This window comes from Pradoshia eiseniae, from assembly GCF_002946355.1.
Classification (GTDB): domain Bacteria; phylum Bacillota; class Bacilli; order Bacillales; family Pradoshiaceae; genus Pradoshia; species Pradoshia eiseniae.
In genome coordinates this window covers 1-57,671 of record NZ_PKOZ01000009.1, presented here as the reverse complement: position 1 = coordinate 57,671, position 57,671 = coordinate 1, and the positions used below count along the sequence as shown (strand labels likewise).

Sequence of the window (57,671 nt, the reverse complement as noted above, 5' to 3'; positions counted from 1 at the left end):
CAGCTCTTCAATCAGCTGATCGGAAAGAACCGGGAAGAGCTGGTTGGTAGATGCTTGCACCAAGAAGGTTACGCCATTAGCTGCTAATCCGTCTTGCAGCCTTTGGGCCATCAGGTTGGCATGATCGGCTAAATCCCAGAAAAGATGCCCTTTAAACAATTCCGTAAACTGAATGCCGAGAAGTCTGCTTTTCGCAAGCATGGCCCCTTTTTGCTTCATTGAATAACGGAAATCTTCCTTTAATTCATCCCGCTGGATAATAAGTGCCTCTCCCATTAGCGCTCCATTTTTCGTCCCGCCGATATAGAACGCATCAGGATATGCCGCAAATTCAGCGAGCGTCATATCATTTTCAGCTGACATAAGCGCCGAGCCAAGTCGGGCGCCATCCACATACAAATAGAGATTATTTTTCGTGCAAACCTCTTTCAAAGCTCGTAATTCATCTTTTTTATAAATGGTCCCTAGCTCTGTCGGATTGGAGATATAGACGAGCTTCGGTCTCACGGTATGTTCATCAGGATGGGCGGCCAATACCGCTTCCACTTGTTCAGGCTTAAGCTTTCCGTTATACCCCGGAACGGTTATGACCTTATGCCCTGTCGCTTCAATTGCTCCCGCTTCATTGACAAATATATGTCCCGTATGCGGAGCAATCACCGCGTGATGGGGCTTTAAGAAGGCGGAAATCGCCGTAAGATTTGTCTGTGTACCGCCATTGAGAAAATGAATATCTATATCAGGATTTTGGATTTTTTCCTTTAACAGCCGGATGGCTTCCTTCGTAAAAGTATCATACCCATAGCCTTCTTCTTGTTGCATATTCGATTCCACTAATGCTTTCAATAAAGCCGGATGGGCACCTTCACAATAATCATTTTTAAAACTATACATTCTGTATTGCCTCCACTGTGTTAACATTCTAAACTCTGTTATTTTAGAATAAGGAAAAAAGAGCCTTTTTTCAACCACTTTTACTTAAATACCTCTGTGGATTAAAGTGATTCATAGAAAAAACCACACATGATTTGCTGTGTATCTCTCAGATTAGTTTTGCACAGAAAAACATTTTCACTTGATATCCACGGAATATGTCTCGTCACGTATTAAGGAAAGGAGCAGTCCGGTGGCTCCATTGTAGAGGAAATCAGCACAAGGATGGCTCCAATGTTAACCCCAGGACCAGAAAAAGCTCCCCATATAGCAGCAGACCACGTCTTCAGCATTCGTCTTTCAATTAATATCGTATTCTCTCATAAACATAGGCTATAGCAATCAGGAATAAACCTTTTCAATGAAAATGCACTGGAAGGCATATAATGCGTTAATCAAAAATATGTTGTACAAACTAATCAATTAGCAGGAGGGATCTCTTTTGCATGATATTCTTGTGACCGCAGACATGATAGCCCGCTACCATTGCTTAATGAAGGAAAAAAAGACGATTGAAGATGAAATGAATGCATTAAAGGAAGTCTTCCATCATTTCTTTGACAAGCATACCGGCGTCAACCAAAAAGGAGAGTTAATCGAAAACGGTCTGAAGCTGCAGCGCCAAATCAGGAAAACGGAAAAATATCTGCCAGAGCCAACCGTGAAAAAACTAGAAGAACTAAGAATGAGCGAGTTAATCGAAGTAAAAAAGATACCGGATGAGCAGAAAATAAGCGCCTCTATAAAATTAGGCTTATTGAATGAAGAAGACCTTGCAGGATGTAAAATGATTAACTATTCAAAAGCCATTGCCATAAAAGAGGTATGATCTTCATTCTTATCGACAATTGGTACCTTCGAATGATAAATATGACAGGGGTCTTACTGCTTTTGGCATTATCCCTGTCTTTTATCGTATACTCACAACCTATTTTTCTGCTCCTTTCCTTTTGGCTTGCGGTTATTCTCCCGACCCTATTCCTATTCCCCGTGTGTTCCAGCATGACGATTTATATTTGCCTTTCATTGTTCTTACCTTCAGGTCCAATGATTTGATTAATCCCCATATACAGCAGCTTTAAAAAGAACAGGCATGGATGGCAGCCGTTAGATAGTTCGTCTGTTCAATGCTCCCTAATGGAAGCTTTCATGACAAAGTTCCATCCGTATACCCATCAGGGCACCCAGGTACCGCCCCCAAAAAACCTTTTGCTGCATAATAATCTCTCCCTGCGACGCTCCATCATGTAGTCTTAAAACTCCATAACCTCACTATTTAGTTTGTCACTTCTCATTTCGGGTAAATACAGAACGGATGCCTAGAAAAAAAGGCACATCATTTTAGGAGGTCATACTTATGAGTAAAGTCGTCATTATTACCGGAGCAGGCAGCGGGCTAGGACAAGCGGTCGCCATCCGCTTAGCTCAGGAGAAAATAAACATCGTTGCGGTTGATATAAATGAAGAAGGAGGCCGTGAAACCGTCGAGATGGTAAAGCAATCTGGTGTTGACGCCATGTTTATCAAAGCGGATGTTTCTAAGGCAGAGGATGTAAAGAACTATGTGGACCAAACTGTAGAACGTTTTGGAACGATTGATTATTTCTTTAATAATGCTGGCATTTCCGGCAGCGGGTCCTATTTCCTCGATTCAAAGATCGAAGAGATTCAGCAAATCGTCAACATTAATCTGATGGGTGCTTTGTACGGTGTCCGATATGTTGCGGAAGTCATGCTTAAGAACGGTGCTGGTTCAATCGTCAATACAGCTTCAAGCGCCGGTGTCATCGGGCAGGATTCTGTAGTAACCTACTCCGCCACAAAGCATGGAATTATCGGATTAACAAAAAGCATGGTCGCTGAATATGCAAAGGATGGATTACGCATCAATGCTATTGCACCAGGTCCAACAGAAACACCAATGGTCAAAGCTTTTTATGAAGCAAACCCTTCAATGAAAGAGAACGCGACGAAAGGAATCCCGCAAAAAAGGCTTGGAACCCCTGAAGAGGTCGCAGAGCTGGTCGCATTCCTGCTTACATCAAAAGCACAATACATTAATGGTGAAGTCATTCGCATAGACGGAGGATTTACGAATACTAAATAATTGCATTCCATAAAAAAGGACAATCACCGATTACAGGGTGGTTGTCCCTTTTATAATGGTACATTTTAATTGCTGCATTATCATTCCCTTTAACGTTGTATCCCCTGCGCAAATTCACATTCATTTATCTGCCGTAGAAAATTTAACAGGAACCTCCCTACCTTTCCCTTACTTAATGTAAGATTATCTAACAAATAAACTATAAAATTCGAAATAAGACGTTAGAAAAGATAACAAAAGGCATGACATTTGAATAAAATGCTCGTATTCTAATGTCAACAACTTATCTTCAGTAACAAAGGTAATACTTAAGGCGAAAGGGTGAATGTTCATGAAAAATCGAAGGAATGTCCAGTTAGCACAACTGATTATCCAATTAGACTTATTAAGAGATGAGCTTTACGAGGAGCTGCTGGATCATTGCGGCTCACGTGCTGATGATTTAATGCGCCTCCTGCAGAATAGCGAGAATAAGCGGGAGATCTTCACTAAACCGATTCCCTCAAACGAAAAGAAAGCCTATATCGGTCTGCTTGAAGCCTTGTTCTTATCCGCTGCCAATGAAAAGTCAGCAGGATAACCCTTATTTAACACAACAGCCAGCCCCCTATATCTTCCCACAAACAGCCGCAAGGATTTCTCCTTGCGGCTGTTCTCCTTGCCTTCACTTTCGCATCCGAAACTGCGCGTTAATCTGTCCTTTAATCATTTCATCACGGATTTTCCTGCGATTACTCTCCTTCGTTAACTTTTCCTTAATCTCCGCTGTTTGTACCCCTTCTTCTCTTTTCTCAGCAATCTTCATTAGGGTTTCAACATCTGCGAATGAATATTTTCTTACTCCCTTTTCCGTCCGGCCGGGAGCGAGCAGGCCCCGCTCCTCATAATAACGGATTTTCCGAAGGGTTAGACCTGTTAATTCACTGACAATTCCAATGGATATCACTTTTTTCTCTTTAAATGATGTCATAGCTCCCTCCTTTACCACATAGCTTTTGACATGCCTTATAGATGATTATCTCTAAATAAAGCGTTTTCTCAACTTTTTTGGGAGAAGTCCTAACATACGTTTTTATCAAACAGAGGAATGGTTGTGAGCTCATCGTCTTTTGTCTCCCTCCATCTAAAAAATGTATGTATTTGAATTTTCTGTTTTTTTATTTTTAACAATGTGAGATAATGTAACATATTATTAAAACGAGGTGAATAACAGATGACACAGGAGTCTTCCTATAAGGACAAAAAGGTCATAACAATAGGTGTAGTCAGAGAACTGACCGGATTGACAGAGAGGCAAATCCGATATTATGAAGAACGGAAATTGATATTTCCGAGTCGGACCTCCGGGGGAAGCAGGAAATACTCCTTCACCGATATCGAGCTGCTTATGGAAATAGCCGAGAAAATTGAGGATGGTGTCCAAACCTTCGAGATTCGCCAAGAAATGATCCGGGAGAAGAAAAAGGAGGATGCCGCTGCCCTGCGCAAGAAGATGCTACAAGGACAAATCAACGCTCAATTTGGAATCCGAAAGATATAGCCTTCCCTTTCAACCTCTTAGAATGAACCTCATATGCGAAACATTAGTCCTAATCCAATTTTCATGTAAGGATTTCTAACATCATTGTAGAAATCCATTTCTCTTGATGCGACAATACAATTACAGCAAGCGAAAATAATGAAATGGAAGGTGAGGACTAATGGAAGATACTTTATATTTAATGAACAGCCTCTGGATTATGATTTCAGCAATTTTAGTTATTTTAATGATTGGGGGCTTCATCCTGCTGGAGACAGGCTCCACCCGAATGAAGAACGCCGGACATATCGCCGGTAAAACGATACTCACATTCGGCATATCCTCCATTGTCTTCTGGGCAGTAGGATATGGATTGATTTTTGGAGATGGTGGCGGACTAAGTAAGTTTATTGGCTTATCTGACTTTTTCTATTCCGGAGCGGAGGCTGAAGGTGCCGCCTATAACGGGTCTGTATTCTTTGTTTTCCAAACAGCGTTTGCTGGAATTGCCATGACAATTGCTTTCGGCGGATTTGCTGAAAGAGCGAAGATGAGCGTCTATCTCGTATTCGCCGTTTTATTCGCCGTATTGGTTTACCCGCCAATCGCTCATTGGATTTGGGGCGGCGGCTGGTTAGCTGAACACGGGAAACAAGACTTTGCTGGCTCAACAGTCGTTCACTTAACTGGTGCGATGGCAGCCTTAGCTGCAACCATCCTCTTGAAGCCACGGATCGGCAAATTCAACAAAGATGGCTCTGCCAATAACCTGTATGGACATAACCAAGTGTACACTGCGCTTAGCGTCTTGCTTTTATGGGTTGGCTGGTTTGGCTTCAATGCCGGCAGCACGGTCTCTGTCGATGCCGGATTCTTCGGGTTTGTTGCTTTGAATACGAATCTCGCTGCTGCTGCAGGAACCGTTGCCGCGATGATGATTTCCTGGATTGTACTTGGCAAGGCAGATGTATCCATGATGCTAAACGGCGCATTGGCCGGTTTGGTTGCTATCACTGCTTCCTGTGCCTTCGTTGACACATGGGGTGCCCTCATCATTGGTTTCGTTGCTGGAATTCTCGTATTCTATAGCATCCGTTTCTTTGAAGCTCGCAAGATTGACGATCCTATCTATGCCCTTTCCGTTCACGGTGCTGCCGGAATCTGGGGTACATTATCTACTGGTTTCTTCGCCACAACTGAACTGGCTTCAGTCGGAAAACCAGGTCTATTCTACGGCGGCGGCTTTGAACAATTAGGCGTGCAGGCACTGGGAGTCGCAGTTTGCGGCGCATTTGCCTTCATCGTCTCCTACGGAATCTTGTACATTATGAAATCCGTCATGGGCGGACTTCGCGTAACAGAGGAAGAAGAAATCATGGGTCTTGATATGAGTGAGCATGGTGTCTATGGTTACCCGGAAATGCTGAAATCAGATTCAACCACTGCTCCTTCTGGCAAAACGACTTCCGTTATCTAGACAATAAACGCTTCATCATATAGCAGCTTTCATGCTGACTCACGCATTCCCCTTGGATTTGGATTCTCCTCCAAGGGGTTATGCCTGTTAAGGAGGCTTATTTATGTCCACTGTTCCTTGGCATTACATGGATATTCGCGACTATAGGAATCAAAAAATGAAAATACCGCCCTCCGACTCGATCATTCTCAATGAATGGCATGATGACATTATGAGGCGAGCTGTGCATCAATCGCTTGAACTTCATGCTTCATCTAACGGTCCTCCCCCCTCCTCCTTCTGCTTCTTTGTCATGGGAAGTGCCGGCCGCCAGGAGCAAGGGATTTGGAGTGACCAAGACCACGGAATCATTTATGAACAAAATACCGAGGAAGCCAAACAATATTTCGTTTCTTTAGGTGAAGAAATCTCTAATGGGCTAGCGATTACAGGATATCGGTTATGCGATGGAAAGGTGATGGCAAGCAACCCTTTTTGGTGCCGCTCCTTAGCAGAATGGAAAGGGCAAGTCGATGAATGGACAAATGAGGATTCTTGGGAATCCATTCGCTATCTATTAACGTTTCTCGACGGGCGATGCCTTGTCGGGCAAGAGGCTTATATCGAGGATGTGAAAAGGACGGCATATCGTTTCATTCATGAGAAGCATCTAATCAACCGTATCCTAGAGAATACGATGCATGCAAAAAAAGCCGTCAATATGCTGGGGCAATTTCTCGTCGAGACACATGGGACCTATACCGGTCTATTAAACATAAAGGAAACTGGTTTATTCCCCTATGTCAATGCAGGCAGGCTGCTCGCCATTTCCGGGAACTTGATGGCCACCTCTACCCGCCTGCGACTGCAGGAGCTTCCCCCTTCCGTCCTGAACGAGGAGAATAAGGAGAAGTTCAGCAGGCAATTTTTGAAGCTTCAGAAATATCGTCTCCTCTATGGAGATCATACCGATTATGAATCAGGTCATTACATATATATCGATCGCCTATCAAAGGCTGAAAGGAAAGAATTGAAAGACCTCATTAAGGATGGACAGCAATTGAATGAGTATGTACGGAAATTCGCTAAAAAGGAGGGACACCATGGGAATGAATGATTTTATCCAGTTTTTCAGAGGAATGGGAGGGAAAATCAGCTCAAATGTCTTAGCCGGCATGCAAGGGCAGACATCAGCGCAAAGCATTTCCTTTCTTCGCCAGCTCGAAAAGGAGGTTCGCCAAAAGGATGACCTCAGTTGTCCCCTTCATGAATTGGAAGTCGTCGTCTTCGACATAGAAACGACCGGATTCTACCCGGATAAAGGGGATAAAATTATCTCCATTGGAGCGGTTAAAATGAAAGGAACGGCATTCAGCGACGAGGAGACATTCTATTCCTTAATCAAAAATGAGGATTCCATCCCTCCAGAAATAGCCGCGCTGACGAATATCACTGATGAACAATTGAGAGATTCGCCTGAGGCTCATGAAGTCCTCCTGAAATTCTATCAATACATTTCATCGAGAATCCTGATTGCCCATCATTCCAAGCATGAACAATCCTTCATGCAAAAAGTCACATGGGATCTGATGAAAAAGAGATTCCAGCATAGAATCATTGACACTTCCTTTTTAACGAACCTCTTTAATCCCGTCTCACAAACACAGCCGCTTGAACGGTTATGCGAGGAGTGCGGCATAAACACCGCTGGGCGCCACCACGCACTCGGAGATGCAGTTATGACCGGCCATTTATGGGCTCATTATCTGCAAATGGCTTTGGATGCCGGCTATAGAAATCTCGGGGATGTGTACAGTGAAATCGCCAAACAAAGATGAAGAAGAGCCCTTTTGCAGGACCCTTCTTCATCTTTGTTTTATTCGTTACCTTTTTTCACCCATTCGGCAACAGTAAGTGTGCGTTTTGCCTGATACTTCACCGCTGCTTCAACATCCTCGACCATTTTGCCATCCTGTCCTACCGTCACACTTGTTCCATATGGATTGCCTCCCGCCTTATAAATGGAAGGGTCTGCATACCCTGGTGTCGCGACAATCGCTCCCCAATGGTACATCGTTGTGTATAAGGAGAGTATGGTTGCCTCCTGGCCGCCATGCTGGTTCTGAGCTGACGACATGGCACTTACTACCTTATTGACAAGCTTGCCGTTGAACCAAAGCCCTCCTGTCGTATCGAGGAATTGCTTCATTTGGGATGGCATATTGCCAAATCGGGTTGGCACGCTAAAGATAATCGCATCTGCCCATTCAAGATCATCTAATCTGACTTCCGGCACTTCCTTGGTGGATTCCAAAAACGCCTTCCAATCCTTATTGGCGTCAATGACGGATTGCGGGGCAAGCTCTGGCACCTTCATGACTTTCACTTCAGCCCCAGCGTCTATTCCCGCTTCTTCAGCCCATTTGGCCAGCTGATAATTGGTTCCGCCGACACTGTAATAAATGATGGCTAGTTTAATAGGCATGTCGTTTCTCCTCCTTTTCCTCGCCAACCTCTAGGTTTTTAATCTCCGTTCTATCCTTTTACCCTTTTTTTGCCTATTAGAAGCCTTTAATTGACCACTTATCCATTAATTTCCCGCACATATATTTTCATTAAATTTCGCTCAATCTCTCGTCTCATGGATTCATATTCATCAGGGAGCATCAAGGTCTCCCCAAGGTGACCTGCCTCCTCATCAATCAAAAACCCAGGAGGGTCAGTCGCTATCTCAAAAAGGATATCGCCATGCTCCTTGAAATAAATAGCCTGAAAATACTTTCTGTCTTTCACTGATGTCACCGCATAGCCTTTATTGATAAGAAACTCACGAGCTAGACCCTGCTCCTCATTGTCTGCTGCCCGCCAGGCAATATGATGCACCGTACCCGTTCCCATCCTTCCCCGCTCATGTTCAGATACATCCACATCGATGACGTTTCCAAATTCCGCTTCACTTCGGTACCGGACATAATCTCCTTCCTTCCCGACTGCCGCTAACCCCAGCCCATTCTTAATCAATCCCATCGTATGGCCAGGGGAGCTTGTTAGGAGAATGGCTCCGGCGAACCCTTTGATTCCTGTCTCAGGGCTTACCCCATTAAAAGACCAATCCGAGTGAGCGCCATTATCGCGTTCGACTAATTCAAGCTGAAGGCCGTGCGGGTCTTCAAAGGCGATATACGTTTCCCCGAATCGTACAGTTTTCTTGAAAGAAACGTGATAGGTTTGAAACCGTTCTTCCCAGAATGCCATGGATCCCGGAGGAATAGCGAAGCTTGTTACACCGACCTGCCCTGTTCCAATACGCCCTTTAAATCCTTTATTCCATGGAAAGAATGTCATAATGGTTCCGGGAGATCCTTTATCATTGCCAAAATAAAGATGATACGTGCCAGGATCATCGAAGTTTACGGTTTTTTTAACTAGACGCAGCCCGAGGATTCCGCTGTAAAAGTCCAGGTTCTCCTGCGGATTGCCAACGATGGCTGAAATGTGATGTATGCCCATTGTCTTGAACATATGCAAAACCCTCTCTTTAACTTATTCTTTTATTGTGTTTATTATCTCAAATTCGAGATAATAGTCAATGTAAATGCCTGCTTACGACAGATGCTCCCTGTCAGTCTACCATTCATCTGTCTTAAGAGGCGTTACAACTATAAAACGATCAGATTAATCGTTACTCCATAGACACAAGTAAAGATGATATAGATAGCTGGCACCATAACCAAATCATATCTAGCAAGCCTTGCAAGGGCCATTATCCGTTATAGGCTATGGTTTCATACGGATTGCAGTTAAAGCGCTGCAATCTTGTTATGTAAATCAGGAAACGGACTACATGTGTTGAATGACAAATAAGGCCGCTTCCTTATTCGAAACGGCTTTAGACAATATAGTTATAAGCGGATTGCATTATGTAAAACTGAAGAATTCTTATAGTGAATTACACGTTATTCTTTTCTTCGCCCCGTGCCAATTTTTCTTTCATGAAATCCAGGACATCATCTCGCAATTCCGAATTCTTTAAGGCAAATTCAATCGTCGTCTTGATGAATCCAATCTTCTCGCCGACATCATAGCGTGTTCCTTCAAATTCATAGGCAAACACACGCTGGATTTCATTGAGTTTTTGAATCGCATCGGTCAATTGAATCTCGCCTCCCGCTCCAGGCCGCTGATTCTCAAGGAACATAAAGATCTCAGGCATCAAAATATACCGTCCTAGGATAGCTAGATTAGACGGCGCCTTATCTGGGGCAGGTTTTTCGATAAAATCATGTACTTCATACAGGCGATTTGCCCGTTGTTTCCCCGGGTCAATAATTCCGTAGCGATGGGTTTCCGTATCAGGTACATGCTGAACGCCAATGATCGATGACAGAGTCTTGTTGTATTGTTCGATTAATTGTTGCAGGGATGGGGTTTCTGCCACGACCAGGTCATCACCGAGCAGGACGGCAAACGGTTCATCCCCGATAAATTTACGTGCACACCAAATCGCATGGCCCAACCCCTTTGGTTCCTTTTGCCGAATATAATGAATATCAACCTTTGATGGAGCTTGAACTTTCTCGAGCAAATCATATTTCTGTTGTTGCTCAAGGTTTGTCTCAAGCTCAAAAGCATTGTCAAAATGATCCTCAATCGCCCGTTTGCCCTTACCTGTCACAATAATGATGTCCTCGATTCCAGAGCCAATCGCCTCTTCAACGATATATTGTATGGTTGGCTTATCAACGATTGGCAGCATTTCCTTCGGCATCGCCTTAGTGGCCGGCAAAAATCGCGTCCCTAAGCCAGCTGCCGGTATAATGGCTTTTCTGACCTTCCTCATGTTTAACCCCTCCAACATAAAAATTCGCCAATGAATCATTTTATAGAAAAAACCATGTGCACATGACAAACAGCCTGACTATTTTACCAAACTCATACATTTTAGTTTACCAGGTTAAAAGCTGATGTTGGAATATCTGCAAATCATCATAATAAAAGCCTCCTTATATAGGAAGCTCTCATACTCTCATTATTATACATCTTTATTCAATAAGCAATTAAGAGGACTAACACGAGTACCCCCTGCATAAGCAGTACGCCGGCAACGGATTTCTCATTTCTTAATGACTTATACATCAGGCCGCCCAAAAGCATGAGGACAAGTGAGGCTATAGCTAGCCATATAACCATTTTTGGGGTAAACAAGACGACGAACCCAATGACGAAAAGTATTTGCAAAATCACAACGCCAAAAATAATTTTCTTGGCAGGATCTTTACGATGATTCGATGCCCAAGAGGCCAGTAATAAGATGGTCAAAAATGGGATGATGATTGATCCAAGGAAGGCGATCCAATCCATACACATCCCCCTTTCTATTTGATTGTTTCTCATACGATGATTGTCCAGGGAAAGAGATGTCGCATAATTCCGTCCTTTTCCCACTTATTGTGTATCTTATCACATTTTATGACTAATCTATAGCCAAAAGCTAAAAGTATGCTCTAAGCAAATAATCTTGGAATCTCCTTGACCATCGTATAAATCCCCATTATGGCCATTGTTATGACAATCATACCGCCAAGCAATGTCAGCCAGATTGGCTGCTTATAGTCCCCGACAATTCTTTTTTTATAGCTGGCAATCAGCATCACACAAAGCGCGATGGGCAGAATCAAGCCATTCAGGGCACCTACGAGAACGAGCACTTTCACTGGTTCACCGACTGTAGCGAAAACGACTGTCGATATAATAATGAAGCCAATCGTGAACCATTTTTGATTGCGTTCCACCAATAGGCTGAATGTCTTGATGAATGAAACTGATGTGTATGCCGCGCCAATGACACTTGTTACAGCCGCTGCCCACATGATGACCCCGAAAATCTTGTATCCGATATCGCCTGCTGCATATTGGAAAACAGAAGCTGCTGGATTGTCTGAATCTAACACCAGACCCTGTGAGACAATCCCAAGCACAGCGAGGAATAGAAAAATTCGCATAATCGAGGCGATTCCAATCGCACTGATGGCCCCTTTCGTCACTTCTCGCAGATTTTCCTTCCCCGTCACTCCTGCATCAATCAAACGATGACCGCCTGCAAATGTGATATAGCCACCAACCGTCCCGCCAACAAGGGTCACTATAGCCAAAAAATCAATTCTTTCTGGAGCAAATGTCCGCACCGCTGCTTCACCAACAGGTGGAGAGGCGGTAAACATCACATATATGGTCAGAATAATCATGACAAAACCCATCACTTGAGTGAAGCGGTCCATCGCTTTTCCCGCTTCCCTAATTAAAAAGATGCTAACCGCGACGATCCCGCTCAGGATAGCTCCCACACGGGCATCTACCCCGACAATGACATTTAATCCAAGACCAGCACCGCCAATATTGCCTATGTTAAACGCAAGACCGCCAATCACGATCATGGCAGCAAGGACATACCCCAATCCCGGGAGAAGCTCATTGGCGATATCCTGGGCTCTTCGTTTGGAAACGGCGATGACCCGCCATATATTCATCTGAGCGCCAAGGTCAATGATGATGGAAACCAAGATGACAAATCCCATGCTTGCGAGCAATTCCTCCGTAAAAACAGTTGTCTGTGTAAGAAATCCAGGCCCTATGGCTGAAGTCGCCATCAGGAATGCTGCTCCAAGCAGGATGCTTAACCGTGACTCCTTCTTTTCCATCTCATCATCTCCCTTCATGAAAAAATAGCTCTTATAAGAAATCTCCTATTCTCTTAATCTCAATATTTTCTTGGTTTAGGGTTTTCGTAATTTGTTCCGCAAACCGAAGTGCGCTCTCCCCATCTCCATGGATGCAAACCGTATGCGCGCAAATATCGATGTCAGGTCCATTAAGCGCCTTGACCTTTTGATCCTTCACCATGCGGACTACTTGGGCAATGGCTTCATCAGGGTTTTCAATAAGCGCCCCTGGCTTCCTTCTGGAAGTTAATGAGCCATCCTGCTGATAGGTTCGGTCGGAAAACACCTCACTCGCGGTACGAAGGCCAATTTCCTCCCCGGCTTTCACTAATTCGCTTCCGGATAAACCAAATAAAATCAGTTCTGCATCCACGTTATACACCGCTTCTGCGACCGCCCTTGCAAGCATAGAATCAACGGCCGCCATATTGAATAATGCCCCGTGAGGCTTGACATGCTGGAGTCTTCCCCCCTCTGAGCGCACAAACGCTTCCAGTGCGCCGATTTGATAGACAATCAAATCATACGCTTCTTCTGGGCTCACCTGCATTTCCCGCCGCCCAAATCCAACTAAGTCCTGAAATCCCGGATGGGCGCCAATGCCAACGTTCTCATCCAAGGCCATACGCACCGTTTTCTTCATGGTAGCCGGGTCACCCGCATGGAATCCGCAGGCAATATTCGCAGAAGTGACATACTTCAAAACCTCTGTATCGGCACCGAGCTGATAATTCCCGAAGCTTTCCCCCATATCACAATTGATATCGATAACATACATGATTTCTCCCCCTTCCCATCATTCCATCTCTAACGCGATCGCTCTTTTCAGGATTTGCAGCTCCTGCTCTTGTTCGATCAGCAGCCGCTGTGCCTCGTTCAATCCGATTACATTGAATTTCAAGCGGTCTCCTGGTTTCGATTGGGCAAGAATGGATCGATTCACCGTCGCGATCTGGGCAAGCTTTGCATACCCGCCGAGCGTTTGGCTGTCTGCCAAAAGGATGATCGGCTGCCCATCAGCAGGTACTTGGATTGTCCCAAACGAGACAGCCTCTGAGATGAACTCCCTTTGTTCTTTTAAGCTTAAATTTTCACCATCCAACCGATAGCCCATCCTGTCCGAGTCTGGCATCACGGTGTATTCCTTCTCTTCAAAGGAACGTTGACTATCCTCCGTGAATGCATCATATTGAAGCCCTTTAATCACTCTGATTGTTTTCGGCATCATGTCTTGTGAATGATTGAATCGATTAGCTGACCACTTAATTGGTTTATCCCACTCATCAATGGAAATGGTTCTCTTTAATGGCAGCACATCACCTTTCTTCAATGCCCGCCCTTTATATCCGCCTATCCCGGCCCTAAGGTAAGTGGAGGCACTTTGCATCACCCGATCGACGGAAAATCCGCCATGGACAGCCAAGTAAGAGCGAATGCCTTCCTTTGCTCTTCCAAAGGAAAGGACATCTCCTGCTCTCACCAAAACTGGACGATACATCTCAATCTTTTCCTCATTGATTGCAGGGGATAATTGTCCGCCCGTAATGGCGATCACCGCATCGTTCTGGAACTGGATCACAGGACCTGTCATCGTAATTTCGATTGCTTCATCATCCTCATCATTAAGCACAAGCATATTGGCGATCCGATGGGCTATCTGGTCCATTGAACCGCTTGAAATGATGCCATATCGTTTATAGCCTTTCCTTCCTAAATCCTGAATGGTTGATAGCAAACCAGGCTTTTCGATAATCATGCTTCCTCCCCTCCTAACGATAGATACTCCTCATAGCTAATCGGTTTAAACGATATTCGGTCACCGGCTTGCAGGAGAGCTGGGGGATTTTCATCCGGGAGGAAGAGTTCCTTCGGCGTCCTTCCGATCAATTGCCAGCCGCCAGGAGTTTCAATGGGATAGATGCCTGTCTGCTCACCGGCAATTCCAACAGACCGGGCCGGTATGCTTAGGCGGGGTGTTTCTTTCCTTGGTGCTGCAATCTTTTTATTCATGCCGCCTATATAGGGAAACCCAGGGGCAAAGCCAAGCATATAAACCAAATATTCTCCGCTAGAGTGTAGCTCTATGACCTCCTCCTCTGAGAGCTGATTATACTCAGCAACGTACGAAAGATCTGGTCCCAGCTCACCGCCATAACAAACAGGAATTTCTATCAATCTTTCATTTTTTCCTTCAGCGCTGCTCTCCACCGATAAGATTTCTTCCAGCCTCATACAGACCAATTCATAAGGAAGCTTGGATTCTTCTTGCTGTTTATGTACGATTACAGGATCATAAAATACAGCAATAGATGTATAGCTTGGAACAATCTCAATGAGCCAGTCCTCAGATACTCGATCGAGAGCCTTAACAGCCTTCATGACTTTCTCAAAATCTCCTTCGTTAATGTCTTGCCCAAAATGAATCATAATAGCGTTGTCTCCTAATGGAGATAAAGTATAATGCACTCCTATCACCCTTCGCTCATTATTATGTAACTATTTAAGAGTCTCCATTTCCTAATCAGTCATACGAGCTGACTCCCCTTTATCAATCTTGTCGAATAATTGCGTTCGCATCATTTGCCAAAGGATCCATCCAGCGTTCATACTTATCTTGTAAAAACTACTGACATTTCTATAAGTATTATTCTTTTGCACCATAACAATCTGCTAACCATATTTTCTTAGGAGGTTTTTCTCATGAATGAAGTCATACGCACGATCCAAAATCACCGCTCACACCGATCTTATCTTCCAAAAGAGATTGATGAACGTATGCTTGAGCAAATTATCCAATCTGTGCAAGCAGCACCAAGCTGGATTAACGGGCAGCAAGTATCCGTCATTGCGATTAAAGACCCTGATCGCAAAAAGAAGCTGGCTGCCCTCAGCGGCAATCAGAAGTATATTGAAGAAGCCCCAGTATTTCTTATTTTCTGTATCGATTTCTATCGAACTTATTTAGCAAGCCAAATGGAGAATACCCCATTTGTAGTGAGCGAAAATATAGATACGCTGCTTGTCGGCAGTACAGATGTTGGCATTGCTTTAGGTACAGCTGTCATAGCCGCTGAATCACTCGGCTTAGGCACTGTTCCAATCGGCGGAATTAGACGCAATCTTGAAGATGTCATTACTGAACTGAATCTTCCGCCATATGTTCTCCCGATATCTGGATTATGTGTCGGTTATCCGGATGGGGACCCGGGCCTAAAGCCGCGCCTCCCTCAAGAAGCGGTCTATCATGAAGAAATTTACCAACAGGATTTAAAGCCGGCCCTCGAAAATTACAATACAACTTACCAGGCTTATCTGGAGGAAAGGTCTTCCGGGAAACAAAGCGGGACCTGGACAAAAGCTGTAGCGGGCTTCTACAGCAAGCAATATTATGAGGGCATTGAAAAGGCTCTCAAAAAACAGCATTTGCCACATTACAAATGAGTGAGTCTTCTATCCTCCCATGAACGAGAGACGTTCATGGGAGGTTTCCTTTCCACATTTCCCTTTTCAGAAAAAAATACACTACTATTGTTATAATTTTCCGTAAATTAAGGTCGTTGGAAATAGCATATTCATATCCATTTTAAACCTCGAGTGTTAATAAATGATATCAGAGGCAACTTTATGGTAAGATAGCAACATCTATCATTGACCCTCATCATGATGGATATCTTTTCTAAATAGCTTACCCCTTAAAGCTATTATTCTAGAAATAGACTTCAATTTTAGGAGGTTACAAATGAACTTAACAAAGAAAATCATTTTAGGTCTTGTGCTGGGAGCTGTAGTTGGTATTACCCTTAATATTTATTCCCCTTCCCTATTTACGCAGCTTGACACGTATCTTTTCGGTCCGCTCGGGACTATCTTCATCAACTTAATTAAATTACTCGTCGTTCCAATCGTCCTCTTTTCCATCATCTTAGGTGTAGCCGGTTTAGGAGATCCAAAAAAGCTTGGAAGCATCGGTCTTAAGACGGTAACCTATTTCTTGATTACAACAGCACTAGCGATTATGCTGGCAATGGTGCTTGCAACCGTCATCTCACCAGGAACAAAAGGAGAGTTCGATACCTCTAATGCAGAGTTCTCAGCTAATGAAGCTCCATCCATTGCAGAAACATTACTAGGCATCATTCCGAGCAATCCATTTGAGGCCATGGTGAATGGAGATATGCTGCAAATCATCTTCTTCTCAGCCTTGATCGGCTTCGCTTTAACGGCTTTAGGAAAGAAAACTGAAGGTATAGTTAAGCTCATTGAGCAAGCGAATGAAGTAGTCATGTTCCTTGTGTTATGGGTCATGAAATTAGCCCCCTATGGAACGTTCGGTCTAATTGCAAGCGCTGTCGGAAGCCAAGGATTCGACGCCATGAAAGCGATGGGGCTGTATATGATTGTTGTTGTGCTAGCGCTTATTATTCATACTATTGTCGTATACGGAGGCAGTATCCTCTTGGTAGCCAAGAAGAATCCGTTGTGGTTCTTTAAAGGATTCGCGCCTGCAATGACACTTGGATTTAGTACATCAAGCAGTAATGCCACCCTTCCTGTTTCTATGGAAACGGCCCAGGATAATCTAGGGGTAAGAAAAGAAATTTCCAGCTTCGTTCAGCCGCTGGGCGCAACCATCAACATGGACGGTACGGCTATCATGCAAGGGGTCGCGACCATCTTCATCGCCCAGGTTTATGATGTTAACTTAAGTATCACTGCTCTCATTACTGTCGTCATCACGGCCGTATTAGCCTCCATCGGAACAGCCGGTGTACCTGGCGTAGGACTGATCATGCTAGCGATGGTATTAACTTCTGTTAATCTTCCAGTAGAAGGAATCGGATTAATTCTTGGGATTGACCGTTTGCTTGATATGGCTAGAACGTCTGTCAATATCACTGGAGACGCAGCATGTGCGGTTATGATTGACCAGCAAGAAAAAAGAAAAGCCGCAAAAGCTTCTTCTTCTGACACGATTGAGGCATAATGTTTCACTAGTTCCCGTCTGCAAAACTGAATGTTAGGCAGACGGGAACTTTTTTTTGTGCAGAGGATAAAAGATAGACACCTTATCGGAAGGCGGTTTTTATCCATTCGTATGACAAATGCAATGAAAGACAAAAGCACCCCGCCAGAACAGCGAGGTGCTTTGTCTTACTTGGACTTACAAATTATCTGTATCTATCCGATTTTTCGGATAAGTCCTTTTCTTATCTAAATCATCACGTTCATTCAGATTAGAATCACGTAATTGGTCATTATCTTTCTCAGACAGGTTGTCTGCTCTGCTCATATTGCCGACTGAGTCTTCGCTTTCTCCCTCTCGCCACAAATTATCCTGATTTTCGTTCTTGTCAGAATGACGTAATCGCTCATTATCTTTTACAGACAGATTATCTGTACGACTCATATTCCCGACTGTGTCTTGATTTTCTCCCTGACGATTCAACGTATCATTATGGTTCTTCATAGTAGTATCTCGCAATCGGTCATCAGCTGCTACGGAAAGATCATCCGAGCGGCTCATGTCTCCAATTGTTTCCTTGTTTTCACGTGGATTTCTCAAAGCATCATCATTGTCGCTCATGTTTGTTTGACGTAATCGTTCCTCATCCGTTACGGACAGATTATCCGCACGGCTCATGTCTCCAATTGTTTCCTTGTTTTCACGCGTATTTCTCAAAGCACCATCATTGTCGCTCATATTTTTTTGATGTAATCGGTCCTCGCCCTTTACGGAAAGATCATCTACACGGCTCATGTTGCCAACTGTATCTTCGCTTTCTCCCTGACGCCACATTTCATCGTTGTTTTCATTCCTGTTGGTGTTACGCAGCCGTTCCTCATCCGTCACAGACAGATTATCCGAACGGCTCATATTGCCGACTGTCTCTTGTTTTTCTTCTTGATGCCGCATCTTCATTTCATTTCTTGATGCGTATAAACCTTTATTATTCGTCATCTCACCATCTGTTTCAGACTGCAGCGTGCCAGCTGCTGCTTCATCAACCAGGATGAGAATTTTCCCATTTTCAACTTCATTCGCAAGGCTCTCAGCCTCTTCCCCGCGAATTCCCTTAGCAATTAAACGGTCCTCAATTCGCTCCGTTGAATCTACCATGAAAAAGCTCGCTATCTTGTCCATGAAGGAGTCCCCAACGGCCGCTTCTGTATCCACATCATTGTTTGGTTCCTCATTCGTGAATTGGATCCGATTGGCTTTATCAGCGAGAATAGTAATATCTGCCCCATCCGCACCTTTGTATTTCAGGGCATTTACCGCCTGCAAGGCTTCTTCTGATGTATCATATTTTCCGTAAACAATCTTAGCCATGTTCAATCTCTCCTTTGCGATTTAATAGTTTCATTCAACAAAATTTGTTGTGATCTCAATCTAGTTTGCTAAATATCCTTGAGGGACTATTTAGGGTTACATTATAGTTGATTCCCCGCCACCAGAGATGGAAAACCTTGACAAGCAAAAAAATAGAGATAAACTTTTATCAGAACAATTACGACATTGGAGAGGGGCATTTCTTTGGATACGACTTTTCATACAGATAAAGGGGTCTTTAATTATCGCACGGCTGCTGTTTGGACACATAACGAGCATATACTTTTGCATCGTCAAGCGGAAGACAGCTACTGGGCGCTTCCAGGCGGAAGAGTACGATTGGCAGAGGATTCAAAAACAAGCTTAATTCGGGAAATGAAGGAGGAACTTGGGGTGGATGTATCCATAGACCGTCTTCTGTGGTTTACGGAGAATTTCTTTGATTACCGAGGAACTCCATTCCACGAAATCGGACTCTATTACTCTATTTCATCTGCTCTTATGCCAAATGGCTTCACGAAGGATCCTTTTTATGGGCTTGAAGGCGAACGTCTTGTCTATCAATGGGTTGCCTTTGAAGAGTTATCGGCGAAGGTTGTCTATCCAACATTTCTGAAAGAAGGCATCTTCCATATTCCTCAGTCAACTGAGCATATTATCATACATAGATGACATAAAAAACGAGCCTAAAGATTGCAGGCTCGTTTCTTTCGTTCATTATCGTTAGTCAATTAGTTATTAATATATTTCTCATACACATCGCCAAAGTCCTTCACAGAGTATTGAGCTTTATTCGTCTTCAGCCATTCGAAGGTAAACTCTGCAATTCCTTTGTAGGATTCAAACACGGATGCCTCTTCTGAGCGAGAGCTTTGAATAGACTGGACAGCCCTGTCCAGGCTTTGGTTAGAGAAGCCTAGCGCCAGCTCATTTTCATAGTTAATCTCAGAAATACGGACAAGTGCCTTATACAGGTCTTTCAATTGTTCGATTTGGCTTTTCTTCACGTCGATATCAAAAGGTATATTTCCAATCGTGAATTTAATCTCGACATCGAGGTCAATCTTGCCGGCAGTCTCTAACATGACGTTGGAAATCTTATGCTGAGCATACGGATAGCGTTTCAGTACCCTTTTAGAAGAAACGGCACTTTCCCCATCCACATGGATGACAGCCAGATTAGTAAAGCAATATTCATCAGCCTTCGTTTTAATGAGGAAGTAAATCTGCTCCCCATCTTCATGCATCACATAGTCATCTGCGTCTGTTTTGTCATAATCTTCCTTCGATATAATCGTTCCTACATCTGATAGACCTAAAGCATCTGAAGCAATCTTCTTTAACAAAATGATTCTCCCCCTTCAATTCTTTCTGATTAAATTATATCATTTACCAACCAAGCAAGACTATGTAATCCCCTTTAAGTTCACTGAATATTCAACAAAATAATTGAATTTTTTACATGAAATAAATAAATACAACGGGTTTCGACTATTAATATTTATCATAGCTAGATTCCCTTATTTATTTCTTGATGATGTACTCCGACTATAGCCTATTTTAGCTATGTACAACAAAACCGCCATTCCACAAAGGGATATGACGGTTTTGTCTCAGGGCGGCTATACGTTATCTGCTTGATGTCTTAGTAGTTTAGATGCAGTCAGCAAGCTTATAGCCACATATACCAAGAAAGAGAAGACAATCGGCAGCACAACAGAATGCATCCCAAATGGCGTTGGGAAGTACTGATCGATTATGATGAATGAACCCATCCCCGTAATCATGGAGGCAATGGCACCATATTTATTGCCCTTCTCCCAGTAGAGTCCCATCACCACCGGCCAGATAAAGACCGATTCAAGTCCCCCAAACGCAAACAGATTTAGCCATATAATCAGATCTGGCGGTGTCATTGCGAAGAAGACTACTGATAATCCCACAATCGTTGTCACGCAGAAGCTGATTGTTTTAATTTGTCTCTCAGAGGAATCAGGCTTTAAGTAGTTGACGTATAAATCCTTCACAATCGTTGCACTTACTAGAATGAGCAATGAATCGACTGTCGACATGATAGCCGCCATGGGCGCAGCCAGCACAATACCGGCAACAAAGCCAGGCAGCACTTCCATCGCAAGCGTTGGCATGACCGTATCAGCTACCTCAATACCTGGTAGGACAGCTCGGGCAAGAACGCCGATCAAATGCATGCCAAGCATGACAGCACCAATCACGATTGTTCCAATAATAATCGCGCTATGCATTCCTTTGGAGTTCTTGTACGACATTGCCCTCATGCTGATTTGCGGTAGACCTACTACACCTACCCCCACCAATATCCAGAATGAGGATACATACAGCGGGGTAAGGTCTTGGTCAGCGCCATATGGGGAGACAAGATTCGGATTCTCAGCAACCAGCTCTGACATGATATTGTCCATTCCGCCGCCAGCGATAATCGTTGCAATCAGGAGGATAATCGTACCGAATAACATCACAATTCCCTGTACGCTATCCGTCAACGCAACCGCCCTGAATCCTCCAATGATGACATACACAAGCACAGATACGGCAAAGATTATGAGAGCCGTCCGGTACGGCAATCCAGTCAAGGATTCAATTAAACGAGCTCCGCCTACCCATTGAGCGGTCATGGATGCAAATAAGAAGATAATTATACTGAGTGATGAAAGGATAACGACCGTATCACTCTTATATCGGCCCTTCAAATAATCCACCATCGTAATGGCCTTATATTTACGCGCCATAATGGCAAATTTCTTCCCGAGAATCATTAAAACAAAATACCCGGCCGCAAGCTGCGCCATGGACAGAAGCACCCAGCCAAGACCGCGGGTGTAGGCGACACCTGGACCTCCGATAAAGCTAGAGGCACTTCCGTATGTTGCCATCATGGTCATGGCAAGCACAAATCCGCCTAGCTGCCTGCCGCCAAGGAAGTATTCCTGAAGAAAGGAATTGCTTTGATTAACCCGGCTATTCGCATAAAAACCAATAATAAATATAATGACCAAGAAGATGGCGAGAGGCAAAATCACTTCCCATTTCATTCTTCCTCCCCCTCTTCCTCATCCTCAAACGGAACTTCCTTAAAGAGGAATTTAACAACAAAGGCAACAAGCACGACCATAACCATAAACCCTACGACACAGCTGTAGAAAAACCAGGCCGGCATTCCTAATATGTATGTATATGATGTTGGATCGCCACTACCCATTCCATAAGCAAAAGCATACCACCAAATAAAGTTAATCAGCACCAGGATGACGCCGATGATTGCTTCACGATTGGCGATTTTAAAACGTTTATCTTTCATTCCTTCCTCCTTCTTCCCTTTAAAAGCAAAAATTTACACAGATAATACCATTAAACCAATCCGCCTAAAAAAAATGAAGTTGCAATAGCTGGTAATCAAAACAAAAAACACCATTCCTATTTTCCTATAAATATCCGAAAAAAACAAACCTGACTCTTCACGAAGAAAAGTCAGGTCAATTGCTTTAAGAAATATTCGATTTCTTTTTCTTATCCTCTTGCTCCCAATAGTCCGCATTCTTAATGCCGAGCTCTTTCGGATTGAAGACTGGGTCTTTCCCTTCTTTCCTCTGTCTCTCATAATCCTTAAGCGTAAGCAATGCCGGCTTCGCTAATATGACAATGGCGATGATGTTGAGCCATACCATGATCCCAAGCCCGATATCCCCTAAAGCCCAAGCCATGTTGGCCGTCTTCACGGAACCATAGAATGTCGCGGCAAGAATGACAATCTTCAAAATAAATATCGGAATCTGCCCTTTACGCTGTTTCATTAAGTAAGCGATATTGGTCTCAGCGATATAGTAATAGGCCATGATTGTCGTAAATGCAAAGAAGAACAACGATACAGCAACAAAGCCGGAACCAAATCCTGGCAGCACCTCATCTACTGCCATCTGTGTAAATGGACGGCTCTCATTGATTTCAGCCGTATCACCAAGATTGTTAACGATTAAGGATTGTTCATCCTCTGCAGTAACATTGTACATGCCAGTGAAGAGAATCATGAAGGCTGTCGCCGAGCAGACAAACAATGTGTCAATATAGACGGAAAATGCTTGGACAAGTCCTTGCTTAGCCGGATGGGAAACCTCTGCCGCAGCAGCCGGGTGAGGTCCTGTTCCTTGACCCGCTTCGTTTGAATAAACTCCGCGCTTTACTCCCCAAGCTATTGCGCTTCCTAACAATCCGCCGAAGACAGAATCTGCTCCAAATGCACTGGTGACAATCAAGGAGATGACCCCTGGCACCTCTGTGATATTGAAGGCGATGACAATTAATGAAACGAGGATATACCCAATCGCCATGAATGGTACGATCAGCTGCGCCGTTTGAGCAATCCTTTTAATTCCCCCGAGAATGATGAACCCTAAAAGAAGCACAATCAAAGCCCCAGTTATATAGGTAGGGATATTGAAGGCTTCCTTAAAGCTTCCTGCAATGGCATTTGATTGAACACCTGGCATTAAGATGGCCATGGCAATGATGGCTGCCCCTGCAAATAAAACCGCAAACCACTTCCAGCCTATCCCCTTTTCAATATAATAGGCAGGACCGCCTCGATAAACTCCATCCTTCTTAACCTTATAAATTTGGGCAAGAGTCGATTCGACAAAGGCACTGGATGCACCAATGAAGGCAATCATCCACATCCAGAACACGGCTCCTGGACCACCGTAATAAATAGCTGATGCGACACCAGCAATATTACCTGTTCCTACACGGCCAGATAGCGATATGGCCAATGCCTGGAAGGATGAAACCCCTGCACTTGAACTTTTCCCCTGAAACATTAACGTGACCATGTCCTTCAAATGCCTGACCTGCAAAAACCTTGTTAAGATGGAAAAAATAAGACCTACACCTAAAAGAATATAAATAACCGGTGTACTCCAAAACACATCATTTGCCAGAAACGTAATGAATTCTTCCAAAAAACCACCCCTTTAGTCTGAATATTTTCTATATTTTCATTTTTCTATTATATAGGAGGAGCATTGGTTTTTACCATATGACTTTAGACCTATGAATCTTTCATTTTTTGTCATATTTTCTCGAAAAGCAGTTAATTTTGTCATTTTAAGCCCTAATTCCCCCTATCAGCATCTTATTCCAAAACAAAAAAACCCCTAAAAAGGGGTATGAAAGCTTCTATATTTAAGAATCATTTGTCATATACATGATCCAGCTAACTAGTATGCACATCGCCACAGCGCCAATTAACGCAGGCAAAATATAATATCCGCCTGTCACTGGTCCGAACTCTCCCAGTGACATATTTCCAAACCAAGCGCCAATCAGCCCAGCCAGGAAATTGCCAATTCGCACATTCGGGATTGCTTCATCAGCTAATAACCCTGAAAACCAGCCAATAAAACCGCCGACAAATAATATCCCCCAAAAAATCATGTCTTCAAGCCTCCTTTTTGCAGTATATGCACAAGAGAAAGCGCTTGCCTTTTAAGTGGCGGAAAACGGGGAATAGCGGAATTTATCCAACCAAAAAACAAACCCTTATCAAACAGAATCATAGAAAGTGTATAATGCTGACTAAACAACAAAGAAAAAGGAGTATATGGATAATGAAAATAGCCGTTCTCACTGATATACATGGCAATGCACCGGCACTGAAAGCTGCGCTTGCTGAAATCGACGCGCGAAACGATATTGAGCATATTTATTGTACCGGGGATATGATTGGGATTGGACCAGATACCAATGAGGTGCTCAGTCTCTTATTCTCTAGAAATGATGTATCTATGGTGACAGGAAACCATGATGAGGCCATACTTTCCCTCATTGAAGAAAAAGAATATCCAACAAGCCATCACGGAACGAAAGAACATCATCTGTGGATTGCCAAGCATCTTGACCGCTCCTATATTCCCATGCTCAAAAAATCACCGATAATAATACAAAAAAATATAGAGGGCCATTCCATTCTTATGACTCACTACCATATTCAACATTCTAAACTTTCGGACCCGATCTGTTTGGATCCATTCAGCAAAATCGTGGAACCTTCCCTTCATCATATAGCTTCCTTGTTTAAGGATTATGAGGCCCGTTTAATTTTATTTGGACATCACCATCCTGTCCATTATTTCAAAAATGAACGGACCATTTACTTAAACCCAGGCTCGCTTGGCTGCAGCCATCAAGAAACAGCGCCCTATGCTATCGTAGAGATTACTCCGGATGAACTGAAGATTGATTTACAAGAAGCGGTATATGACAAGACATCCTTCATAGCCTCCTATGAGCGTCTGAAAGTGCCTGACCGTGATTTTATCCTTAAAGTATTTCATGGTACAGACTGGAAATAAGAAGCGATAAAATATTTAGAGGAGATATAGAAAAACAGCCATCCGGAAAATAGCTGCTCGTAAAAGATTATTTCTTCTGTACCTCTCGATGATAGGCATCAAGAAGTTTTTCTACTGGAATATCATTTATGGTCATTCCTGTCAGGTCACTATCGGTAATCGCTAAGTTTTGCAGATTACAGTCATGGATTTTCGTCCCTTGAAGATTGCATCTTTCAAATGAGAGCGGCTCGTTTTTCTCGCCAAGATTCATATCTAAGAAGCTGACTCCCGCGAGCGTCACAAACCTCATCTTACTTTGTGATAGATTTAAATCCGCATATAAGGAATGCGTGAAATTGAGGTTTTGGAAGGTTGAATGGCTAAGATTACAGTTACTTATATGAGTATTCATGAGGTTGCTGTTACTAAACGAGCTGCCTTCTAAATTAACCTGATAAAACTCAGATTGGGCCATTTGCCTGTGTTCATATTGGGCATGGGAGATATCCTGATTTTCGGTTAAGGAATGTCCTTTTCTCTTTATATAGCAATATTCATCCTCTGTTTCAAAGGTTGTTTCATATCCCATCTTTTCATAGAAACGATGGTTGTTCACTTGTTTACTAGATGTTTCAAGATCCCATGTTCGAATGGCCGGAAATTCCTGCTCAATTAATTCTATGACTCTTGAACCTATCCGCCTCCCTTGATAATCAGGATCAATATAAATACGATCAATTCTGCCAAAGGATCTGCCAGTAGTGGTCACGATGATGCCGCCAACAAGCTCTTTATTATAGAGGATTTTGAAATAATGTAATTCCTCAATCATATATTTCGTCATTTCTACTGATGAATAACCGGGAGGCTGGATATTATAATCTCGCATGTCTTGGTCTTTTAACCATCTTCTTGCCTCTTCATCAAATGTCCTTTTCATGATTTCCGTTAGCCTTTCGGCATCAGCCATAATAGCCTTTTCAATCGTTATCATCATTTACTTCTCCTAGTCTTTACTGTGGTTTTCCTAATGTCTCTGTAACCCCGAAGATCGTATTCGTTTCTTCATATCGATTAACGGCTATGTCTAGATCGTGAAAATAGCGATGCAAGCGCCGAACTTGCTCCTTGTTGGGATTAACAGAGGTTTCTTTTGCAAGCTGGTGTATAGTTATCATATCCTTCTCAAGCTGCTCATCGACAATTCCTTCATCTAAAACTTCTAAAGTTTCTTTATACACTCGTTTAGATAAGACAATGGACTTGTCCTGATCTAATTCATCAATATTGCCGAAACCGGTAAGCTCATTGTATCGTTCATGAGCATCCGCAATCATCGCAGCGAGCTCTGCTGTCACTCCGCTTGGCGGGTTTTCCTCGATTTGTGTCTTTAAATCTTCCTGCGGCTTAATAACGGTGAAGTACATGTATATAGCAGACCCGCTGGCAATCAGGAATGCCGCTGCTAACCCCCACCATACCAGTGTCTTTGATTTCCGTCTCTTTTTTTTCATTGCAAATACCGCCTACTTTTTTGTTTGGTAACATGATTAATACCCATTTCCCGATTATTTTAGCCTTTCATTTACAAGAAAGCTCACCCTATATGCAGGTGAACAGGAAGCAAGATTTTGACTGGACTGCCCATCTTCCGGTCAAGTCGTTCTATAAGCAATCTCGCCCCCCATTCTCCCAGCTCAACAGCTGAAAACCGAATCGTAGCAAATGGATGCACTGAATAAGCGGCATGCGCCATATCTGAAAAAGAAATGATGGAGACTTCACCTGCTCTTTCCTCTTCCAAGGCCTTTAACACCCCAAGAGCCAATAAATCCCCATCAGCAAATAATGCCTCCGGCCGATTAGAGGATTGAATCCTCCCCTTCATCCATTCATATCCAGCTGCAATCGTATAGTCACATACATAAATGCTTGATTCAGCTAAGCCCTTTTCCTGCATCTTTCTACGAAAATATTGATCTCTCTGATGGGTACCATTGCCAACATAGGCAATACGCGTGAGACCCGCTGTTATAAAGGAATGAATGGCTAGGTCAATGACCCTCTCATGATCGATATCCACACAATCAAATTCTTCTCCGCCCGGACAGCCGTACACGAAAACAATCCGGTCAAACCGCTTTTTTAATTCTCCTGCCTCTTTTTCGGTTAATGTCCCGATGACAATGACCCCCTGCACAGCAAAGGGAATCTCCATGTCAGGCGCATAACGGAGCATATACATCTTTTTCTTCCCTGAACGCATTAATTCCTGCTCAATTCCCTTTCGAATAGAAAGATAGAGCGGATTTTCTATTTCTTCATCTAAGCTGATCGCTAGCAGAATTAATATGATTTCATTGGGAGGTCTTTTCCCTGGGATTGCCTGCTCTGCTGCCCGGCGTTCAAATGCGGTGCGATAGCCCAGTTCCTTTGCTGCTTTAACGATTTTCTCTCTTGTCTCTTCCTTAACCGTGATGTATGGATCATTATTTAAAACTCTAGAAACAGTTGCTGGTGAGACGCCGGCATGCTCGGCAATCGCCTTAATAGTCGCCATTTCCTTGCCACCTCACTCGGTTTAGTAAAACATTTACCTGTATTTACCTTTACTTTAGCGTATCACTAAATATTTACCGATTGCAATTAATTCCCAATTATTTTTGAGATATTAGTATAACAATGGATTACTATAGGGATTTATTAATGTAATAAGTTAAAAATAATGTAATTTAATAATAATTGAGAAATAAAAAAGCCGCTTCCGAAAGAAACGGTCTTTTTAAGTAAACATTCATTTGCGCCAATTTTTCATGGCCATAATTGCTTTTTTACCCATTGATCATTGCTTCGAGCAAACTTTAGCCTAACATGCTTGCGTTCTGTATGTGCCTGCCAAAACTCAACTTCTTGCGCTTTTACTCTGTACACAGTCCAATATGGATAGATTGCTTGCTGATTAACTTTTAGCCACTTTAATTTCTCTTCTAATAGAAAATCAAGCGTCTGGTTATCATCTAATGGGGAACTTTGTTTATCTAGTAAAGCAATCGCTCGTGCCGTAATTCCGCGTTGCAGAAAATCTTCTTTATTAGTTTCTTGATCCATCATCTCGGCTGCACCGCGAATCCGGATTTGTCTTCCTATTTGTGGCCAATAGAAAGTTAAAGAAACCGGTGGGTTATCATGTATCTGTTTTCCTTTTTCGCTTTTCGAGCTGGAAGCAAAATACCACCCCTCTTTATCCACATCTTTTAGGATTAACACCCTTGCATCAGGATGGCCATAACGATCGATCGTTGAAAGAGTCATGGCATGAGGCTCATAGATTCCATGTTGTACGGCTGAGTCAAACCATTCTAAGAAAAGCTGGTATGGGCAGACACCTCCATTGTCAGTATTAATTTCAGGAAAAGGGCCCAAAAGGGTCTTGCTTCCTCGAATCAATGCTCGGATATGGTTCATCTTACCCCTCCATTTTTATTCACTTTTTAACCGTATGGGCTATGTCTTGCTTTGATAATAAACATGCTCCACATTCATCTCCTCGCCGATCCGGATGATAGCGAATGAATAATATGGTTGACGGCGTTTGTCTGTTGGAGAGCCTGGGTTAAGGAGAGTGAGTCCGTCGATTTCTTTTAAAACTGGAATATGAGAATGACCATATATGATGAGATTTACATTCTCTTCTTTGAAGGCAGCCAATGCGCGCTGCTCGGTCGTTCCTTTTCTTCCATGACCGTGAACTAGCCCAATGCGAAAACCGCAAAATTCAAGAATTTTCTTCATTCCGAATCTTTCAATCAGCTCTTCTTTGTCCACGTTTCCACATACCCCATCAACTGGAGCAAATTTACTTAGCTCTTCATATACGGCCTCCGTTTGCCAATCTCCTGCATGCAGAATGAGATCAGCATCCATAAGCTCTTTGACAAGCGTTGATGGCAGCCCCTTCGCCATTCTCGGCATATGTGTATCGGATAGGGCAATAATTTTTAACTCTTTCAATGCCTTTCCCTCCGTTCTGCTTGAAAGGATTTTAGCTTATCTATGAATTGCACCCACGCATCATTATCGGCAAATGCTCTTCTTGGGATGAGGATGACAATCAACTCATTTACATGAATAAATACATATAATTTTGTTATGTAAACTTCCCTGATTGTCTGCCATTCATATCTTACAGGTTCGCCTTCACCTGTCTGATTTGTTACACCCAGCTCAGTCATTTCGACAACTTTCTTACCGTATAGTCCTCCTTTTCCCTTCGAGTGAAACTTGCGGAGACTCCTTCCTATCCGGTAAAAAATATAAAAGGAATACAAATAAGCTCCTGCCATGGAGATTACGGCACATAACACATAATAAAGCAATTGATTTGTTACCGGCCAGATGAATGAGTATATGATGAAGAGGATGAACAGAGTGATAAAAAATCGCACCTTTCTCCTCCTGACGACTTTTTTAAAGGGCAGGGATGTATGGCTCATATGTAAATAATATTGAATGATATCTTCCATATTTAATTCGTATTGAAGCTTCATTATTCACCACCCCTTTGTAAGTTCATTTTACATGAATCGGAAAAAACAACAAAAGGATAGCCTCTGCTATCCTTCCTGATAATGCCGCGCCATTCCATAATACATTACTTGATTAAATTCAGGATAAACAGAGGAAAACTCGACTTGTATGGGAGCGTTCAAAAGCCATGGATAATAGGTGAATAATCCTTTATCACCATTAATGATTCCCTTTAAGGCTAGCGGCAATTCCTCTTGAAAGATGGAAAAGCGTGCTCGTGCTTTTTTCTCATCAAATTCCCCGCCGCTTATGTGAACGGAACATACAAGATAGTATTGACCTCCTCTGATTTGCCAATTGCCAATCACTTCATCTCGCATCTTCCAATTGATCTTTGAAGAGTCTATCCCACTTCCAATGCTGAGAAATAAATCTCCTGTTTCATCCGAATGAGTCAGTGTGTAGGTACGACCCTCGACTGGACCGTTTGATCCATATGGAGGATTAAAAAAGACCGTCAAGCGATTTAATAAAACTGACATAGGCGCTCACTCCATTAAAGTGATATATAGAGCATCCTATGTCATTCGCCTAGCATTGGTGATTATTTCGAGTTAACCAATACGTTTTTTAACACCCATTTTTCCTGCTCATAATTCCAGAAGGAAGATACCTCCGCAATCACGTCAGAAACCGATGCTCCAGATATGGTTTGCTTACCAATCAGCTCATTGATCCCATCATGGTTGACATCCTTGGCTGTCAGAGAATGAAATTCCCCAATCAATGTTTCCTGTGGTTCATTTAACTTGCCCTTTTTATACAGGCCAAGCTTATCATAGACCGGTTTATGCTTAATTAAGTTCAATACAAAGGACTGGTTATTCTCCGGTATAATAAAGTTTGCCCGGTAGTTATTTTTAAACGATCCGTTAAGATTGAGCGGCTTGGGCAATGGAAGCTCTTCAATTTCTTGATTGTACACATTGAATGCGTAATAATCACATGAATGAGCACTGCCTCCTGTCGGAATTTCGAGGATAACCTCTAATGCCCGATCTGAATTTATATCCGCAAAGAGTAAGCTAGGGCTGAATCCGCCTGTGACGTGATGCACGGCTTTTCCCTTTTGATTAATTGAAACCAATTTAAATTCCTTAAAATACTTGGTTTTCTCATTAAAAGGGATTCCGTACAATGTCAGCTGATCTTTCTGGCCATCGCCCGTGACATCAATCATATAGGATTTTAGCTTAACCTCCTCGCTCTTCTGTGCGGCATCCGCCTGCAAGGGGAAATTCACGAATAAAAAACAAGCGCAAAGAAAGACATACTTTACGGCCTTCATCATTTCAGCTCCTTTGTTTACTCATTATTATTTTTATGTTTTGCTTGCAACCCGTAAATTATTCGATTCCTGACATAGAAAAAACCGCGAGATACTAAGCCTCGCGGTTTCTTTGCATTCGATTTTATTTAGGTTCATTCTCTATTTTTGCGGCCTTCACTACCCATTGGTCGATAATTGGACCGCTCTCTGCTTCATCCATGAAGAACGAACCGTTCGAATAACGGTCACTCGGGCGCAATTGGAAGGAGCTGATTTCTTCCATTTTGCCTTTCTCGGACTCAATCACTAGCTGATCCATATCGTCGAGCAATTCAATGCCAACGACTTTGTGCGGATTTTTCTTAAGCTCACGGAGCATGACCACGCCTCTTTTCGCACGCGTGCCTAACTCAAATTCAGACCTCTTCATTTTCTTCACAGCTCCCCTGTGCGTGACAAGAGCGATCATCGAGGAGCTATCCTCTGTAAATACCTTCCCGCTGACGACGAAGTCATCATCCTTCAAGTTAATCCCTTTCACACCAGCTGCTCTAGCGCCAATGACAGGGACATCTTCTTCCTTGAACATAAGACCATATCCATGAGATGTGGCCAAAAATACCGTACTGCTGCCATCTGTCAGATGGATATCCACTACTTCATCATTGCCCTTTAGGTTTAAGGCAACCAACGGTTTTGAATAACGCGTCGCTTTATATAAACCGAGCTCAGATTTCTTCGCCATACCGTTCTTGGTGATAAACAGCAAATAGCCAGGCTTGTCGAAATCGGAGACAGAGATGGCTTTGACAATGCAATCATCTTTATCAATTGGCACAATGCTGCTTATATGCTGGCCTGCATCCTTCCATCTGATATCAGGCAGCAAATGGACTGGACAATAAATATAGCTGCCTTTATTTGTGAATAACAAGAGGGTATCCGTCGTATTGATATCCATCTTATGAAGGATGCGGTCCCCTTCTTTCATGCCGAAGTCCTGGCCGCCGCTTGCCGTATAAGAACGCAGGCTTGTCCGTTTGATATAGCCTTCCTTCGTTACCGTCACGATAACATCCTCACTTGGAATCAAGACGTCAAGATTAATCTTAATGTCTTCGATCTTCGCTTCAATTTGTGAGCGGCGAGAATCGGCATAGCCCTTCTTCACTTCTTTCAGTTCCTTCTTAATGACAGACATCAGCTTTTTCTCGCTTTCAAGAATCGCGCTAAGCTCTGCAATCTTCGCCTGAAGCTCTGTCGCTTCATTCTGAAGGGCGGTAATATCCGTATTCGTCAAACGATATAATTGCAAGGAAACAATTGCTTCCGCTTGTGCCTGGGAGAACCCGTACTCTGCAACGAGGTTCTTCTTGGCATCCATCTTGTCATGTGAGGCGCGAATCGTTGCAATGACACGGTCCAGGATGGAGATCATCTTGATCAAACCTTGAACGATATGCTCTCGCTCGCGAGCCTTCTTCAATTCAAATTCAGAGCGTCTTGTAATGACCTCTTTCCTATGATTGATATAGGCATCAAGCATCTCACGCAATCCCATTAATTGAGGACGTTTCTTATAGATAGCGACCATATTGAAGTTATATGTAACCTGAAGATCGGTGTTCTTAAATAAGTATTGGAGGATGACATCAGAATCAATTTCCTTCTTTAACTCAATGACGATTCGAAGACCTGTACGGTCCGTTTCGTCCCGAACCTCTGAAATGCCTTCCAGCTTACGATCAAGGCGAAGCTCATCGATTTTTTTGACAAGAGAGGCCTTATTCACATCAAACGGGATTTCCGTAATGAGAATTTGCTGCCTTCCGCCGCGCAAGGTTTCTATCTCTGTCTTACTGCGGATGACTATCTTCCCTTTACCGGTTTCATATGCCTTCTTGATTCCGTCAGCCCCTTGGATAATCCCCCCTGTCGGGAAATCAGGTCCTTTGACCACTTCCATCAAATCATCGACCGTACAATTCGGCTTATCAATACGCATGATGGTCGCATCCACTATTTCGCCAAGATTATGTGGCGGAATTTCGGTTGCATAGCCAGCAGATATACCAGTTGAGCCGTTCACCAAAAGGTTTGGATATTTCGCCGGCAAAACAACCGGCTCCTCAGCCGTATCGTCAAAGTTCGGCACGAAATCAACCGTGTGCTTGTCAATATCACTTAATAATTGCCCCGCAATTGAAGACAATCTTGCTTCCGTGTAACGCATCGCTGCTGGCGGGTCGCCATCGACGCTGCCGTTATTGCCGTGCATTTGAATTAACTCGCGGCGCAGCTTCCAATCCTGGCTCATCCGCACCATTGCTTCATAAACAGAGGAATCCCCATGCGGATGGTAATTACCGATAACAAGTCCGACGGTTTTCGCAGACTTACGATACGGTTTTTCATTTGTGTTCCCGTCATGATGCATCGCATAAAGAATCCTGCGCTGAACAGGCTTCAGGCCGTCCCTCGCATCGGGGAGGGCACGGTCCTGAATAATGTATTTACTATAGCGTCCGAAACGGTCGCCAATGACTTCCTCTAGGGGAAGATCGCGGTATTTTTCTGTTGATGTCATATCACTTCCTCCTCATCGGCGACTGTAATATTCTCGTTTTCCAAAATATTGTCATCCTCTTCCAAGCCAAACGCCACATTCGATTCAATCCACTTCCGGCGCGGTTCGACCTTGTCACCCATAAGTGTGGTCACACGTCGCTCTGCCCTTGCAGCATCATCAATGCGCACGCGAATCAACGTCCGCTGGCTAGGGTCCATCGTTGTTTCCCATAGCTGGTCGGCATTCATCTCGCCGAGACCTTTATAGCGCTGGAGCATATAGCCTTTACCGACCTTTTTGATGGTACTATCAAGTTCATCATCATCCCAGGCATACTCAATGACCTCTTTCTTGCCGGAACCCTTGCTGACTTTATAGAGCGGAGGAAGGGCGATGAACACCTTACCATGCTCAATCAGAGGCTTCATATACCGGTAGAAGAACGTCAGGAGCAAGACTTGGATATGGGCTCCATCAGTATCGGCATCGGTCATGATGACGACCTTGTCATAATTAATGTCCTCGATGGAGAAATCAGCACCGACACCACCGCCGATTGCATGAATGATTGTATTGATTTCTTCATTCTTGAAGATATCCTCTAATTTTGCCTTCTCGGTATTGATTACCTTACCACGCAGAGGCAAGACAGCCTGGAATCGTCTGTCCCTTCCTTGTTTCGCTGAGCCGCCTGCAGAATCACCCTCAACGAGGTATAATTCATTCTTCAAAGGATTACGTGACTGAGCAGGTGTGAGCTTACCGGAAAGAAGTGCTTCTGATTTCTTCCGTTTCTTGCCGCTTCTCGCATCCTCACGCGCCTTTCTCGCCGCTTCGCGAGCCTGAGCCGCTTTGATTGCCTTACGGACGAGCAGGGTTGCTACATCTGAGTTCTCCAATAAATAATAAGCAAGTTTATCAGAGATGACTGAATCAACCGCCGAACGGGCATCGCTTGTTCCAAGCTTGCTCTTCGTTTGTCCTTCGAATTGAAGGAGCTCTTCAGGAATACGGACGGAAACCACTCCCGCCAGTCCTTCTCGAATATCAGAGCCATCAAGATTTTTGTCTTTCTCCTTCAATAAGCCCGCTTTACGTGCAAAATCATTAAACACGCGCGTCATGGCCGTTTTCATTCCGACTTCATGCGTGCCGCCATCCTTTGTGCGGACATTATTGACGAAGGAAAGAATATTCTCTGAATAGCCGTCATTGAATTGGAATGAATACTCGACTTCAATACCAGCATGGGACCCCTCAAAGTTCACGACTGGATGAAGGGTATCCTTCTCCTCGTTTAAATAGCTGACAAAGGCTTCTATCCCATTCTCATAATGGTAAACATCCTTCTCATCTGCTCGAAGGTCATGCAGCTCAATCTTTAACCCCTTGAGAAGGAAGGCTGATTCGCGCAGGCGCTCACTTAGCGTCTCGCGGTTAAAGACCACAGTAGAGAAAATAGCTGGGTCTGGCTTAAAGTGAATGGTCGTTCCCGTCTGATTCGTCTTCCCGATTTTCTCGAGTGTCGTGACAGGGATTCCTCCCTTTTCGAAACGCTGCTCATAGATAAATCCGTCTCGCTTGATGGTTACGACGAGCCACTCAGACAGCGCGTTCACGACAGAAGCCCCTACACCATGTAATCCGCCGCTCGTCTTGTACCCGCCTTGGCCAAATTTGCCGCCTGCATGGAGAACGGTCAGGATGACCTCAGGTGTCGGTTTACCGGAACGGTGCATTCCTGTTGGCATGCCGCGTCCCTTATCAACCACGCTAATACTATTATCTTTATGGATTTTTACAATTATTTCATCACCGTACCCAGCTAGGACTTCATCCACTGAATTATCTACGATTTCATAGACAAGATGATGCAAGCCTCGAGTGTCAGTGCTACCAATATACATGCCCGGTCTTTTCCGGACAGCCTCTAATCCCTCGAGTACCTGTATGGCATCTTCATTATAATCAAATTGATTCAAATTCTTAGCCACTTATGTACCCCTCTCTATACTTTCAACAACTATTATATACTTTTTTATAGATAAGAACAAACGTTCTCTTGTAAAATAAATAGGCTATCATTGCTCTATTCTTACAGATTCTTGATCGTTTCGCAAATCGTATTTCTCTGCTTACAGTGAAGACGAACAGCATCTATAATCAATATTTAGCCTTTCATATCAGACGGCTCTCTCATAATATCGTAACACATCCCTGTTATTTGAAATGTAATTTTTTCATTTCAAGATTATTTTTGAATGGACATGCGAAAGCCGCCCTTATCTTCCAGGCGGCCAGACAGCAACTGATTATTTTGTTAAGGCATGCTCCACTTTTATGCATCGATCCATAATGACCTTGCGTCCATTTTCTTTCAGCATTTGAAAAGCCTCTTCATCAATTACATCGAGCTGAGTCCAAAATACATCTGCATCTATTTCAAGAAAATCCTTCGCTAAATCCATAACAAATTCCGATCTTCTGAATACATTGACGATATCCACATGCTCATTCAGTTCCTTTAAGGAGCCAATGGCCTTAACACCTAACACTTCTTTGACAGCCGGGTTGACAGGAATGATTTCATAGCCATTGTCCTGCATAGCTTTTGATACCATATATGATGTCCGATCAGGGTTGTCCGAAAGCCCCACAACCGCAATTTTTTTCGCTTTTTTCAGAATTTCTCCGATTTCTTGCCTGCTAGGATTTTGTATCATCTTTCTTCCTCCCATCTTATCTTGCCTGATAAGCCACCTCTTATTATATACCCGTAAAGCGCTTTAATATAGACTCTTCCATATAACAATTTTGATATATACAGGTTTTCGCACAAAATTCCCCCTCAATAAGCACCAGCATTTGGGTATTTATGCTAATTTCCTAAATTTCTGTGACCCCTTTTGACAATCATGGTAAAATAGAAAGACACTATCGGTTAGAAAGGGTTTGGGTAATGTTATATTTAATGCTTTTATTGGCCTATCTGCTTGGTTCTATACCTTCAGGCCTTATTATCGGAAAAGTGTTTTACAACACGGATATTCGCGAACACGGCAGCGGTAATCTTGGGGGAACAAACACGTTCAGGACACTTGGCAAAAAAGCCGGATTTGTCGTGACATTGCTGGATATCTTAAAAGGCACAGCCGCGACCATACTTCCATACATATTTACGGTAAACACAACGAATTGGCCGGATTGGGTCGCCTTGCCGCTCGTTTGCGGATTGTTAGCAGTAGTCGGGCATATGTATCCTGTGTTCGCTGGATTTAGAGGCGGAAAAGCGGTCGCAACATCAGGTGGGATTCTCCTTGGTTATGTTCCTGATTTATTCCTAATTCTTTTAGTATGTTTCTTAATATCCCTCTTTACAACGAGAATCGTTTCATTATCGTCCATGATTATTTCTGTCGTGGCTATTATTTATGTTATGTTCACCAATGATTTATCCCTGCAAATTTTAATTATTTGCTTGGCTATTTTTATTTTTTACCGTCACCGGGCCAATATTAAACGAATTATCAATAAAACCGAGCCTAAAGTGAACTTATTCAATAAAAAGAAATAAACATATGCTGATTCCTGATGGAGTCAGCTTTTTTTCGATAATTCCCGGTAAAATTAGGGAAATTTCCGTTGCATTTATCCCGGGAAAATGTCACCATTATTCATGAGAAATAAATAATATGGAGAATCGGACTGATTAACATGAAAAAAAATACGATCATACTTATTGCCTTCCTTCTTATATCAGCTGGCGCCATCGGAGCAGCAGTCTTTTTGGGGCAGCAGGATGAGACGGCATCAACGATCCCATTAGAAAGCACAGTACTTGCTGAAAGGCCGCTCGCATTGAGCAGCAAAACCTATAAGCAAACGATCACGATTGGAGCGATTGGGGATATCCTCATCCACACGCGTGTTTATGAGGATGCGCGGACAGATGACAGCTATGATTTTAAGCGCATGCTTGCCCCAGTGAAGAAAATGCTTGAAGAGCCTGATTTCACGATTGCGAATCAGGAATCTCTTGCCGGAGGAAGCAAATTAGGCCTGTCTGGTTATCCGGCATTTAATTCACCCTATGAAATAACAGATGCCCTAGTGGATGCAGGAATTGACTTGGTCACACTTGCCAACAATCATTCCTTAGATAAGGGAGAGAAAGGCATCCAGAGTTCTCTTGCCTATTACGACAAAATCGGCATGCCCTATGTCGGCATGCATAAAGATGAGTTGGACGCTTCCACCGAACGGATTCTGTCTATCCAAGGAATAAAGGTTGGCTTCCTCTCCTACACCTATGGAACAAACGGCATCCAGGTTCCTGATGGAAAGGACTATCTCGTCAATTATCTGGAAGACAAAAAAATCATCTCTGATTTGAAGAGTATGCGCGACAAGGCAGACATTATCCTCGTCAATGCCCATTGGGGAAATGAATATGAGCGTACTCCCTCTGAGGAACAGAGGAGACTGGCCAAATTGATGGCCGAAAACGGTGCTGATGTCATCATTGGCCATCATCCCCATGTTTTGCAGCCAATCGAATGGCTCAAGCATGACAATGGTGAAACACTCGTTGTCTATTCCCTAGGCAACTTCCTATCAGGACAAGTAAGGGATTATAAGGATATCGGCGGCATGGTGACGGTTGAAATAGAAAAGACCTGGAATGAGAAGGGTTCAAAGACATCTGTCCTTAATCCAAGCTTCAGTCCAACCTATATGGTGAGCTCAAATGAAAAAAACTATGAAGTCCGGCCATTTGAGGAAGCGACCGTATTCGGTTCACCTGAGACGGACCTGGATGAATTGAGCGACTTCATGCTAGAGGCAGTCGAACAATAATCTAAAGAGGCGGATAAAGTTCCGTCTCTTCTTTTTATGGCGATACATATCTTTACCATAAGATGCACAAGCAGAATCAAATGATATTTCCGGCCATCTATGTGATAATAGAATGTACATATGATTTTTTGTCTGGAAATGGGAGGCATATAAATGAAAATAATAATAGATGAACAATCAATCTCTTGGTATAGAGACGAATTAGATTTAAATAACGGTGATAGCATCCGCTTTTTCCCGCGCTACGGCGGATATAGCCCCATCCAATCCGGTTTTTCCTTAGGAATCTCTCCTGAGCCTGTCAAGGAAGGGAAAGTGCTGACAGAGGCTGGCGGACTCAGCTTTTTTGTCGAGGAAGAGGATCTATGGTATTTTGACGGTCATGACCTTGAGGTTAAGTTCGATGAGAAGAAAGCAGAACCGGTATTCCACTACCATAAATAATCAGGCTAATTAGAAAAGGAGAAGGGTTGCCCCCTTCTCCTTTGTGTTTATTTCTTTTTGATTTCTTCATATTTCGCAAACCATTCCGGGAAGGCCTTTTTAAATTGAACCGGACGGAAATTTTCTTTTTTCACAATGATATGCGTCGTTTTACCAATCGCACAAATCTCATCATGCTGGTTCTTGATTTCATACCCATACAAGGTTTTCAGCCCATTATTTTCCTCAACCCAAGTGTAGACATGAGCCTTATCACCATAACGAAGCGGCGTTTTATAGGTAACCTGCACGTCGTAGACAGGCGCATAATAACCTGCCTCCTCCATCGCTGTATAAGAAAATCCCAGATCGCGGATAAGCGCTGACCTTCCAAGCTCAAACCATTTCAAATAATTGGCATGATACATGACACCCATCATGTCCGTGTCCGCATATAACAGCTGAATCTCTTCCTTCGATATATACATTCCCTAAAACACCCCTTACCAGAAGCCATTTTCCGTTTTTCTCTATCATTCTAACACATGTTCAAAATCAGCACGCACCAGGACTGACCAATCATCTTCCTTATCAGCATTTCTGTCCGTCATCAGCCTTTGGGCCTGATATTGGATAGCACTATCGACCAGATTGATGGCAAATCGGCCGTTCCCATCAATGTTGATTTCCTCTAGCTTTTCCATCAAATAACCCTCTGCCTCTTCATGAAGGGTATATTGATAGCTATGCATATAATTCTTCATAATTTGCAGCAGCTCACGAACCGTATAATCAGGAAAATGCATAAATTTCTTAAATCGTGAAGAAAAACCTGGATTGCTTGCGAGTAATTCGTCCATTTCCTTCGGATAACCTGCCAGGATAACGACCAGGTTTTCGTTATGCTTGGTCATTTCATCGACAAGCGTATTGACCACCTCTGCACCGAAATCACTATTGGATTGGCTTAATAATGAATAGGCCTCATCAATAAAGAGAACCCCGCCAAGCGCATCCTGGATTTTCCGTTTCGTTTTAATCGCGGTTTGGCCGACATAACCGGCCACAAAATCAGCTCGGCTCGCAACGATCAGATGGCCTCGCTTCAAAAGACCGCAATCTCTAAGGATTTCAGAATAAAGCTTTGCGACCGTTGTCTTACCGGTCCCTGGATTCCCCGTGAAAACGGCATGGAGCTGGATGGGAACGACTTTTTTCCCTGCATTCCTTCTCTCTTGCTGAACCCGGACAAAAGCGGATAATTTTTTGATTTCATCCTTGATGGAATCAAGACCAACCAGGTTCATGAGTTCATGGAAGGGCTCGTCCGGCTCTTCAGTGGAATCAGGATCACTGAAATCCTCGGAATGGAGCAGGAGATAATCCAAGAAAGTATGCTCATTGTCCTTGTTCTGTCCAGATCCTTTTTGGAATATCGCATCCATGACAATGGCCTTAACCGTACGAGCATTTCCAAACGACCGATCGACCATTTCATGCTCAACCTTCTTCTCAAGTGCCGGATAGGCATCCGGCTCGATGAAATAGCCATTATCTTCTGCAAACAGGCATGCAATCTCCTTCATTTCTTCCATGGAGTAATCCGGCAGCTCCATAAAATTGAACTGAGGGAACCGGCTGCGAAGACCTGGGTTGCTATCCAGGAATTGTCTCATTTCATCGGGGTAACCCGCCAGAATCACAGCAAACTTCCCGGAATATTCAGCACTGTCCATCAATGAAACGAGTGTGTCAATGACGGTTTGGCCATAATCACTTCCTTGCTGTCCATCCCTTTTTAAGCTATATGCCTCATCAATGAAGAGCACGCCTCCGATTGCCTCTTCCACCAGCTTGCGCACGTTCTCCTCTGTCTGGCCCACATAGGCGCCCACAAGCTTAGAACGGTCAGCTTCCACGATGGTCTCCTTTGGAAGGATGCCAAGCTCATAATAAATCTTCGCAAGCAGTCTCGCGAGCGTTGTTTTCCCTGTGCCGGGATTCCCAGTCAAAATCATATTTAAACTAATATCATTGCTTTTCGTGAAGCCCATTTCCAGCCGTGATTTTTGATACGTGAGAAAATCGTATAACTGGCTGACACGCTGCTTGATTTCATTAAGCCCGACCATTCCTCGCAGCTCTTCAAGCGGGGATAGTTCAGCATCTTTAAAGGCCTGCATACTTCCAAAGAAAGCATCAAAGCGATCCCTCTCTTCATGCAGATTGTTAATCGCCCGTTTTAACTCCTCATAAACGGTGACCGTATGAAAATTGCCGCTCAACGTTTCCTGGTAAGACCGAGCGTTATCCCTTACATGCTTCAATTGCTTGCGAACGGATTCAAGAAGATCTCGAGCCTCATGAATGGAGCCGGCATCCTCTTGTAATGGCAGCCCTTTAATGGTCTCATCTACTCTATGCTCAAACCGTTCAGCCTTATCGATGATTTCCATCGCCACGTTTCGCTTAGCTGTCCGATTATCCGTTTCACGCAATGTGGGCATCGTTAAGCCATCAAGAAGACCCTTCAGCTGATTCAGGCTCTTGATCTCGAGCTTTCTTTGGATATCCTGCTTATCTGGGGCTAATGCTCCTGCCTGTTCAAGCAGCAGATAATAAAACGAGTCCTCCTTGCCTTTTTGGGCCCGTTTGAGTGCGAGCAGATAAAGAAGCGTCCCTTTCCACTCTTCCTCTTGCGAATATGTATGTCCAGCTGCAGAAAGAACGTTTAATAACGAATCCTTGGAAGGCATCTCTCCCTTTGTTCTATAGATTAATTCCCATTCCTCCACTTGCTCTCGGAGATGTTCATTCATTTGTGCCATGTAGTGCTTCATCCTTTACCCTTGTCAATATCCCCATCCTACCATATACTAGCCGGTTTTTGATATTTTTTGACTTTTTTCGCTTTTTTAAGTTCTTTGCATGAAGATTGGCTAATGGAACAATAAGCATGAGAAAAAGCCGAATGGAGAGACCATTCGGCTTTTTTCTTATTTGGGTTATTCACCCTTCGTTTGAATGACATCAGGGTGTTTACCTGAAGTGTCCTGCATTTGCTTGCCTTTATTTCCTCCAGCCTCTCTTGGCTGTGTGCCGATATGATTCGGACGGAACGGCTTGGAATTGCGTTTTGGATTGCCCATTTTTAATCATCCTCCCTTATGTAGATAGGATGCTTATCATAGATCGATTCTATGAAGGGCAATTCCTGCCATTCTTATTCTGCCTTATCAATATGGCGGCGGTCTATGCGGTCTTCGAGCTTTTCCATCGCCTTTTTATCATTTAATAGCTCACGCTTATTTTCCAGGATTAAATCTGCCAGAGACATTCTTTTTCGTTTATTCATCTTCCTTCACCATCCGCTAAATATAGTATACTTTTAGCATGCCCACTTCCCCTTTAATTTATAGCACTTTTTTGAAAATAAAACGGAGTATGAACAATCAGGTAAGAAAGAAAATAATAAAACAGTCTCAAATAAGCAGAAAGAGCCCATTATAATGCCTCTATATTTTCTTCCATCTTCTCATAATCGAGGACACCAACAATCTTTTTACGGATGATTCCTTCTTCATCAATGAAAAAAGACGTCGGAATGGAGACGACCTCATATTGGTCATTTACCTCTTCCTCTACATCCAATAAGGTCCCGAAGGTTAAACCATGCTCATCCATGAAGCCTTGGATATCCTTATGTGTGTCCAGGTTGATGGCCAGAATAACAACATCCTTATAATTCTTATGAATTTTCTCCATCTCTGGCATCTCCTCCTTACAAGGCTCACACCAGGTTGCCCAGAAATTCAGGAAAACCTTCTTCCCTTCATAATCAGATAGAGATACCTTATTCCCCTCAAGGTCTTCTAGGGTGAAATCAGCGGCCGGACCTCCTACCTTGGCCCCGGCAGGCTTTTCATCCTGGTTTAAAATTTGATAGAAGGCTGCACCAATCAGCCCAAACAGCAAAAGTATGCCAAATATCTTCTTCACATTTTCTTCCCCCTGATTAACGCATCTGCTCTCTCAAATTGTACCAATTTTCTGCCTATCAAGAAAGGAAAAAAGGCTAGCCATACGGCTAGCCTCAAATTCACACTCTATTATTGAGCAGATGTTGTTTCTTGTAGTTTTTCACGAAGGACCATTGGCAGGATTCCTCCATGACGGTAATAGTCGATTTCAATCTCAGAGTCAAAACGAACAAGCACTTCGAATTTCTTCTCAGTACCATCTTCCGCAACAGCTGTCACAGTGATCAGCTCACGAGGCTTGATGTTTTCATCGATTGGAACGAAGATTCGTTCTGTACCTGTAAGACCAAGCACCTTCGCATTTTCTCCTTCTTTGAATTGAAGAGGAAGAACGCCCATTAGCGCTAGATTGGAACGGTGAATCCGCTCAAAGCTTTCCGCAATAACGGTCTTAATGCCAAGCAGGTTTGTTCCTTTTGCTGCCCAGTCACGGGAGCTTCCCATACCATAATCCTTACCGGCAAGAACGACAAGACCTGTATCATCCTTCTTGTATTCCATACATGCATCATAGATGGACATGACTTCATTGGTTGGCCAGTAAGTTGTATAACCGCCCTCTGTGCCAGGTGCGATTTGGTTACGGATACGGATATTAGCGAATGTACCGCGCATCATGACCTCATGGTTACCACGACGGGAGCCATATGAGTTGAAGTCACGGATGCCTACGCCTTTTTCGCGCAAGTATCTGCCAGCAGGCGTATCTTTACCGATTGAACCAGCCGGTGAGATATGGTCTGTTGTGACGGAATCTCCGAACAATCCAACTACGCGCAAGCCAGACAATGGCTTAACTTCGGACGGATTAGGATCCATATTCTCGAAGTATGGCGGGTTTTGAATATATGTGGAATCAAAGTCCCAGCTATATAATGGTTCATTGCTTGTTTGGATTTCATTCCAGCGAAGGTTATCATCGAATACACGCTCATATTCCTTGTTGAACAAGTCAGATGTAACGGTTTCCTGAACTAATGCATTAACCTCTTCGCTAGTTGGCCAAATGTCTTTAAAGAATACTTCCTTGCCGTCTTTTCCTACACCGATTGGATCGTTCTCAAGATCAATATCCACTGTACCTGCAAGCGCATAAGCAACAACAAGCGGTGGAGATGCAAGGTAATTGGCTTTCACAAGCGGATGGATACGTCCTTCAAAGTTACGGTTACCAGATAGAACAGATGTGACAAGAAGGTCTGCTTCGCCAACAGCCACTTCAATCTCTTCCATCAATGGACCAGAGTTACCGATACATGTTGCACAGCCGTAACCGACAAGGTTGAAGCCAAGCTCATCCATATATGTTTGAAGGCCTGCATCACGCAAGTAGCCTGTTACGACCTTGGAACCAGGAGCCAAGGATGTTTTTACATGATGAGGGACTTTAAGACCAAGCTCAACCGCTTTTTTCGCAACAAGACCCGCCCCTAACATAACATACGGGTTGGATGTATTTGTACAGCTTGTGATGGCCGCAATCGCGATGTCACCTGTTTTCATTGGAGCCACGCGTCCATCATTGAATTCTACCGTAATTTTCTTATCGATTTCTTCTTGGCTTAAGCCAAATCCTGCATTACCGACAGGAGCAGTCAATGCTTCCCTGTACGCTTTTTGCATTTGAGATAGAGGAATCAAATCCTGCGGACGCTTCGGACCGGAAAGATTGGCTTCAATCTCAGAAAGGTCGATTTCAATTACTTTAGTATAAGCTGGGTCTGGAGTATCTTTTGTATAGAACAAATCATTTTCTTTGCAATATTTTTCAACTAACTGGATATGCTCTTCAGAACGGCCAGTCAAACGCATATATCTCAATGCTTCATCATCAATTGGGAAGAATCCGCATGTAGCGCCGTATTCAGGAGCCATATTGGCAATTGTCGCACGGTCTGAAAGGGATAGATCGCTCATTCCCGGACCGAAGAATTCAACAAATTTATTAACAACACCATTCTTACGAAGAACTTCTGTTACTTTTAACGCCAGGTCAGTCGCCATAGCGCCATTTGGCAAGGAGTTCACAAAGCGCACGCCGATTACTTCAGGCACTGGGAAATAAGAAGGCTGTCCAAGCATGCCTGCTTCTGCCTCAATTCCCCCTACTCCCCATCCAAGGACACCAAGTCCGTTGATCATTGTTGTATGGGAGTCTGTACCTACAAGCGTATCTGGGAATGCCATGAAATCGCCATCCGGCATTTCAATGGAATGAACGACGTTAGCTAAATATTCAAGGTTAACTTGGTGAACGATTCCTGTATCTGGCGGAACGGCACGATAGTTATCAAATGCCTTCTGTGCCCAGCTTAGGAATTGGTAACGCTCAGCGTTACGTTCAAATTCAAGATCCATGTTTACTTGGAGCGCGTCAGCTGTACCGTATTTATCAACCTGTACGGAGTGGTCGATAACGAGGTCTACTGGAATTTCCGGATTAATTTTATCTGGGTTGCCGCCAATATCAGCCATTGCTTTACGCAAGGATGCTAAGTCAACAACGGCAGGTACACCTGTAAAGTCCTGTAAAATGACACGTGAAGGCTTGAATGGAACATCAACATCGATAGATTGCTGATCAGTGCCCCATTTTGCCAAGTTTTCCACATGCTCTTTCGTAATGACTCTTCCATCATGCTGTCGCAATACGCTTTCAAGCAACACTTTAATGGAATATGGAAGCTTTGACACTTGTCCTGCACCAGCTTCTTCCAAAGCTTTTAAATTGTAGTAGTGATAGCGTTTACCGTTTACTTCAAAATGTTTGCGTGAGTTGAACACATCATTTTTCCCCAAATCCAATTACCCCCTCTAGGTAAAAGATAATTTTAAGAATACATACTCAGAAAAGGTTATGAACTTTTTCCAATCCCAATATTCTAACAATTTAATATTAATATAACCTTTTCATAATGTAAAATATAAGGAATTTATAGAGGGTTATAAGTTATACTTATCGCGATATAATGTTTTCAGAAAATTAAAACAAAGGCCGGCAAGGGAATCTCCCAGCCGGCTTCTTTAACGAAGGTCATTGTATTCATTGAGCTCTGACACATACTGTTTTAATGTTTCACGGAATTCTGATAGCTGCTCTCGCTGATGTTCACTTGCCACTTCGTCGGCATTTTCCACTTGCTGGTACGCTTCATTGATTTCTTCCCAAAAGCGTTTCACTTCCCGGCCAAATTCAGGATCATGCTTCATCGCCTGCAGATTCACATACACATCCGTCACCTTTCTCATGCCGTTTTGAGCGGCTTCGAAAGCGGCCATCTTATTTTTGTGGTATGGCATTCTTCTGTCCTCCAATCCTTATTCTCGACCATTATGGTGCACCATTTCAAATGACCTTATTCTTAGGTAAGTGATATTGAACTAGCTGAAGGATTTGCCAGCTTTACAGCCGAATTGAACCCCCTAATCTTACCCATACTACCTTACAAGGAGGGATAAGACATGACAAATAAACGCAAGCATGCCATTGAACCAGATAAACAATCCGGCCAGCCAAAGCCGATGAGTGGCTCCCATAAGGTAAAGAATCAGAACCATTCCCGCCAAAAAAACCATTCACATCATGATATGTAACGTTCAGAAAAAGCCGGTTGTCCTATACTTCCGGCTCTTATTTTTGCTCTCACCTTTTTCATATACGGTGAATACATTGAAAATAACACCGTGTAGATGGGGGTCATTCTCATGTGTTCTTCACAATGGGGGCAGGAAGAAGAAAACGCTATGCTAGGATCATTTTATTTGGATCCCTTCACGACCTATTTAGATGAAATGCAGTTCCGCGTTGATTTATTTGAGGTGGATGATGGGTACGTAATCGAGGCAGAAAGAAAGCAAACGGCCGAAAAAGACATCTTTATAGAAATCAATCAGGAGTCCTGCTCGATTTCACTGCAGCATCCTGAGGGGATGAAGGAACGCACCATTTTATTCCCCTTTTCATTAGAGAATTTATCCATACGGATAGAACTGGCAAACGAACTCATTCAAATTTATGTGAGCAGACAAGCAAATACCTTACAAAAAGGTCCCTTCTCCCTCTGGATTCCCATCAATGAGGCAAAATAACTTATATGTGTAAAAGAACAGAAAAAGTGGTAACTAAATACCAACTAATCATTCATGGGAGTGTGTCATTATTGGATTATGTATGGTATGCAAGTTATGGCTCCAATTTGTTCGAAGACCGATTTCATTGTTATATAAGCGGAGGTACGCCTGAAGGCTCTACATTTGAGGAAATAGGCTGTACAAACACAACTTTGCCGCTGAAGGCCGCGACGATTTCGATTCCCTTTGAGCTATATTTCTCGAAATTTTCAAAACGATGGCAAGGAGGGGTAGCTTTCATTGATACTGAAAGGAACCCAGCTGCAAGGACTTACGGAAAGATGTACTTAATTACAAGCGAGCAATTTCAGGAGATTGTCCAGCAGGAAAATGGGCATCACGACATGAAAATAGACTTGGCGCTTGCCAAAGAGGTTCACACTTACTCCTTCAATCAATCATGGTATGGGAATATCCTCTATCTTGGGGAAAGGGATGGGTATCCAATTTTCACCTTCACCGCAAATGAAGAAATGAGGAAACAGGAGATCACGACTCCATCCATCCCCTACCTTCGCAATCTGTATAGAGGATTATCGCACCTGCAACTTAATAGGGAGGATATCATCCACTATTTATCCTCCAAAAGAGGTGTGAAAGAAACCTATTCCATAGAAGATTTATATAAGCATTTCCCTGAAATATAAAAAACCGAACGTTTAGAAGGTTCGGTTTATCACTTATGCACCTAGAAGAACAGCTCATCCGCTTTCATCAATAGTTCTAGATCCCTGTTTTGGATGAACTTTCCGATGTAGTTGGTGGGCTGGTCTTGTTTCAAGATCTCAATCGCTATATGCATGGGAACCCAGCGCAGAACAAATCCATCATTAATTTCTTCCTCGGTATAGATTGGTTCCTTCAGCTCTCCTGTTGCCTTTGCCTTATAACCGTAAGAGATTTGAAGCTGAGCTACCTCGCCTCGATACTCGATTGTAAGCCCCAATTCCTCAATATCCTCAATCATGGTTCCAACTTCTTCTTCTACTTCTCTTTTTAAAGCATCATAAATCGTCTCATTGTTTTCAATACCGCCGCCAGGCAGTTTGTGATAATTTCCATTCGTAACAAATAAAAGAGCTATCTCATCCCGGTCATTAATGACTACTGCTCTAGCTGCTTTTCTAACACGGTACGCTTGATCCGCATTTTGTTCGAAACCATCATCGTAGATCTCTTTGATAAGTTCCATACTGTTTGTGACCCCTTTTATATAATTCTTATAGAAATTTCAATCTAATTTTACCTTGTTTTTTCTATAAATGATATAGAAAATCTCATCCATATTTTTAATTATCAATCATATTAATCGGTACGTATGCTATAATTATGTACATTTCTACCATTTATTAGCCAAAACTGCACAGTTGGTATCTGACAAAATTCCCTAAACAATCATATAATCATGTGCGCTTTAAATCCTTTTTTCATTCTTACCATAATCGGAGGCAGATGGATGAACCGAAACATTTGGATAATTTTTGGAGCCTGTCTCTCTTTTTGTCTCTTCGCTTTTCTTTATTTCACTGTGAAAATTCATGATGAAATCGAAGCAAGAAATGATATTAAGCTTGGGTATTTTGATGCTCTTAAGGTCGTATCCACAAGAAATTATGATTCTAAAGAGGAGCTGGCCTTAAAGAAACAATTAAAACAGGAAACCTCTCAAGAAATCCATATTTATTATAGTCCCAAACAACAAATTCTAGCTCCATACATAGTAGATGCGCTCGAAGCCGCTCGTGACGAGAACCAACGCTTGATTGGAGATTATCCTACTCCTTCTCTTGATTTGATTCTTTTTGAGAATAGCGAGCAGTTCTTTGAATTCTCTCAAATCAAGTATACAAATGGTTATTATTCCGATTTCGAAAAGATTATTGGAATCCTGCCCATTGACCTGCCTGAGGAAAGCACAATGGAATCAAAAAAACAACTCATTGACTATATGGTTAAGCATGAATATAGTCATTACGCCCTTCTCCAAAAAATACAGGCTATGGGCGTGCAGAATAACGTTCCGGAATGGTTCCTAGAAGGTTATGCGGAATATATAAGTTTTATTCATGCTGAGCCTGATCCGCTAGATATTTTGATTCCATTTGAGAATCTCGAGGAATCTAAGCAATGGACGCATCTGCGTTTAGCTGGAGCGGCAGATATTTACAAGCAAAGCGAGGAAGCCATCGCCTCATTAATCAAAGAATATGGTCATTCGATCATAATCGACATTCTGAAGGAAACAGGCAGCAATGAAACATTCGAGGAGGCACTAGAGCAAACCACCGGCCTGGATTATGATGAACTGGAGGCGAGATTATCCTCTTGACAAATAGAAAGAGGCAGACCGAATAGGTACTGCCCCTTCATTGATTAGATAGGAGAAAATATTGCTCATATGGCTCAATATCAATCTTCTCTTCCGCAAGCTTCTTCTTTAAAAACTTATGATCACGTTTAGGCGTTGCCAATATATAGCCTTTAATGAGTATTTCCATTGTTATCGAGGATGCCTTCTCATTTATCGCGATTTCCCCAATCTTCCCGGCTATCTTATGTCTGGCCACATCTCGGAAAAGCTCTGGAACCGGGCTGACAAGCTCTTCAAGAAAGGCCTTCTGTTCAGCCCCCCATAAATGCTTGGTCTGTTCCACATAATGAATTTCCCAGTCCATATCAGATTTGCCATCTTCCTTTGGAAGCTTCTTCAGGAATTTTCTGAACATAAAGAACCCGCCTATGCCCATAAAGACAATCATAAAGACAATCCAAAACAGGATGAACCAAAGAAACCAACCTTCAAGCACGTTCATTCACCCCTAATAATTTGTATAGAATACTATAATTATAGCAGAGGATTGGCAAGCTTCAACCAAATTACCTAATTAATAACAAATTTAAGCCTTGAAGATACAATGGCATAGAGACAAATCCTAGAAGCATATATCTATGACAGGAAGAATTCTCTTTACCGAAAATCCTATTATGAGTAATTTGTCGGAAAAATCAGTTAAATGGACGAAAGTTAGGAATTGTCTATGAAAACAGCTGATAATTGCCCATTCTTCCCTTTGTCATTCCAGTATGCATCTGATATAAATAAGATACATTCTTTCTATTCGCATGCAAACTGGATGATATTCTCCGGAAGGAAAGCCTTTGGTCGTCGGTAACAATGTCAAATTGGAATCCACTATCTTTAAGGAGGCTACAAATTAATGGGTAAAAAAGTCCACAGACGCCGGGAAGTCAGACGATTACTGCGGGAAGAATTAAAGAAAATGGATTCTCTCACCAAACAATCTCCAACTGAACAAATTTCGACATTAGGGAATGAAAAGATCAGCTTATAAGCTGATCTTTTTTGCTGTCCTCCCTCTTTTTATTGCTCCCGAATCATCTTTTTAATGTTTCCCTCCAGAATAGGTGGGTATTAATGGTTGTGAGGCTGAATCAGCCAATAATAACCATTTATGGAGGGATTTGTTCATGTTTTTGCACAAAAAGGAGTTACAGTTCGAAGCTAAGCCTGAGAAATCTGACCCGCTATTAGCGAAACAAATCCAGGAGCTCATCGGCGGACAATTCGGTGAAATGTCTGTGATGATGCAGTACTTATTCCAAGGATGGAGTGTTAGAGGTGAAGGGAACCAGAAATATAAGGATTTAATCCTTGATATCGCCACGGAAGAAATCGGCCATGTTGAAATGCTGGTTACCCTTGTAGCGCGTCTATTGGACAAAGCACCAGTAGAGGACCAAGAAGCTGCTGCTAAAATGCCTGTCATTGGTGCGGCTTTATCCGGTATGAACCCGCAGCATGCGATTGTATCTGGTTTAGGGGCACGACCAGCTGATAGTGTCGGCAACCCATGGCAAGGCAGCTATATCATCTCAAGCGGAAACTTGCTAGCTGACTTCCGCGCCAACTTGAATGCTGAATCACAAGGAAGATTACAAGCTTGTCGCGTTTATGAAATGACAACAGACCAGGGAGTCAAGGATTTATTATCCGTCTTGATTGCCCGTGATTCTTACCACCAAAACATGTGGGCCGCTGCTATTGCGGAGCTTGAAGAGAAAGAAGGATTACTCGTACCAAGCACATTCCCGCGTGAAAAAGAACGTCTCGATCTAGCTTATTCCCTATACAATCATTCCGAAGGTGAATACAGCAGTGAAGGTTCTTGGGCAAATGGACAAGCATTGGATGGACAGGGAGAGCTTCGCTATGAGTCCACTCCTCCTGTGGAAGGCTCAATCCCGATGCTGAAAGCAGCACCACCTTCAACTCATAACACATTGCCAGCTGATAAGGATAAATCTATGATGTAAGAATATAAAGTCCAAAGAGGGCAGAAAATGGTTGAACTCAACCTTTCTGCCCTCTTTTTTGTTCTGTTGGTTCCCTGCTATTCTTGTAGACGAATGTGTTTGTTGTACTATGAAGATTTGGCACATTGTTTTAAAGAAGAGTGTTTAACTATTTATTGCCTATTTAAGCGGATACGAATTAAACGATTTTGTACAGCTCTAGCCGAACGCCCCATAACCTTTCCGATTTCCTTATGAGTCATTCCTTGAGAGTAATATAAATGCCAAATGCGTTCATCCTCTATCGCAGTCCATTTTTGTCTTTCTTTTAATGGACGGTTATAAAAATCACTCTTTCTCTGTTTGTCTACCCACGCCGGCTCAGGAACCAAAGAATGTTTCTCGATTTTCGAGAAGTTGATGACACACTTATTTTCCTCTGCCCAGGCCCAGAATTCCTGAATATCAATCAGTGAAAACGTCCTTTCTCTTGCATATGCCGTCCTATACGGCAGGCCTCTATCTTTCATCCAGCGATATACGGAACCTACGTCTATTTTCAGTGCTGCTGCCAGTTCATATGTGGTAATCCCAAGGCATTCTTTCGCCTTGGCCATACCGAGTCTATGCAGCCTCCTCATAAGCGAGTCTTTGTTTCGGCCAAGGCACCTGCCTATTTTCTCGAGCTCACACTTGCCATATGTATTAATGAGATACTCATCTTCCTCGGCAGTCCATTTACGGTAGGCAGGCTCCTTTAACTTCAGCACCTTTATCCTTTTATAAACAGAATTAACGGATTTATTGAGTTCTGCTGCTATTTCTTTGACTGACTTCGTTTTAACAGAACCTCGAAGGAATTGATCCTCTTTCTCTGTCCAGCGCTTTCTTTGCTGTGTCATAGCTCTCTCCTCCGGTTACTATTTTCTCATATTTTTTTTCCTTTGTTTCATAGCTGACACATTTGAAAGGTTTTGTAATCATTGAGCTGTGAGCTATCCTTCACAACCAAAGGAGAGAGATTCTAATGGAAAGATAAATAAAAAAAGAACCGCCAGGAATAGCGATTCAATAAGAAAAACCGCTGAGGGCTATAACAACCTCTCCAGCTGTTTTATTCTTCATTTTGTTACGTGTTGAGTCCATTCATCCAAACTCTTTTATCCCTTACTTTTATTCAATAAAAGAGGCTGGGACATAATGTATAAACGATCCTGAAAGACAAACGATAGCTTCTTTTATCTTAATAGACTTTGTAATATATAAGCGAGTTGCGTTGTAAGAATAAGTTCGTTCCATTACGCTGCGGGTACTCGCTTTCCACGGGGAGGAAGCGGAGCCTCCTCCGCTAATTATTCATAATGGTAGGCTGAATGAACAATCTATTGATTAAAAAACCTGAACTATTTGGCGTTATATTGGTTAAAATATCACTTAATGGTTCGGGTTTATCATTAACTGAACTACTTAAATCCCAGCTCCCTTTACCCATTGATATAGCCTTCTTCAGAACTACATCCCTTTATTAATGTCACTGTGAATACTTACTAGTTAGCTTCTGTGGTCTGCAGGTAATAACCCTCGCCCCTGGCTGTCCGCACAAACCTTTCACCAATTGCCATTCGTAAACGCCTAATATTGACTTCCACAGTATTCGTTTGTATACCTTCAGAGGATGAATAACCCCAGACTTGCTGGAGGATTTCTTCTTTTGTGATAGGGCGATTTTGATTTCTTGCTAAGTATACCAAGATGGCAAATGGCTTATCAGGAATGAATACCTTCTTTCCATTTACGTATGCCAATCGATTGATCAAATCAATTCGAATATCTCCAGCGATAATCTCAGTTTCATCATCCTTATCTTTCACAGAAACTAAACGCTCTTGTTCCCGAAAGAATGCTCTCAAAGTTGCCAACAGTATAGATAAATCATATGGTTTAGTAATATAATGAGCTGCTCCTGTCTCTAATCCTGCAACAACGTCAAATGTGTCACTGCGACCCGATATAAAGAAGTAGGGAGTAGGATTTACTTGATTAATGAGCCGAGCCACTTCCATTCCACTTGTGATTTGATTAAGAGCAGACACATTAAAGTTCTTCAACATGATGTCAAGCAGCAAGAGATCATACTTCTGCGCTATGCCCGCTTCCACGGCTTCTTCTCCTGTTTGAAAATAATCGACATTGTAACCTTCTCTTTTCAAAATCTCAAAGAGGGGCTCCCCTATATCTTTTTCATCATCTAAAAATAAGATGGAATACTTCATACTTAATTTTCACTCTTTCCTATTTTTTCTTCCTCTATTTCCGGAAAAACAACAATAAAGCTTGTTTCAACATTGTTTACTTTTTATAAGAATGTATCCACTGTACTCTTTTAATATCTTTTTAATGATATGGAATCCGATTTCAACACTTGATATATTATGGGCTCCTTAGTGCCGCTCAAATATCCGCTCTCGTTCATTCTCTGGTATGAAGACACCCTTATTTGTAACTTCTACAGCTACTTTATTGTTATCGCCATATATTGCAAAGTTTTATAATAGCAAAAAACCGTCCAAAAACGAACGGTTTTTTCAGCAAATATCTTTTCCTTTTTCTCTTTTGCTCTGTTAAATATAAATGTTGATTTTCGTTACAGGTGGCTGCTTTCCGCGGGGCGGTCGGGGAGCCTCCTCGACGCTTTCAGCGTCTGTGGGGTCTCCCCCTGTCCGCTGGTCCCGCAGGAGTCAGCCACCTTCCACTTCAATCAACGGCGCTAAGATATCAACACTAAACTTTAACTGAGCCTTCTCTATAAGCGATTAATTTATTCATCATACTTCTTTCAGTCACCTGACCTCGATAAATATCCATTAGCTTCATCTGTTTCTTTTGCTTTAGGAAATACAATAATGAAGCTAGTTTCCCCTAGTGATTGGCTTTCCACCAATATTTCACCGTTATATATATTCATTATTTTTTTCACAATATGAAGTCCAAGTCCTAATCCTGATGTATTTCGTGTATTACGAGCCCGGTAATACCGCTCGAATATGCGCTCTTTTTCTTCTTCCGGTATGCCAATACCCCAGTTAGTGACTTTTATAGCGACTTTCTGATCGAAGCGAGGCTCCTCTAAAATTCCTATAACTACCTGATTGGAATCAACTGAATACTTTGCTGCGTTTTCTAAAAGTATTCTCATAACAATTAAAAAGTGTTCTCGATGTACTCTTATGTATTTATCAGTCATTTCATCTGTTTGGATAAAATCCATATGTGGAAGTCGAGAATAAGCATGTTGGACCGCAAAATTTATAAGCTCTCTTACAGCATAGGTAGAGGATGGTCCCAGTGTTTTTGTGTCTTCTACCTTTGTCAAATCTGTAAATACCCTTAGAATGGCATCGACTTTCAATGTAGCTTTATCGATTCTTTCTAACAGTTTACTCAATTGTTCTTTATCTTCTGTTCCATAATAGCGGATTAAGTCTACAGATTGCTTAATCTCTGTTAGGTAAGAGGCCGTTTCATGAGATACGTCTTGAAATATATTTTTGTTAGCGACATACGTTTCTTGTGCACGGATATGTAAATTGATCAATATGTCGCTGACTTTCTCGAGTAACTTACCATGTTTTCGACCCACGTTAGTATATTTTTTAGAACCTGACACCGCTAATACTTTTTGCTGTTCCTCAATAACCTGCTCAAACTCCCTTAGCTTCATTAATTGTGTAATGTAGGCAACACCAACAACCGCAATATAAAGAAAAACAAAGGTTACTCCTCCATAAATCAGCGTATTATGAACCGGTTTAGCATAAAGTTCTGTTAGGTCTCGCTCAATAATAATTTTATCTTGATGACCTTCATGGTCTACATAGTAGGCTAATTTGTAAATCCAATGGTGTCCATCAGTCTGTTCTATTGCTATGCTATTTGGTGCAAGCAAGCCGCTTTCATATTTACCTTTTTCTTGTCTTGCTAAAACGTTAGCCCCAAATCGTATAAACTTCATTTTGATATAAGATTGCGTATCAATTACCCCGTCATATAAAACCTCATCCTCATTAACAAACACCTTGAGTTTGTCATTTTTAAAGGTGCGGTACCTGGGTAACACGCCACCTATCCTCACGCCCTCTTCTTCTCGATTATGCACACTGTCTTGCAGTAGTATGTCTTTTGTTTCTGATACAATTTTATCCGTACCTAGTATTTCTCTGCTGGTTTCACGATCGATATCGTTATCCAGTACGATAAACATGAATGGCAAATAAAAGAACAGAGTTATAAATAGTGATAGTAAAAGCATTCGAATAAAGGAAGAATATCGGTACTTGAAGTTTTTTCCCAAGATAAAAGCCCTTCCTTTCCAAGATCTTGCTCTTATTATCTATTCTAGAGCTCGATAATATACAAGAGTTCACCATCTCTCCTTAACCCTCATACAAGGATAATCATCTCTATGCATTAATGATTGAACTGCTTTTTGATACCTCTCCCTACAAACTTCCATTATTTCGTTACCCAGGGTATCGTTTCTAAATAAATCACCCAACAGATGGATTATCCCTTCAACTGGATAGTCTTCCAACTATCAGAAAAGTAAAGATATCAAGTACTTCATTTTCAAATTCATTGAAACAAAAAACATCATTTCTCACATATCTTCAAAATTAAACGAGGAGGTCGAATGCGCCTCCTCTTTCTTGTTAAGCTAGTTTTATCCTTTTAGGAGCAAGAATCCTGTAGTGAATCTTCTCCGAATTCGTATCTAAGAAGAATCTTACATTTTCCAGGTCTAAAACACTTGTTGATTCCTAAGGTCAACACAATCGGTTGTCCGATATACAGCCACTCGACTGAGATTCTTTCAGCTCTTTTATTTCGCCATGCAAAAAGGCAGAAATCATCATTCCTGCCTAATCAGACTTGATGATGACTTTTATTCTTCCGCCAGTGCGACCTCCAGCAAATCCCGAGAGGTTATGATGCCGTTAGGCTTTTCAGTCTCTTTGCCTGTGGCCGTAATGATAACAGCTTCAATCTTATCCTTCTTTTCATCATCATATATATCTTCGATTTCAAAAACTGTAGCATGCTGTGAAACAAACACAACTTCCTTCTCGTCTTTCTTATAGAGCTCCTTCACCTTTACCTGATTAAGATCGATCTTTGGATTATCAAATTGATTGGTCAGCCAGCTGATTATCTCTCTTGTCGTCAAAAGCCAAGAATACTTGTCCTCATTCGTATAAATCGGAAACCTCGTATGCCCTGTTTTCTTCATGCATGACAAGACATCCTTGACCCGATCATCTTCATAGAAATAATAGACCTCCTTCGATGAGATAGACAGGCCTGTCCTCGGCTCCTCGAATTCGGCAGCAATCCGTTCGATTTCCTCCACCACATCGAGATGAGGCTCTGCAATATAATAATCAATATCTATTTTTTCATGAACTATCGCATTGCGTAATTTGGCAAATTGACATAAATCATCTTTATAATGACGAATAAGCACGTGATTATGACCTTTATAAACAAGCTCTGTGAATTTATCGGTATCAGCCTGTTTGACCGTTTCTTTCAGTATTTTATGGATGCGATTAAACGCGGTTTCAAATCGTTCTGATAAGGTTAATTCCACCTTTGTTTTCCCCATGGATGACATCTCCTGTATTTTTTATCCTTTCTTTACCCACTCCCGTATAGGGATGAATCCATTTTTTCCTAAATAATCAAATGAGACTTGTGGAATTTAGTCGAAACAGGTAGATTATATGTATAAATGGTTCATAAATCCGCCATTTTTATTTTTCAAACCTTAGCGATTTGGTGCCCCTTTTTGCACCCATACACCACCGTTTATCCGGAGGTGTATTTTTTTATGGCTGTTTTCGTAAAGAATGTTGCTAATGCCATAAAAAAGAGACAGCTTTTTTGCCGCCTCCGTTATTGAGCTAAAGCCCCCTTTAGTTTCCGTAATGCTTTACACCAATTCAAAGATGATTTGAAGCACTACATACTACTGTATGCCAAGTGTATTAAAT

At 42.6% G+C, this 57,671-nt stretch carries 60 protein-coding genes (1 of these 60 running past the window's edge); 20 read left to right on the top strand and 40 right to left on the bottom strand.

The annotated features are described in order from the left end of the window. Positions 1–894, bottom strand: the 5' portion of a protein-coding gene (locus CYL18_RS14040) for a threonine aldolase family protein (protein ID WP_104850159.1). It extends 165 nt beyond the left edge of the window; 894 of the gene's 1,059 nt are visible here — the first part of the coding sequence; the start codon lies at positions 892–894; its stop codon lies off the left edge, out of view. A 481-nt stretch (positions 895–1,375) separates the two neighbouring features. On the opposite strand from CYL18_RS14040, the gene CYL18_RS14035 reads away from it, so the two are divergent. From CYL18_RS14035 to CYL18_RS14025, 3 genes are all read left to right on the top strand, one after another. Then, the gene (locus CYL18_RS14035; RefSeq protein WP_236636485.1) at positions 1,376–1,762 is read left to right on the top strand and encodes a hypothetical protein; all 387 of its coding nucleotides are present in this window, start codon (positions 1,376–1,378) and stop codon (positions 1,760–1,762) included. A 528-nt stretch (positions 1,763–2,290) separates the two neighbouring features. After that, the gene (locus CYL18_RS14030) at positions 2,291–3,040 is read left to right on the top strand and encodes an SDR family NAD(P)-dependent oxidoreductase (protein WP_104850158.1); all 750 of its coding nucleotides are present in this window, start codon (positions 2,291–2,293) and stop codon (positions 3,038–3,040) included. A 331-nt stretch (positions 3,041–3,371) separates the two neighbouring features. After that, positions 3,372–3,620 carry a hypothetical protein gene (locus tag CYL18_RS14025; RefSeq protein ID WP_201741289.1) on the top strand — a complete coding sequence of 83 codons (249 nt, stop codon included), beginning with the start codon at positions 3,372–3,374 and terminating at the stop codon, positions 3,618–3,620. A gap of 84 nt (positions 3,621–3,704) precedes the next feature. On the opposite strand, the gene CYL18_RS14020 is transcribed toward CYL18_RS14025, so the two are convergent. Continuing rightward, positions 3,705–4,010 carry a MerR family transcriptional regulator gene (locus CYL18_RS14020; RefSeq protein WP_104850156.1) on the bottom strand — a complete coding sequence of 102 codons (306 nt, stop codon included), beginning with the start codon at positions 4,008–4,010 and terminating at the stop codon, positions 3,705–3,707. Between the two features lie 243 nt (positions 4,011–4,253). On the opposite strand from CYL18_RS14020, the gene CYL18_RS14015 reads away from it, so the two are divergent. The 4 genes from CYL18_RS14015 (at position 4,254) to CYL18_RS14000 (ending at position 7,853) form a co-directional block, all read left to right on the top strand. Continuing rightward, a complete protein-coding gene (locus CYL18_RS14015; RefSeq protein ID WP_104850155.1) occupies positions 4,254–4,580 on the top strand; it encodes a MerR family transcriptional regulator in 327 nt (108 codons plus the stop codon). Between the two features lie 160 nt (positions 4,581–4,740). Next, positions 4,741–6,036 (top strand): ammonium transporter, encoded by a 1,296-nt coding sequence (locus CYL18_RS14010; protein ID WP_104850154.1) that lies wholly within the window; start codon positions 4,741–4,743, stop codon positions 6,034–6,036. 103 nt (positions 6,037–6,139) lie between these two features. Further along, positions 6,140–7,132 (top strand): DUF294 nucleotidyltransferase-like domain-containing protein, encoded by a 993-nt coding sequence (locus tag CYL18_RS14005; RefSeq protein ID WP_236636483.1) that lies wholly within the window; start codon positions 6,140–6,142, stop codon positions 7,130–7,132. Further along, positions 7,119–7,853 (top strand): exonuclease domain-containing protein, encoded by a 735-nt coding sequence (locus tag CYL18_RS14000; RefSeq protein ID WP_104850153.1) that lies wholly within the window; start codon positions 7,119–7,121, stop codon positions 7,851–7,853. The genes CYL18_RS14005 and CYL18_RS14000 overlap by 14 nt, the downstream gene beginning before the upstream one ends. Before the next feature lie 38 nt (positions 7,854–7,891). On the opposite strand, the gene wrbA is transcribed toward CYL18_RS14000, so the two are convergent. The 8 genes from wrbA to pxpB all read right to left on the bottom strand — a co-directional run bounded on the left by wrbA (position 7,892) and on the right by pxpB (position 15,200). Then, on the bottom strand, positions 7,892–8,500 hold the full coding sequence (wrbA, locus tag CYL18_RS13995; RefSeq protein ID WP_104850152.1) for an NAD(P)H:quinone oxidoreductase: 609 nt from the start codon (positions 8,498–8,500) through the stop codon (positions 7,892–7,894). 98 nt (positions 8,501–8,598) lie between these two features. Beyond that, positions 8,599–9,537, bottom strand: a complete 939-nt coding sequence (locus CYL18_RS13990; protein WP_104850151.1) for a ring-cleaving dioxygenase — start codon at positions 9,535–9,537, stop codon at positions 8,599–8,601. A gap of 427 nt (positions 9,538–9,964) precedes the next feature. Next, positions 9,965–10,855, bottom strand: coding sequence for a UTP--glucose-1-phosphate uridylyltransferase GalU (gene galU / locus CYL18_RS13985; RefSeq protein WP_104850150.1), 891 nt, complete (start codon positions 10,853–10,855; stop codon positions 9,965–9,967). A gap of 206 nt (positions 10,856–11,061) precedes the next feature. Next, the gene (locus CYL18_RS13980) at positions 11,062–11,376 is read right to left on the bottom strand and encodes a hypothetical protein (RefSeq protein ID WP_104850149.1); all 315 of its coding nucleotides are present in this window, start codon (positions 11,374–11,376) and stop codon (positions 11,062–11,064) included. 143 nt (positions 11,377–11,519) lie between these two features. Then, positions 11,520–12,713, bottom strand: coding sequence for an NRAMP family divalent metal transporter (locus tag CYL18_RS13975; protein ID WP_104850207.1), 1,194 nt, complete (start codon positions 12,711–12,713; stop codon positions 11,520–11,522). Between the two features lie 31 nt (positions 12,714–12,744). Next, positions 12,745–13,512, bottom strand: coding sequence for a LamB/YcsF family protein (locus tag CYL18_RS13970; protein ID WP_104850148.1), 768 nt, complete (start codon positions 13,510–13,512; stop codon positions 12,745–12,747). A gap of 18 nt (positions 13,513–13,530) precedes the next feature. Then, the gene (locus tag CYL18_RS13965) at positions 13,531–14,490 is read right to left on the bottom strand and encodes a 5-oxoprolinase subunit C family protein (RefSeq protein ID WP_104850147.1); all 960 of its coding nucleotides are present in this window, start codon (positions 14,488–14,490) and stop codon (positions 13,531–13,533) included. Further along, positions 14,487–15,200 carry a 5-oxoprolinase subunit PxpB gene (gene pxpB / locus CYL18_RS13960; RefSeq protein ID WP_104850146.1) on the bottom strand — a complete coding sequence of 238 codons (714 nt, stop codon included), beginning with the start codon at positions 15,198–15,200 and terminating at the stop codon, positions 14,487–14,489. The genes CYL18_RS13965 and pxpB overlap by 4 nt, the downstream gene beginning before the upstream one ends. A gap of 234 nt (positions 15,201–15,434) precedes the next feature. Here pxpB and CYL18_RS13955 point away from each other — a divergent pair, with 234 nt between their 5' ends. Continuing rightward, a complete protein-coding gene (locus CYL18_RS13955; protein ID WP_104850145.1) occupies positions 15,435–16,175 on the top strand; it encodes an NADPH-dependent oxidoreductase in 741 nt (246 codons plus the stop codon). 298 nt (positions 16,176–16,473) lie between these two features. Further along, positions 16,474–17,718, top strand: a complete 1,245-nt coding sequence (locus tag CYL18_RS13950; RefSeq protein ID WP_104850144.1) for a dicarboxylate/amino acid:cation symporter — start codon at positions 16,474–16,476, stop codon at positions 17,716–17,718. Between the two features lie 177 nt (positions 17,719–17,895). Here CYL18_RS13950 and CYL18_RS13945 read toward each other — a convergent pair whose 3' ends face one another. Continuing rightward, positions 17,896–19,065: a general stress protein gene (locus tag CYL18_RS13945; RefSeq protein WP_104850143.1), complete on the bottom strand. Its 1,170-nt coding sequence runs from the start codon at positions 19,063–19,065 to the stop codon at positions 17,896–17,898. A 204-nt stretch (positions 19,066–19,269) separates the two neighbouring features. Between CYL18_RS13945 and CYL18_RS13940 the strand changes: the two genes are divergently transcribed. Then, positions 19,270–19,737 carry an NUDIX hydrolase gene (locus tag CYL18_RS13940; RefSeq protein WP_104850142.1) on the top strand — a complete coding sequence of 156 codons (468 nt, stop codon included), beginning with the start codon at positions 19,270–19,272 and terminating at the stop codon, positions 19,735–19,737. 59 nt (positions 19,738–19,796) lie between these two features. Here the strand turns inward: CYL18_RS13940 and CYL18_RS13935 are convergent, their stop codons facing one another. The 5 genes from CYL18_RS13935 to CYL18_RS13915 all read right to left on the bottom strand — a co-directional run bounded on the left by CYL18_RS13935 (position 19,797) and on the right by CYL18_RS13915 (position 24,531). Then, a complete protein-coding gene (locus CYL18_RS13935; RefSeq protein WP_104850141.1) occupies positions 19,797–20,411 on the bottom strand; it encodes a PH domain-containing protein in 615 nt (204 codons plus the stop codon). A gap of 276 nt (positions 20,412–20,687) precedes the next feature. Beyond that, positions 20,688–22,136 carry a sodium/pantothenate symporter gene (gene panF / locus CYL18_RS13930; protein ID WP_104850140.1) on the bottom strand — a complete coding sequence of 483 codons (1,449 nt, stop codon included), beginning with the start codon at positions 22,134–22,136 and terminating at the stop codon, positions 20,688–20,690. Continuing rightward, entirely contained in the window at positions 22,133–22,402 is a 270-nt protein-coding gene (locus CYL18_RS13925) for a YhdT family protein (protein ID WP_104850139.1), read from the bottom strand. The genes panF and CYL18_RS13925 overlap by 4 nt, the downstream gene beginning before the upstream one ends. Positions 22,403–22,586: 184 nt before the next feature. Further along, positions 22,587–24,056, bottom strand: coding sequence for an alanine/glycine:cation symporter family protein (locus CYL18_RS13920; protein WP_104850138.1), 1,470 nt, complete (start codon positions 24,054–24,056; stop codon positions 22,587–22,589). Positions 24,057–24,279: 223 nt separating this feature from the next. Then, entirely contained in the window at positions 24,280–24,531 is a 252-nt protein-coding gene (locus CYL18_RS13915) for a GlsB/YeaQ/YmgE family stress response membrane protein (protein ID WP_104850137.1), read from the bottom strand. Between the two features lie 173 nt (positions 24,532–24,704). Here CYL18_RS13915 and CYL18_RS13910 point away from each other — a divergent pair, with 173 nt between their 5' ends. Beyond that, complete coding sequence (locus tag CYL18_RS13910; protein WP_104850136.1) at positions 24,705–25,448, top strand: metallophosphoesterase family protein; 744 nt, start codon at positions 24,705–24,707, stop codon at positions 25,446–25,448. A gap of 67 nt (positions 25,449–25,515) precedes the next feature. Here the strand turns inward: CYL18_RS13910 and CYL18_RS13905 are convergent, their stop codons facing one another. The 11 genes from CYL18_RS13905 to CYL18_RS13855 form a co-directional block, all read right to left on the bottom strand. After that, positions 25,516–26,427, bottom strand: coding sequence for a GNAT family N-acetyltransferase (locus tag CYL18_RS13905; protein ID WP_104850135.1), 912 nt, complete (start codon positions 26,425–26,427; stop codon positions 25,516–25,518). A 16-nt stretch (positions 26,428–26,443) separates the two neighbouring features. Further along, positions 26,444–26,944 carry a hypothetical protein gene (locus tag CYL18_RS13900; RefSeq protein ID WP_104850134.1) on the bottom strand — a complete coding sequence of 167 codons (501 nt, stop codon included), beginning with the start codon at positions 26,942–26,944 and terminating at the stop codon, positions 26,444–26,446. Positions 26,945–27,027: 83 nt separating this feature from the next. Further along, the gene (locus CYL18_RS13895) at positions 27,028–27,990 is read right to left on the bottom strand and encodes a LacI family DNA-binding transcriptional regulator (RefSeq protein ID WP_104850133.1); all 963 of its coding nucleotides are present in this window, start codon (positions 27,988–27,990) and stop codon (positions 27,028–27,030) included. Between the two features lie 251 nt (positions 27,991–28,241). After that, positions 28,242–28,895, bottom strand: coding sequence for a pyridoxine/pyridoxamine 5'-phosphate oxidase (locus tag CYL18_RS13890; protein WP_104850132.1), 654 nt, complete (start codon positions 28,893–28,895; stop codon positions 28,242–28,244). Between the two features lie 39 nt (positions 28,896–28,934). After that, on the bottom strand, positions 28,935–29,441 hold the full coding sequence (locus tag CYL18_RS13885) for a metallophosphoesterase family protein (RefSeq protein ID WP_104850131.1): 507 nt from the start codon (positions 29,439–29,441) through the stop codon (positions 28,935–28,937). Next, positions 29,438–29,977 (bottom strand): YcxB family protein, encoded by a 540-nt coding sequence (locus tag CYL18_RS13880; protein WP_104850130.1) that lies wholly within the window; start codon positions 29,975–29,977, stop codon positions 29,438–29,440. The genes CYL18_RS13885 and CYL18_RS13880 overlap by 4 nt, the downstream gene beginning before the upstream one ends. Before the next feature lie 66 nt (positions 29,978–30,043). Beyond that, positions 30,044–30,499 (bottom strand): staygreen family protein, encoded by a 456-nt coding sequence (locus CYL18_RS13875; RefSeq protein ID WP_104850129.1) that lies wholly within the window; start codon positions 30,497–30,499, stop codon positions 30,044–30,046. 62 nt (positions 30,500–30,561) lie between these two features. Further along, entirely contained in the window at positions 30,562–31,308 is a 747-nt protein-coding gene (locus CYL18_RS13870; protein WP_146102848.1) for a hypothetical protein, read from the bottom strand. 121 nt (positions 31,309–31,429) lie between these two features. Beyond that, the gene (gene parC, locus CYL18_RS13865; protein WP_104850127.1) at positions 31,430–33,874 is read right to left on the bottom strand and encodes a DNA topoisomerase IV subunit A; all 2,445 of its coding nucleotides are present in this window, start codon (positions 33,872–33,874) and stop codon (positions 31,430–31,432) included. Further along, positions 33,871–35,838, bottom strand: a complete 1,968-nt coding sequence (parE, locus tag CYL18_RS13860; RefSeq protein ID WP_407984550.1) for a DNA topoisomerase IV subunit B — start codon at positions 35,836–35,838, stop codon at positions 33,871–33,873. The genes parC and parE overlap by 4 nt, the downstream gene beginning before the upstream one ends. 330 nt (positions 35,839–36,168) lie before the next feature. Next, the gene (locus tag CYL18_RS13855) at positions 36,169–36,579 is read right to left on the bottom strand and encodes a CoA-binding protein (RefSeq protein ID WP_104850125.1); all 411 of its coding nucleotides are present in this window, start codon (positions 36,577–36,579) and stop codon (positions 36,169–36,171) included. 236 nt (positions 36,580–36,815) lie between these two features. Here CYL18_RS13855 and plsY point away from each other — a divergent pair, with 236 nt between their 5' ends. The 3 genes from plsY (at position 36,816) to CYL18_RS13840 (ending at position 39,157) form a co-directional block, all read left to right on the top strand. Next, on the top strand, positions 36,816–37,430 hold the full coding sequence (plsY, locus tag CYL18_RS13850) for a glycerol-3-phosphate 1-O-acyltransferase PlsY (RefSeq protein WP_104850124.1): 615 nt from the start codon (positions 36,816–36,818) through the stop codon (positions 37,428–37,430). Between the two features lie 140 nt (positions 37,431–37,570). Next, complete coding sequence (locus CYL18_RS13845) at positions 37,571–38,713, top strand: CapA family protein (protein ID WP_104850123.1); 1,143 nt, start codon at positions 37,571–37,573, stop codon at positions 38,711–38,713. 153 nt (positions 38,714–38,866) lie between these two features. Next, entirely contained in the window at positions 38,867–39,157 is a 291-nt protein-coding gene (locus CYL18_RS13840; protein WP_104850122.1) for a HesB/YadR/YfhF family protein, read from the top strand. Positions 39,158–39,204: 47 nt separating this feature from the next. On the opposite strand, the gene CYL18_RS13835 is transcribed toward CYL18_RS13840, so the two are convergent. The 7 genes from CYL18_RS13835 to CYL18_RS13805 all read right to left on the bottom strand — a co-directional run bounded on the left by CYL18_RS13835 (position 39,205) and on the right by CYL18_RS13805 (position 46,476). Next, complete coding sequence (locus CYL18_RS13835; RefSeq protein WP_104850121.1) at positions 39,205–39,624, bottom strand: acyl-CoA thioesterase; 420 nt, start codon at positions 39,622–39,624, stop codon at positions 39,205–39,207. Positions 39,625–39,669: 45 nt separating this feature from the next. Continuing rightward, positions 39,670–41,964 carry an AAA family ATPase gene (locus CYL18_RS13830; RefSeq protein ID WP_104850120.1) on the bottom strand — a complete coding sequence of 765 codons (2,295 nt, stop codon included), beginning with the start codon at positions 41,962–41,964 and terminating at the stop codon, positions 39,670–39,672. Positions 41,965–42,141: 177 nt separating this feature from the next. Beyond that, a complete protein-coding gene (locus CYL18_RS13825) occupies positions 42,142–42,285 on the bottom strand; it encodes an acid-soluble spore protein N (protein ID WP_104850119.1) in 144 nt (47 codons plus the stop codon). A 74-nt stretch (positions 42,286–42,359) separates the two neighbouring features. Then, positions 42,360–42,491 carry an FbpB family small basic protein gene (locus tag CYL18_RS13820; protein ID WP_104850118.1) on the bottom strand — a complete coding sequence of 44 codons (132 nt, stop codon included), beginning with the start codon at positions 42,489–42,491 and terminating at the stop codon, positions 42,360–42,362. A gap of 149 nt (positions 42,492–42,640) precedes the next feature. Next, positions 42,641–43,135 (bottom strand): redoxin domain-containing protein, encoded by a 495-nt coding sequence (locus CYL18_RS13815; RefSeq protein ID WP_104850117.1) that lies wholly within the window; start codon positions 43,133–43,135, stop codon positions 42,641–42,643. A 110-nt stretch (positions 43,136–43,245) separates the two neighbouring features. Beyond that, positions 43,246–45,975, bottom strand: a complete 2,730-nt coding sequence (acnA, locus tag CYL18_RS13810; protein WP_104850116.1) for an aconitate hydratase AcnA — start codon at positions 45,973–45,975, stop codon at positions 43,246–43,248. Between the two features lie 225 nt (positions 45,976–46,200). After that, positions 46,201–46,476, bottom strand: a complete 276-nt coding sequence (locus CYL18_RS13805; protein WP_104850115.1) for a hypothetical protein — start codon at positions 46,474–46,476, stop codon at positions 46,201–46,203. A 162-nt stretch (positions 46,477–46,638) separates the two neighbouring features. Between CYL18_RS13805 and CYL18_RS13800 the strand changes: the two genes are divergently transcribed. From CYL18_RS13800 to CYL18_RS13790, 3 genes are all read left to right on the top strand, one after another. Further along, entirely contained in the window at positions 46,639–46,770 is a 132-nt protein-coding gene (locus CYL18_RS13800) for a small acid-soluble spore protein P (RefSeq protein WP_104850114.1), read from the top strand. A 111-nt stretch (positions 46,771–46,881) separates the two neighbouring features. Next, the gene (locus CYL18_RS13795; RefSeq protein ID WP_104850113.1) at positions 46,882–47,265 is read left to right on the top strand and encodes a hypothetical protein; all 384 of its coding nucleotides are present in this window, start codon (positions 46,882–46,884) and stop codon (positions 47,263–47,265) included. Between the two features lie 71 nt (positions 47,266–47,336). Further along, the gene (locus CYL18_RS13790; protein WP_104850112.1) at positions 47,337–47,954 is read left to right on the top strand and encodes a hypothetical protein; all 618 of its coding nucleotides are present in this window, start codon (positions 47,337–47,339) and stop codon (positions 47,952–47,954) included. A gap of 41 nt (positions 47,955–47,995) precedes the next feature. Here CYL18_RS13790 and CYL18_RS13785 read toward each other — a convergent pair whose 3' ends face one another. After that, positions 47,996–48,499: an NUDIX domain-containing protein gene (locus CYL18_RS13785; RefSeq protein ID WP_104850111.1), complete on the bottom strand. Its 504-nt coding sequence runs from the start codon at positions 48,497–48,499 to the stop codon at positions 47,996–47,998. A 264-nt stretch (positions 48,500–48,763) separates the two neighbouring features. Here CYL18_RS13785 and CYL18_RS13780 point away from each other — a divergent pair, with 264 nt between their 5' ends. Continuing rightward, positions 48,764–49,636, top strand: a complete 873-nt coding sequence (locus tag CYL18_RS13780; RefSeq protein ID WP_104850110.1) for a hypothetical protein — start codon at positions 48,764–48,766, stop codon at positions 49,634–49,636. 37 nt (positions 49,637–49,673) lie between these two features. Here the strand turns inward: CYL18_RS13780 and CYL18_RS13775 are convergent, their stop codons facing one another. Beyond that, on the bottom strand, positions 49,674–50,114 hold the full coding sequence (locus tag CYL18_RS13775; RefSeq protein ID WP_104850109.1) for a DUF2621 domain-containing protein: 441 nt from the start codon (positions 50,112–50,114) through the stop codon (positions 49,674–49,676). Positions 50,115–50,525: 411 nt separating this feature from the next. On the opposite strand from CYL18_RS13775, the gene CYL18_RS19615 reads away from it, so the two are divergent. Both CYL18_RS19615 and CYL18_RS13770 read left to right on the top strand, forming a co-directional pair. Continuing rightward, positions 50,526–50,660 carry a hypothetical protein gene (locus tag CYL18_RS19615; protein WP_269089193.1) on the top strand — a complete coding sequence of 45 codons (135 nt, stop codon included), beginning with the start codon at positions 50,526–50,528 and terminating at the stop codon, positions 50,658–50,660. A gap of 136 nt (positions 50,661–50,796) precedes the next feature. Beyond that, complete coding sequence (locus CYL18_RS13770; protein ID WP_104850108.1) at positions 50,797–51,642, top strand: manganese catalase family protein; 846 nt, start codon at positions 50,797–50,799, stop codon at positions 51,640–51,642. A gap of 152 nt (positions 51,643–51,794) precedes the next feature. Here CYL18_RS13770 and CYL18_RS13765 read toward each other — a convergent pair whose 3' ends face one another. From CYL18_RS13765 to CYL18_RS13750, 4 genes are all read right to left on the bottom strand, one after another. Then, complete coding sequence (locus CYL18_RS13765; RefSeq protein ID WP_104850107.1) at positions 51,795–52,523, bottom strand: RNA polymerase sigma factor; 729 nt, start codon at positions 52,521–52,523, stop codon at positions 51,795–51,797. A 645-nt stretch (positions 52,524–53,168) separates the two neighbouring features. Then, positions 53,169–53,894 (bottom strand): response regulator transcription factor, encoded by a 726-nt coding sequence (locus CYL18_RS13760; RefSeq protein ID WP_104850106.1) that lies wholly within the window; start codon positions 53,892–53,894, stop codon positions 53,169–53,171. 563 nt (positions 53,895–54,457) lie between these two features. After that, the gene (locus tag CYL18_RS13755; protein ID WP_104850105.1) at positions 54,458–55,972 is read right to left on the bottom strand and encodes a sensor histidine kinase; all 1,515 of its coding nucleotides are present in this window, start codon (positions 55,970–55,972) and stop codon (positions 54,458–54,460) included. A 591-nt stretch (positions 55,973–56,563) separates the two neighbouring features. Further along, complete coding sequence (locus CYL18_RS13750) at positions 56,564–57,283, bottom strand: CBS domain-containing protein (RefSeq protein ID WP_104850104.1); 720 nt, start codon at positions 57,281–57,283, stop codon at positions 56,564–56,566. Positions 57,284–57,671: the final 388 nt, after the last annotated feature.

Coding starts and splice junctions, on each gene's coding strand:
- CYL18_RS13945 (WP_104850143.1), bottom strand. CDS start 19,065: ATGGCTAAGATTGTTTACGGAAAATATGATACATCAGAAGAAGCCTTG.
- CYL18_RS13845 (WP_104850123.1), top strand. CDS start 37,571: ATGAAAAAAAATACGATCATACTTATTGCCTTCCTTCTTATATCAGCT.
- CYL18_RS13990 (WP_104850151.1), bottom strand. CDS start 9,537: ATGTTCAAGACAATGGGCATACATCACATTTCAGCCATCGTTGGCAAT.
- CYL18_RS13785 (WP_104850111.1), bottom strand. CDS start 48,499: ATGGAACTTATCAAAGAGATCTACGATGATGGTTTCGAACAAAATGCG.
- wrbA (WP_104850152.1), bottom strand. CDS start 8,500: ATGCCTATTAAACTAGCCATCATTTATTACAGTGTCGGCGGAACCAAT.
- galU (WP_104850150.1), bottom strand. CDS start 10,855: ATGAGGAAGGTCAGAAAAGCCATTATACCGGCAGCTGGCTTAGGGACG.
- CYL18_RS14020 (WP_104850156.1), bottom strand. CDS start 4,010: ATGACATCATTTAAAGAGAAAAAAGTGATATCCATTGGAATTGTCAGT.
- CYL18_RS19615 (WP_269089193.1), top strand. CDS start 50,526: ATGGGTAAAAAAGTCCACAGACGCCGGGAAGTCAGACGATTACTGCGG.
- CYL18_RS13955 (WP_104850145.1), top strand. CDS start 15,435: ATGAATGAAGTCATACGCACGATCCAAAATCACCGCTCACACCGATCT.
- CYL18_RS14010 (WP_104850154.1), top strand. CDS start 4,741: ATGGAAGATACTTTATATTTAATGAACAGCCTCTGGATTATGATTTCA.
- CYL18_RS13870 (WP_146102848.1), bottom strand. CDS start 31,308: ATGATGAAGGCCGTAAAGTATGTCTTTCTTTGCGCTTGTTTTTTATTC.
- plsY (WP_104850124.1), top strand. CDS start 36,816: ATGTTATATTTAATGCTTTTATTGGCCTATCTGCTTGGTTCTATACCT.
- CYL18_RS13800 (WP_104850114.1), top strand. CDS start 46,639: ATGACAAATAAACGCAAGCATGCCATTGAACCAGATAAACAATCCGGC.
- CYL18_RS13760 (WP_104850106.1), bottom strand. CDS start 53,894: ATGAAGTATTCCATCTTATTTTTAGATGATGAAAAAGATATAGGGGAG.
- CYL18_RS13825 (WP_104850119.1), bottom strand. CDS start 42,285: ATGGGCAATCCAAAACGCAATTCCAAGCCGTTCCGTCCGAATCATATC.
- CYL18_RS13965 (WP_104850147.1), bottom strand. CDS start 14,490: ATGATTATCGAAAAGCCTGGTTTGCTATCAACCATTCAGGATTTAGGA.
- CYL18_RS13895 (WP_104850133.1), bottom strand. CDS start 27,990: ATGGCGACTATTAAGGCGATTGCCGAGCATGCCGGCGTCTCACCAGCA.
- CYL18_RS13880 (WP_104850130.1), bottom strand. CDS start 29,977: ATGAAGCTTCAATACGAATTAAATATGGAAGATATCATTCAATATTAT.
- CYL18_RS13765 (WP_104850107.1), bottom strand. CDS start 52,523: ATGACACAGCAAAGAAAGCGCTGGACAGAGAAAGAGGATCAATTCCTT.
- CYL18_RS14015 (WP_104850155.1), top strand. CDS start 4,254: ATGACACAGGAGTCTTCCTATAAGGACAAAAAGGTCATAACAATAGGT.
- CYL18_RS13910 (WP_104850136.1), top strand. CDS start 24,705: ATGAAAATAGCCGTTCTCACTGATATACATGGCAATGCACCGGCACTG.
- CYL18_RS13975 (WP_104850207.1), bottom strand. CDS start 12,713: ATGGAAAAGAAGGAGTCACGGTTAAGCATCCTGCTTGGAGCAGCATTC.
- CYL18_RS14000 (WP_104850153.1), top strand. CDS start 7,119: ATGGGAATGAATGATTTTATCCAGTTTTTCAGAGGAATGGGAGGGAAA.
- CYL18_RS13875 (WP_104850129.1), bottom strand. CDS start 30,499: ATGTCAGTTTTATTAAATCGCTTGACGGTCTTTTTTAATCCTCCATAT.
- CYL18_RS13900 (WP_104850134.1), bottom strand. CDS start 26,944: ATGAAAAAAAAGAGACGGAAATCAAAGACACTGGTATGGTGGGGGTTA.
- CYL18_RS13925 (WP_104850139.1), bottom strand. CDS start 22,402: ATGAAAGATAAACGTTTTAAAATCGCCAATCGTGAAGCAATCATCGGC.
- CYL18_RS13950 (WP_104850144.1), top strand. CDS start 16,474: ATGAACTTAACAAAGAAAATCATTTTAGGTCTTGTGCTGGGAGCTGTA.
- CYL18_RS13750 (WP_104850104.1), bottom strand. CDS start 57,283: ATGGGGAAAACAAAGGTGGAATTAACCTTATCAGAACGATTTGAAACC.
- CYL18_RS13805 (WP_104850115.1), bottom strand. CDS start 46,476: ATGCCATACCACAAAAATAAGATGGCCGCTTTCGAAGCCGCTCAAAAC.
- CYL18_RS14005 (WP_236636483.1), top strand. CDS start 6,140: ATGTCCACTGTTCCTTGGCATTACATGGATATTCGCGACTATAGGAAT.
- CYL18_RS13840 (WP_104850122.1), top strand. CDS start 38,867: ATGAAAATAATAATAGATGAACAATCAATCTCTTGGTATAGAGACGAA.
- CYL18_RS13830 (WP_104850120.1), bottom strand. CDS start 41,964: ATGGCACAAATGAATGAACATCTCCGAGAGCAAGTGGAGGAATGGGAA.
- CYL18_RS13890 (WP_104850132.1), bottom strand. CDS start 28,895: ATGAACCATATCCGAGCATTGATTCGAGGAAGCAAGACCCTTTTGGGC.
- CYL18_RS14030 (WP_104850158.1), top strand. CDS start 2,291: ATGAGTAAAGTCGTCATTATTACCGGAGCAGGCAGCGGGCTAGGACAA.
- CYL18_RS13770 (WP_104850108.1), top strand. CDS start 50,797: ATGTTTTTGCACAAAAAGGAGTTACAGTTCGAAGCTAAGCCTGAGAAA.
- CYL18_RS13970 (WP_104850148.1), bottom strand. CDS start 13,512: ATGTATGTTATCGATATCAATTGTGATATGGGGGAAAGCTTCGGGAAT.
- CYL18_RS13835 (WP_104850121.1), bottom strand. CDS start 39,624: ATGTATATATCGAAGGAAGAGATTCAGCTGTTATATGCGGACACGGAC.
- CYL18_RS13820 (WP_104850118.1), bottom strand. CDS start 42,491: ATGAATAAACGAAAAAGAATGTCTCTGGCAGATTTAATCCTGGAAAAT.
- CYL18_RS14025 (WP_201741289.1), top strand. CDS start 3,372: ATGAAAAATCGAAGGAATGTCCAGTTAGCACAACTGATTATCCAATTA.
- CYL18_RS13980 (WP_104850149.1), bottom strand. CDS start 11,376: ATGGATTGGATCGCCTTCCTTGGATCAATCATCATCCCATTTTTGACC.
- CYL18_RS13795 (WP_104850113.1), top strand. CDS start 46,882: ATGTGTTCTTCACAATGGGGGCAGGAAGAAGAAAACGCTATGCTAGGA.
- CYL18_RS13915 (WP_104850137.1), bottom strand. CDS start 24,531: ATGATTTTTTGGGGGATATTATTTGTCGGCGGTTTTATTGGCTGGTTT.
- parC (WP_104850127.1), bottom strand. CDS start 33,874: ATGACATCAACAGAAAAATACCGCGATCTTCCCCTAGAGGAAGTCATT.
- CYL18_RS13905 (WP_104850135.1), bottom strand. CDS start 26,427: ATGATGATAACGATTGAAAAGGCTATTATGGCTGATGCCGAAAGGCTA.
- CYL18_RS13780 (WP_104850110.1), top strand. CDS start 48,764: ATGAACCGAAACATTTGGATAATTTTTGGAGCCTGTCTCTCTTTTTGT.
- CYL18_RS13855 (WP_104850125.1), bottom strand. CDS start 36,579: ATGATACAAAATCCTAGCAGGCAAGAAATCGGAGAAATTCTGAAAAAA.
- panF (WP_104850140.1), bottom strand. CDS start 22,136: ATGAAATGGGAAGTGATTTTGCCTCTCGCCATCTTCTTGGTCATTATA.